General features: G+C 73.6%; 36 protein-coding genes and 1 pseudogene. 25 read left to right on the top strand and 12 right to left on the bottom strand.

From position 1 onward, the window contains the following. From G3T38_RS19795 to G3T38_RS19765, 7 genes and pseudogenes are all read left to right on the top strand, one after another. A pseudogene (locus G3T38_RS19795) lies at window positions 1-344 on the top strand (ABC transporter ATP-binding protein); the annotation flags it as partial. 227 nt (window positions 345-571) lie between these two features. Beyond that, window positions 572-4,102, top strand: a complete 3,531-nt coding sequence (gene rpoB / locus G3T38_RS19790) for a DNA-directed RNA polymerase subunit beta (RefSeq protein ID WP_163774426.1) — start codon at window positions 572-574, stop codon at window positions 4,100-4,102. 93 nt (window positions 4,103-4,195) lie between these two features. After that, window positions 4,196-8,089: a DNA-directed RNA polymerase subunit beta' gene (locus G3T38_RS19785; RefSeq protein ID WP_163774425.1), complete on the top strand. Its 3,894-nt coding sequence runs from the start codon at window positions 4,196-4,198 to the stop codon at window positions 8,087-8,089. Window positions 8,090-8,174: 85 nt separating this feature from the next. Then, window positions 8,175-9,440 (top strand): geranylgeranyl reductase family protein, encoded by a 1,266-nt coding sequence (locus G3T38_RS19780; RefSeq protein WP_163774423.1) that lies wholly within the window; start codon window positions 8,175-8,177, stop codon window positions 9,438-9,440. 21 nt (window positions 9,441-9,461) lie between these two features. Then, window positions 9,462-10,286, top strand: a complete 825-nt coding sequence (locus G3T38_RS19775; RefSeq protein ID WP_163774421.1) for a 1-acyl-sn-glycerol-3-phosphate acyltransferase — start codon at window positions 9,462-9,464, stop codon at window positions 10,284-10,286. Then, on the top strand, window positions 10,283-11,194 hold the full coding sequence (locus tag G3T38_RS22840; protein ID WP_163774419.1) for an NUDIX domain-containing protein: 912 nt from the start codon (window positions 10,283-10,285) through the stop codon (window positions 11,192-11,194). The genes G3T38_RS19775 and G3T38_RS22840 overlap by 4 nt, the downstream gene beginning before the upstream one ends. A gap of 32 nt (window positions 11,195-11,226) precedes the next feature. After that, window positions 11,227-12,543, top strand: a complete 1,317-nt coding sequence (locus G3T38_RS19765; protein ID WP_163774417.1) for a hydroxyacid-oxoacid transhydrogenase — start codon at window positions 11,227-11,229, stop codon at window positions 12,541-12,543. A gap of 13 nt (window positions 12,544-12,556) precedes the next feature. Here G3T38_RS19765 and G3T38_RS19760 read toward each other — a convergent pair whose 3' ends face one another. Further along, window positions 12,557-13,237 carry a hypothetical protein gene (locus G3T38_RS19760; protein WP_163774415.1) on the bottom strand — a complete coding sequence of 227 codons (681 nt, stop codon included), beginning with the start codon at window positions 13,235-13,237 and terminating at the stop codon, window positions 12,557-12,559. A 147-nt stretch (window positions 13,238-13,384) separates the two neighbouring features. Between G3T38_RS19760 and G3T38_RS19755 the strand changes: the two genes are divergently transcribed. The 5 genes from G3T38_RS19755 to G3T38_RS19735 all read left to right on the top strand — a co-directional run bounded on the left by G3T38_RS19755 (window position 13,385) and on the right by G3T38_RS19735 (window position 20,943). Further along, a complete protein-coding gene (locus G3T38_RS19755) occupies window positions 13,385-16,300 on the top strand; it encodes an FAD-binding and (Fe-S)-binding domain-containing protein (RefSeq protein ID WP_338037778.1) in 2,916 nt (971 codons plus the stop codon). Window positions 16,301-16,316: 16 nt separating this feature from the next. Continuing rightward, entirely contained in the window at window positions 16,317-17,480 is a 1,164-nt protein-coding gene (locus G3T38_RS19750; protein ID WP_163774413.1) for an NADH:flavin oxidoreductase/NADH oxidase, read from the top strand. Between the two features lie 142 nt (window positions 17,481-17,622). Next, on the top strand, window positions 17,623-18,876 hold the full coding sequence (locus tag G3T38_RS19745; RefSeq protein ID WP_163774411.1) for a methyltransferase: 1,254 nt from the start codon (window positions 17,623-17,625) through the stop codon (window positions 18,874-18,876). A gap of 5 nt (window positions 18,877-18,881) precedes the next feature. Further along, window positions 18,882-19,889: a hypothetical protein gene (locus G3T38_RS19740; RefSeq protein ID WP_163774409.1), complete on the top strand. Its 1,008-nt coding sequence runs from the start codon at window positions 18,882-18,884 to the stop codon at window positions 19,887-19,889. A 43-nt stretch (window positions 19,890-19,932) separates the two neighbouring features. After that, window positions 19,933-20,943, top strand: a complete 1,011-nt coding sequence (locus G3T38_RS19735; protein WP_163774407.1) for a DNA topoisomerase IB — start codon at window positions 19,933-19,935, stop codon at window positions 20,941-20,943. Between the two features lie 16 nt (window positions 20,944-20,959). On the opposite strand, the gene G3T38_RS19730 is transcribed toward G3T38_RS19735, so the two are convergent. Next, window positions 20,960-21,403: a hypothetical protein gene (locus G3T38_RS19730; RefSeq protein ID WP_163774405.1), complete on the bottom strand. Its 444-nt coding sequence runs from the start codon at window positions 21,401-21,403 to the stop codon at window positions 20,960-20,962. Between the two features lie 671 nt (window positions 21,404-22,074). On the opposite strand from G3T38_RS19730, the gene G3T38_RS19725 reads away from it, so the two are divergent. From G3T38_RS19725 to G3T38_RS19715, 3 genes are read left to right on the top strand one after another with little or no spacing between them, the layout of a single operon-like run. After that, window positions 22,075-22,683 (top strand): TetR family transcriptional regulator, encoded by a 609-nt coding sequence (locus tag G3T38_RS19725; RefSeq protein WP_163774403.1) that lies wholly within the window; start codon window positions 22,075-22,077, stop codon window positions 22,681-22,683. A 3-nt stretch (window positions 22,684-22,686) separates the two neighbouring features. Beyond that, the gene (locus G3T38_RS19720) at window positions 22,687-24,420 is read left to right on the top strand and encodes an ABC transporter ATP-binding protein (protein ID WP_163774401.1); all 1,734 of its coding nucleotides are present in this window, start codon (window positions 22,687-22,689) and stop codon (window positions 24,418-24,420) included. After that, window positions 24,417-26,414 (top strand): ABC transporter ATP-binding protein, encoded by a 1,998-nt coding sequence (locus tag G3T38_RS19715; RefSeq protein WP_163774399.1) that lies wholly within the window; start codon window positions 24,417-24,419, stop codon window positions 26,412-26,414. The genes G3T38_RS19720 and G3T38_RS19715 overlap by 4 nt, the downstream gene beginning before the upstream one ends. Before the next feature lie 25 nt (window positions 26,415-26,439). Here G3T38_RS19715 and serC read toward each other — a convergent pair whose 3' ends face one another. Beyond that, window positions 26,440-27,570, bottom strand: a complete 1,131-nt coding sequence (gene serC / locus G3T38_RS19710) for a phosphoserine transaminase (protein WP_163774397.1) — start codon at window positions 27,568-27,570, stop codon at window positions 26,440-26,442. 64 nt (window positions 27,571-27,634) lie between these two features. Between serC and G3T38_RS19705 the strand changes: the two genes are divergently transcribed. Further along, entirely contained in the window at window positions 27,635-28,123 is a 489-nt protein-coding gene (locus G3T38_RS19705; RefSeq protein ID WP_338037777.1) for a GNAT family N-acetyltransferase, read from the top strand. A gap of 83 nt (window positions 28,124-28,206) precedes the next feature. Beyond that, a complete protein-coding gene (locus tag G3T38_RS19700; protein WP_163774396.1) occupies window positions 28,207-28,824 on the top strand; it encodes a VldE C-terminal domain-containing protein in 618 nt (205 codons plus the stop codon). 34 nt (window positions 28,825-28,858) lie between these two features. Here the strand turns inward: G3T38_RS19700 and G3T38_RS19695 are convergent, their stop codons facing one another. Next, complete coding sequence (locus G3T38_RS19695) at window positions 28,859-29,962, bottom strand: citrate synthase 2 (RefSeq protein ID WP_163774394.1); 1,104 nt, start codon at window positions 29,960-29,962, stop codon at window positions 28,859-28,861. A 121-nt stretch (window positions 29,963-30,083) separates the two neighbouring features. On the opposite strand from G3T38_RS19695, the gene pdxH reads away from it, so the two are divergent. The 5 genes from pdxH (at window position 30,084) to G3T38_RS19670 (ending at window position 35,713) form a co-directional block, all read left to right on the top strand. Further along, the gene (pdxH, locus tag G3T38_RS19690) at window positions 30,084-30,740 is read left to right on the top strand and encodes a pyridoxamine 5'-phosphate oxidase (RefSeq protein ID WP_163774392.1); all 657 of its coding nucleotides are present in this window, start codon (window positions 30,084-30,086) and stop codon (window positions 30,738-30,740) included. An 85-nt stretch (window positions 30,741-30,825) separates the two neighbouring features. Then, complete coding sequence (locus G3T38_RS19685) at window positions 30,826-32,208, top strand: ATP-binding protein (protein WP_163774390.1); 1,383 nt, start codon at window positions 30,826-30,828, stop codon at window positions 32,206-32,208. Beyond that, a complete protein-coding gene (locus G3T38_RS19680) occupies window positions 32,198-33,799 on the top strand; it encodes a sensor histidine kinase (protein ID WP_163774388.1) in 1,602 nt (533 codons plus the stop codon). Before G3T38_RS19685 ends, G3T38_RS19680 begins: the two co-directional genes overlap by 11 nt. A gap of 34 nt (window positions 33,800-33,833) precedes the next feature. After that, window positions 33,834-34,778, top strand: a complete 945-nt coding sequence (locus G3T38_RS19675) for an aldo/keto reductase (RefSeq protein WP_163774386.1) — start codon at window positions 33,834-33,836, stop codon at window positions 34,776-34,778. Window positions 34,779-34,798: 20 nt separating this feature from the next. Beyond that, window positions 34,799-35,713 (top strand): SDR family NAD(P)-dependent oxidoreductase, encoded by a 915-nt coding sequence (locus G3T38_RS19670; protein WP_163774384.1) that lies wholly within the window; start codon window positions 34,799-34,801, stop codon window positions 35,711-35,713. Here G3T38_RS19670 and G3T38_RS19665 read toward each other — a convergent pair. Next, on the bottom strand, window positions 35,691-37,067 hold the full coding sequence (locus G3T38_RS19665; protein WP_163774382.1) for an FAD-binding oxidoreductase: 1,377 nt from the start codon (window positions 37,065-37,067) through the stop codon (window positions 35,691-35,693). The two genes, G3T38_RS19670 and G3T38_RS19665, sit on opposite strands and share 23 nt — an antisense overlap. Then, entirely contained in the window at window positions 37,064-37,840 is a 777-nt protein-coding gene (locus G3T38_RS19660; RefSeq protein ID WP_163774380.1) for an alpha/beta hydrolase, read from the bottom strand. The genes G3T38_RS19665 and G3T38_RS19660 overlap by 4 nt, the downstream gene beginning before the upstream one ends. Before the next feature lie 151 nt (window positions 37,841-37,991). On the opposite strand from G3T38_RS19660, the gene G3T38_RS19655 reads away from it, so the two are divergent. Both G3T38_RS19655 and G3T38_RS19650 read left to right on the top strand, forming a co-directional pair. Beyond that, on the top strand, window positions 37,992-38,876 hold the full coding sequence (locus G3T38_RS19655; protein ID WP_163774378.1) for a LysR family transcriptional regulator: 885 nt from the start codon (window positions 37,992-37,994) through the stop codon (window positions 38,874-38,876). A 72-nt stretch (window positions 38,877-38,948) separates the two neighbouring features. After that, a complete protein-coding gene (locus tag G3T38_RS19650; protein ID WP_163774376.1) occupies window positions 38,949-39,782 on the top strand; it encodes a sulfurtransferase in 834 nt (277 codons plus the stop codon). Between the two features lie 341 nt (window positions 39,783-40,123). Here the strand turns inward: G3T38_RS19650 and G3T38_RS19645 are convergent, their stop codons facing one another. From G3T38_RS19645 to G3T38_RS19620, 6 genes are read right to left on the bottom strand one after another with little or no spacing between them, the layout of a single operon-like run. Next, on the bottom strand, window positions 40,124-41,182 hold the full coding sequence (locus tag G3T38_RS19645) for a ketopantoate reductase family protein (protein ID WP_163774374.1): 1,059 nt from the start codon (window positions 41,180-41,182) through the stop codon (window positions 40,124-40,126). Continuing rightward, window positions 41,179-42,270 (bottom strand): LLM class flavin-dependent oxidoreductase, encoded by a 1,092-nt coding sequence (locus G3T38_RS19640; RefSeq protein ID WP_163774372.1) that lies wholly within the window; start codon window positions 42,268-42,270, stop codon window positions 41,179-41,181. Before G3T38_RS19640 ends, G3T38_RS19645 begins: the two co-directional genes overlap by 4 nt. Next, window positions 42,267-43,934 carry a dipeptide ABC transporter ATP-binding protein gene (locus G3T38_RS19635; protein WP_163774370.1) on the bottom strand — a complete coding sequence of 556 codons (1,668 nt, stop codon included), beginning with the start codon at window positions 43,932-43,934 and terminating at the stop codon, window positions 42,267-42,269. The genes G3T38_RS19640 and G3T38_RS19635 overlap by 4 nt, the downstream gene beginning before the upstream one ends. Then, complete coding sequence (locus G3T38_RS19630; protein ID WP_163774368.1) at window positions 43,913-44,827, bottom strand: ABC transporter permease; 915 nt, start codon at window positions 44,825-44,827, stop codon at window positions 43,913-43,915. The genes G3T38_RS19635 and G3T38_RS19630 overlap by 22 nt, the downstream gene beginning before the upstream one ends. Continuing rightward, complete coding sequence (locus G3T38_RS19625; protein ID WP_163774366.1) at window positions 44,824-45,822, bottom strand: ABC transporter permease; 999 nt, start codon at window positions 45,820-45,822, stop codon at window positions 44,824-44,826. The genes G3T38_RS19630 and G3T38_RS19625 overlap by 4 nt, the downstream gene beginning before the upstream one ends. Window positions 45,823-45,832: 10 nt before the next feature. Continuing rightward, window positions 45,833-47,494: an ABC transporter substrate-binding protein gene (locus G3T38_RS19620; RefSeq protein WP_163774364.1), complete on the bottom strand. Its 1,662-nt coding sequence runs from the start codon at window positions 47,492-47,494 to the stop codon at window positions 45,833-45,835. 179 nt (window positions 47,495-47,673) lie between these two features. Between G3T38_RS19620 and G3T38_RS22835 the strand changes: the two genes are divergently transcribed. After that, a complete protein-coding gene (locus tag G3T38_RS22835; RefSeq protein ID WP_163774362.1) occupies window positions 47,674-49,986 on the top strand; it encodes a molybdopterin-dependent oxidoreductase in 2,313 nt (770 codons plus the stop codon). Window positions 49,987-50,014 lie beyond the last annotated feature (28 nt).

Below are 50,014 nucleotides of genomic sequence, written 5' to 3'. Positions count from 1 at the left end.
CCGCCCGCACGGTGCCGGACAACATCGGGTTGCTCTACCACAAGCACCTGGCGATGTTCGGGCCGCGCGAGATGCTGCTGAGCTCGGAGGAGCCGGTGGTGCGCCAGTTCCTCAACGCCCAGCGCGTGGGCCCGATCGGGATGTCGGAGGAGAAGGACGCCGGCGAGCTCGCGGCCGAGGCCGGCCAGGAGCTCCCCCCGCTGCCCCCGATCCCGTTGCAGCTCGAGCCCTCCAACGGCATCCCGCGTCGCAGCCAGCGTCCGCCGGGGGAGTGGTGCGAGCAGCACGGCATCACCCCGCCGCCCGGCTCGTTCCAGGCCGACGCGGCCATCGCGACCCGCTGACCTCCCGCACGACACCCGGGGCGGGCGCGTCGCTTGACGCGTCCGCTCGCGGAGGCGCATAGTCTCCGCACGACGGCGGCTCTCGGACTGCCTGCTTCGCCGTGCTTGCATCCGGTTGACCGGAAGGGTATGTTAGCGCTTTGCGCCTGCCCTCAAATGCCGATCCGCCTGCCCGGTGGCCGATCGAGTGGTCGGCCGGCGCCACCTTCAGCGAACCTTTCGAAGGAATGGTCTTGGCCGCGAGCAACAACGCTGGTAACCCCCGTCGCATCACTTTCGCGAAGATCGACGAGCCGCTGGAAGTTCCCCAGCTCCTCGATCTGCAGACCAAGAGCTTCCAGTGGCTCATCGGTGACGAGGGCTGGGAGGCCCAGGTCCAGGCCCGGCTCGACGCCGGCGAGGACGTCTCCCCCAAGTCGGGACTCGAGGAGATCTTCGAGGAGATCTCCCCGATCGAGGACTTCTCCGAGACGATGTCGCTCTCGTTCGAGAACCCGGTCTTCGTGGACCCGAAGTACACGGAGGACGAGTGCAAGGAGAAGGACTTCACCTACTCCCGGCCGCTCTACGTCTCCGCCGAGTTCACCAACAACGAGACCGGTGAGATCAAGGGCCAGACGGTCTTCATGGGCGACTTCCCCATGATGACCCGCAAGGGCACCTTCATCATCAACGGCACCGAGCGCGTCGTGGTGAGCCAGCTCGTGCGCTCGCCCGGCGTCTACTTCGAGCGTTCCGCCGACAAGACGTCCGACAAGGACATCTACACGTCGAAGGTCATCCCGTCGCGTGGCGCGTGGCTCGAGTTCGAGATCGACAAGCGCGACCTCGTCGGCGTGCGTCTGGACCGCAAGCGCAAGCAGAACGTCACCGTCCTGCTCAAGGCGCTCGGCATGACGACCGAGGAGATCCGCGAGGAGTTCCGCAACCCGGCGACGGGGGAGACCTACGAGTCGATCGCCCTGACGCTGGAGAAGGACAACACCACCGGCCAGGACGACGCGCTGCTGGACATCTACCGCAAGCTGCGCCCGGGCGAGCCGCCGACGCGTGAGGCCGCGCAGACGCTGCTGAACAACTACTACTTCAACCCGAAGCGCTACGACCTGGCGAAGGTCGGCCGCTACAAGATCAACAAGAAGCTGGGCGCCGGCCAGGCCTTCGACCAGCAGACGCTCACCATCCACGACATCGTCGCGACGGTCCGCTACCTCGTGCAGCTGCACGACGCGGGCATCGTCCACGAGGCGCCGGACTTCACCGACGCCTCGGGTGCCGTGGTGACGGGTCCGGACGAGAAGCCCGTCAAGGTCGCGGCCGACGACATCGACCACTTCGGCAACCGCCGCATGCGCGCGGTCGGCGAGCTGATCCAGAACCAGCTCCGCACGGGCCTCGCCCGCATGGAGCGGGTCGTGCGCGAGCGCATGACGACGCAGGACGTCGAGGCGATCACGCCGCAGTCGCTCATCAACATCCGGCCGGTCGTCGCGGCGCTGAAGGAGTTCTTCGGCACCTCGCAGCTCAGCCAGTTCATGGACCAGACGAACCCGATCGCGGGCCTGACGCACAAGCGTCGCCTCTCCGCGCTCGGCCCGGGTGGTCTCTCGCGTGACCGCGCGGGCATGGAGGTCCGCGACGTCCACCACAGCCACTACGGCCGCATGTGCCCCATCGAGACCCCGGAAGGCCCGAACATCGGCCTCATCGGCTCGCTGGCGTCGTTCGGTCGGATCAACCCGTTCGGCTTCGTCGAGACGCCGTACCGCAAGGTCGTCGAGGGTCAGGTCACCGACCAGATCGACTTCCTCACGGCCGACGACGAGGACCGGTACGTCATCGCGCAGGCCAACGCGCGCCTGACGGAGGACCTGCACTTCGCCGAGGAGCGCGTGCTCGTCCGCCAGAAGGACGGCGAGGTCGGCGAGATCCCGGCCGACGACGTGGACTACATGGACGTCTCGCCGCGCCAGATGGTGTCGGTCGCGACCGCGCTCATCCCGTTCCTCGAGCACGACGACGCCAACCGCGCCCTCATGGGCGCGAACATGCAGCGCCAGGCCGTGCCGCTCATCCGCAGCGACTCGCCGTTCGTCGGCACCGGCATGGAGCTCCGTGCCGCGGTCGACGCCGGTGACGTGGTGCTCTCCGAGGCCGCGGGTGTCGTCAAGGACGTGTCGGCCGACGCGATCGAGACGATGAACGACGACGGCACGTACTCGACGTACCGCCTCGCGAAGTTCAAGCGCTCCAACCAGGGCACCTGCATCAACCAGCGCCCCCTGGTCAACGAGGGCGACCGCCTGGAGATCGGCACGCCGATCGCCGACGGTCCGTGCACGGACGACGCCGAGATGGCGCTGGGTGCGAACCTGCTCGTGGCGTTCATGCCGTGGCAGGGCCACAACTACGAGGACGCGATCATCCTCAGCCAGCGCCTCGTCCAGGAGGACATGCTCACCTCGATCCACATCGAGGAGCACGAGGTCGACGCGCGCGACACCAAGCTCGGCCCCGAGGACATCACGCGGGACATCCCGAACGTGTCCGAGGAGATGCTGGCCGACCTCGACGAGCGGGGCATCATCCGCATCGGCGCCGAGGTCACGACCGGTGACATCCTCGTCGGCAAGGTGACGCCCAAGGGCGAGACCGAGCTGACCCCCGAGGAGCGCCTGCTCCGCGCGATCTTCGGCGAGAAGGCGCGCGAGGTGCGCGACACCTCGATGAAGGTGCCGCACGGTGAGTCCGGCACGGTCATCGGCGTGCGCGTCTTCGACCGCGAGGAGGGCGACGAGCTGCCGCCCGGCGTCAACCAGCTGGTGCGGGTCTACGTCGCGCAGAAGCGCAAGATCTCCGTGGGCGACAAGCTCGCCGGCCGTCACGGCAACAAGGGCGTCATCGCCAAGATCCTGCCGATCGAGGACATGCCGTTCATGGAGGACGGCACGCCCGTCGACGTCGTGCTCAACCCGCTGGGTGTGCCGCGGCGCATGAACATCGGCCAGATCCTCGAGCTGCACCTCGGCTGGCTCGCGAAGCAGGGCTGGGACCTCAACCTGTCCGGCGACCCCGAGTCGGCGGACTGGAAGCAGCGCCTCATCGCGATCGGCGCCGACAAGGCGGACCCGAACTCGAAGGTCGCGACGCCCGTGTTCGACGGTGCCCGCGAGGACGAGATCATCGGCCTGCTCGACTCGACGACGCTCAACCGCGACGGCGACCGCCTCATCGACCACACGGGCAAGGCGCGCCTGCTCGACGGTCGCTCGGGCGAGCCGTTCCCCGAGCCGGTGTCCGTGGGCTACATGTACATCCTGAAGCTGCACCACCTCGTGGACGACAAGATCCACGCGCGCAGCACGGGCCCGTACTCGATGATCACGCAGCAGCCGCTCGGTGGTAAGGCCCAGTTCGGTGGCCAGCGGTTCGGCGAGATGGAGGTCTGGGCGATGGAGGCGTACGGCGCTGCCTACGCCCTCCAGGAGCTCCTCACCATCAAGTCGGACGACGTGCCGGGCCGCGTGAAGGTCTACGAGGCCATCGTCAAGGGCGAGAACATCCCCGACTCGGGCATCCCGGAGTCGTTCAAGGTGCTCGTCAAGGAGATGCAGTCGCTCTGCCTGAACGTCGAGGTCCTCAGCCAGGACGGCTCGATGATCGAGCTCCGCGACGCCGAGGAGGACGTGTTCCGCGCTGCCGAGGAGCTCGGCATCGACCTCTCCCGCCGCGAGCCCAGCTCGGTCGAAGAAGTCTGAGGGTGACGGTCGGTGGGCGCGGGTGATCCCGCGCCCACCGGCCCCCCTCGGTCCTTTTGATTGCTTAGAGAACTAACGAAGGAAGCAGCCACTGTGCTCGACGTCAACTTCTTCGACCAGCTCCGGATCGGCCTCGCCACTCCCGACGACATCCGCGGCTGGAGCCACGGCGAGGTCAAGAAGCCCGAGACCATCAACTACCGCACCCTGAAGCCGGAGCGCGACGGTCTCTTCTGCGAGAAGATCTTCGGTCCCACCCGGGACTGGGAGTGCTACTGCGGCAAGTACAAGCGCGTCCGCTTCAAGGGCATCATCTGCGAGCGCTGCGGCGTCGAGGTGACCCGGTCCAAGGTGCGCCGCGAGCGCATGGGCCACATCGAGCTGGCCGCGCCCGTGACCCACATCTGGTACTTCAAGGGTGTCCCCAGCCGTCTCGGCTACCTGCTCGACCTGGCGCCCAAGGACCTCGAGAAGGTCATCTACTTCGCGGCGTACATGATCACGTCCGTCGACGAGGAGGCGCGCCACCGCGACCTGTCCTCGCTCGAGGGCAAGGTCACCCAGCAGCGCGAGCTGCTGGAGAAGCGTCGCGACACCTCCCTGGAGGACCGCACCAAGAAGCTCGAGGAGGACCTCGCGGCCCTCGAGGCCGAGGGTGCCAAGGCCGACGCCAAGCGCAAGGTCCGCGACGGTGCCGAGCGCGAGCTCAAGCAGCTCCGCGACCGCGCGCAGCGTGAGATCGACCGCCTCAACGAGGTCTGGGACACGTTCAAGAGCCTCAAGGTCCAGGACCTCATGGGCGACGAGATGCTGTACCGCGAGATGAAGCAGTGGTTCGGCAAGTACTTCGAGGGCTTCATGGGCGCCACGGCGATCCAGCGTCGCCTGGCCGACTTCGACATCGAGGCCGAGGTCGAGTCGCTGCGCGACACGATCGCCAACGGCAAGGGCGCGAAGAAGGTCCGCGCGCTCAAGCGCCTCAAGGTCGTCGACGCGTTCCGCAAGACGGGCAACCAGCCCGTCGGCATGGTGCTCGACGCCGTCCCGGTGATCCCGCCGGAGCTCCGGCCGATGGTGCAGCTGGACGGTGGCCGCTTCGCGACCTCCGACCTCAACGACCTGTACCGCCGCGTCATCAACCGCAACAACCGCCTCAAGCGGCTGCTCGACCTCGGTGCGCCCGAGATCATCGTCAACAACGAGAAGCGGATGCTCCAGGAGGCCGTCGACTCGCTGTTCGACAACGGCCGTCGTGGTCGTCCGGTGACGGGCCCGGGCAACCGGCCGCTGAAGTCGATCTCCGACATGCTCAAGGGCAAGCAGGGTCGCTTCCGCCAGAACCTCCTCGGCAAGCGCGTCGACTACTCGGGCCGTTCGGTCATCGTGTCGGGCCCGCAGCTGAAGCTGCACCAGTGCGGTCTGCCCAAGCAGATGGCGCTCGAGCTCTTCAAGCCGTTCGTGATGAAGCGGCTGGTCGACCTCTCCCACGCGCAGAACATCAAGTCCGCGAAGCGGATGGTGGAGCGCGCGACGTCCGGTGCCCGCTACGCGGTCGTCTGGGACGTGCTGGAAGAGGTCATCACCGAGCACCCGGTGCTGCTCAACCGTGCGCCCACGCTGCACCGTCTCGGCATCCAGGCGTTCGAGCCGCAGCTCATCGAGGGCAAGGCCATCCAGATCCACCCGCTCGTCTGCGGCGCGTTCAACGCCGACTTCGACGGTGACCAGATGGCTGTGCACCTGCCGCTGAGCGCCGAGGCGCAGGCCGAGGCCCGCATCCTCATGCTCTCGACCAACAACATCCTCAAGCCCTCCGACGGTCGTCCCGTGACGATGCCGTCGCAGGACATGATCATCGGCCTCTTCTGGCTGACGACCGACCGCGAGGGTGAGCCGGGCGAGGGCCGGGCGTTCCGGTCGCCGGCCGAGGCCACCATGGCCTTCGACCGGGGCGAGATCACGCTGCAGAGCAAGATCACGCTGCGCTTCGACGACGTCGTCGCGCCCGTCGGCGAGGAGGTGGAGGTCGAGTCGTCCGGCTCGGTCCGCTTCACCACCACGCTGGGTCGCGCGATCTTCAACGACACCCTGCCGGCCGACTACCCCTTCGTGAACTACGAGGTGGGCAAGAAGCAGCTGGGTGCGATCGTCAACGACCTCGCCGAGCGCTACACCAAGGTCGAGGTGGCCGCGTCGCTCGACGCGCTCAAGGACACCGGCTTCCACTGGGCGACCCGTTCGGGCGTCACCGTCTCCATCGACGACGTGACGACCCCGGACGCCGCGAAGGCGGAGATCCTGGCGGAGTCGGAGAAGAAGGCCACGAAGATCCAGAAGGACTTCGAGCGCGGTCTGCTCACCGACGACGAGCGTCGTCAGGAGCTCATCGAGATCTGGACCAAGGCCGCGGCCGACGTCCGGGCCGCGATGCAGGTCAACTTCGACCGCAAGAACCCGATCTACATGATGGTGGACTCGGGCGCGTCCGGAAACATGAACCAGATCAGCCAGGTGGCCGCCATGCGTGGTCTCGTGGCGAACCCGAAGGGCGAGATCATCCCGCGCCCGATCAAGTCCAACTTCCGCGAGGGCCTGACCGTCCTCGAGTACTTCATCGCCACGCACGGTGCCCGCAAGGGTCTCGCCGACACCGCCCTGCGGACGGCCGACTCGGGTTACCTCACGCGTCGTCTGGTGGACGTCTCGCAGGACGTGATCATCCGCGAGGACGACTGCGGCACCGAGCGCGGTCTGCCCAAGCAGATCGGCGAGCGGGGCGAGGACGGCGTCGTCCGCAAGGCGGAGAACGTCGAGACCGCGGCGTACGCGCGCTCGGCGGCCGGCGAGATCACCCACCCCGAGACGGGCGACACGCTCGTCGAGGCGGGCGGCGACCTCGGCGACGTCAAGATCGCGGAGCTGGTCGCGGCGGGCATCGAGGAGGTCAAGGTCCGCTCCGTGCTGACCTGCGAGGCCGCCACGGGCACCTGCGCGAAGTGCTACGGCCGGTCGCTGGCGACGGGCAAGCTCGTCGACATCGGCGAGGCCGTCGGCATCATCGCGGCCCAGTCCATCGGTGAGCCGGGCACGCAGCTGACGATGCGTACCTTCCACACCGGTGGTGTGGCCTCGGCCGACGACATCACGCAGGGTCTGCCCCGCGTGGTCGAGCTCTTCGAGGCACGCTCCCCGAAGGGTCGTTCCCCGATCGCCGAGGCCGCCGGCCGCGTGCGCATCGAGGACACCGACAAGGCGCGCACGGTCATCCTCACGCCGGACGACGGCTCCGAGGAGCAGGAGTACCCGGTCTCGAAGCGCCTGCGCCTCCTGATCTCCGACGGCGACCACGTCGAGGTCGGCGAGAAGCTGACGCTGGGCACGGAGGACCCGCAGGACGTCCTGCGGATCCTCGGTGTGCGGGCCGCGCAGAAGCACCTCGTGGACGAGGTGCAGCGCGTGTACCGCAGCCAGGGCGTGGCGATCCACGACAAGCACATCGAGATCATCGTGCGGCAGATGCTGCGTCGCGTGACGGTCATCGAGTCGGGCGACACCAACCTGCTGCCCTCCGACCTCGTCGACCGCGTGCGGTTCGAGACGGAGAACCGGCGGGTCGTGTCCGAGGGCGGCAAGCCGGCCTCGGGTCGTCCGGTGCTCATGGGCATCACGAAGGCCTCGCTCGCGACGGAGTCGTGGCTCTCGGCGGCCTCCTTCCAGGAGACCACCCGGGTGCTCACGGACGCCGCGATTAACGGTCGCTCCGACAGCCTGCGTGGCCTGAAGGAGAACGTGATCATCGGCAAGCTGATCCCGGCGGGCACCGGTCTCGAGCGGTACCGCAACGTGCGGGTCGAGCCCACCGAGGAGGCCCGCGCCGCGGCGTACTCGGTGCAGGGCTACGACTCCTACGACTACGAGTTCGGCAACACGGGTGGCGGCCAGGCCGTCGCTCTGGACGACTTCGACTTCGGGTCCTACCAGGCCTGATCGACCTCGTCGTCAGTCACGGCCCGTCCCCGCGCTGCGGGGGCGGGCCGTGCTGCGTCCTACGGCGGGGTGGGAGGATGAGCGGGTGCCCACCCAGACCCTCCCGTCCCGCACGGACGTGCTCGTCGTCGGTGCCGGCCCGGCGGGGTCGGCGGCCGCGACGTGGTCGGCCCGGCACGGGCTCGACGTGCTGCTGCTCGATGCCGCGACGTACCCGCGGGACAAGACCTGCGGCGACGGCCTGACCCCCCGCGCCGTCGGCGAGCTGCTGCGGCTGGGGCTGGGGGACTGGCTGCGGGCCCACACCGTCAACATCGGCCTGCGGGCGCACGGCTTCGGCCAGACGTTGCTGCTGCCGTGGCCGGGCGGCTCGCTGCCCAACTGGGGCTCTGCGGTCGCGCGGACGGAGCTCGACAACCACCTCCGCACGCTGGCGGTGAAGTCGGGCGCGACGGCGGTCGACGGGGCGAAGGTCGTCGACGTACGCCGCGGTGCGGCCGGCGAGGTCACCGGCGTGGTCGTCGAGCGGGTCGCCGAGCACGGCGGCACCGAGCGCTTCGACGTCGCCTGCGAGCGGCTCGTCGTCGCGGACGGGGTGCGCTCGCCGGTCGGCAAGCTGCTGGGCCGGGAGTGGCACCGGGACACGGTGTACGGCGTGGCGGGGCGCAGCTACGTGACGTCGACCCGCGCGGACGACCCGTGGATCAGCTCGCACCTGGAGCTGCGGAGCGAGGCGGGGGAGGTGCTGTCGGGCTACGGCTGGGTCTTCCCGCTGGGCGGTGACGAGGTCAACCTCGGCGCCGGCACGCTCGCGACGGCCAAGCGCCCGGCGGACGTGGCGATCCGGCCGCTGATGAAGCTGTACGCCGACGAGCAGCGCGAGGCGTTCGGCCTCGGCGACGAGCTGCGGATGCCGGCGTCTGCGCTCCTGCCGATGGGCGGTGCCGTCTCCCACGTCGCCGGACCCAACTGGGTGCTCGTCGGCGATGCCGCCGGGTGCGTGAACCCGCTCAACGGCGAGGGCATCGACTACGGGCTCGAGACAGGTCGGTTCGCCGCGGACCTGCTGGCCGAGGGACCGGCCGACCTCACCGACCGGTGGCGCGACCTGCTGGTGGAGCACTACGGCGAGGCCTTCTCCGTCGCCCGCCGGCTCGCGGGTCTCGTGACGGTGCCGGGGCTGCTCCCGCGGCTCGGGCCGGTCGGGATGCGGTCGCGGCTCGGCATGACGCTCGCCCTGCGCTGGATGGGCAACCTGGTCGACGACGAGGACCGGGACCTCGCCGCGCGGGCGTGGCGGGCAGCGGGTCGCCTGTCGGCCGCGCGCGACGCGCGCCCGCCCTTCTCCTGAGACCGCGGGGATCCGCCGACCGTGCCGCTCCGAACGACCTTCGTGGCCGACCTGACCTACCGGGCGACGGTGCGCGCGTCCCGTGCGGCGTTCCGCGCGCTGCGCCTCGACGTGCGGCACGAGGGCGCCCGGCACGTGCCCGCCGAGGGCCCGGCGCTGCTGGTGGCCAACCACGCGTCGTACCTGGACTTCCTGTTCCTCGGCGTGCCCGCGGTGGAGCGGGGACGCACGCCGCGCTTCCTGTGCCGGGAGCCGATGTGGCACACGCCCGCGGGGTGGGCGCTCGACCGCATGCACCACGTGCCGGTGGACCGCGCGGCCCCGGCGGGCGCCTACCTCGAGGCCCGTCGACTGCTGGAGGCGGGCGAGGTCGTCGGGCTGTTCCCGGAGGCGGGCATCTCGTACTCGTTCACGGTGCGGGCCCTCATGCGGGGCGCCGCGTCCCTGGCCCGCGACACGGGGGCGCCGCTGGTGCCCGGCGCGATGTGGGGGGCGCAGCGCATCTGGACCGTCGGGCGGACCCCGTGGGGCACCGAGCCGGGACCGGACTTCAGCCGGCACGGGCGCGTGGTGGACATCCACCTCGACCCGCCGCTCCACGTCGCCCCCGGCGACGACCTCACGGAGGTGACGACCGCGCTGGGGCACCGGATCACGGGCCTCCTCGAGGAGCTGCAGCGGCGCCCCCACCACCGGCCGCGCCCGGGCGAGCACGCGCCGTGGTACCCCGCCCACCTCGGCGGCCAAGGGTTGACCCCGACCGAGGCGCGTGAGCTCGACTCGGTGCCGCGCAGCGCGGTGTGGCCGACCTGGGGACCGGGGGCGGGCAGTAGGTTGGAGGGGTGAGCTCCCTTCCTCGTCGTCAGCGCGTCGCGGCCTACGCCGTGATCGTGCGCGACGGCGCCATCCTGCTGAGCCGGCTGGCGCAGCGGGTGACGAAGGACGAGCTGTGGACCCTCCCGGGCGGCGGCCTCGACCACGGCGAGGACCCGCGGGACGCGGTCGTGCGCGAGGTGCGCGAGGAGACCGGCCTGGAGGCCGAGGTCGGCGACGCCGCCCGCGTCTACTCGGCCCACCTGCCGGGCGTGTGGCGCGACGGCCGCCGGGTCGACGCGCACGCGTTGCGGATCGTCTACGAGGGCCGCGTGGCCCCGGACGCGCCCACGCCCCACGTGGTGGAGGTCGACGGCTCGACGATGGACGCGGCCTGGGTGCCGCTGGCGGACGTGACCTCCGGGACCGTGCCCGTGGTGCCGATGGTGCTCGAGGCGCTCGCCGACGTGCTGCCGCCCCGACGGCAGCGTGTCGCGGCGTACGCCGTGGTGCGGCGCTCCGTCGCCGGCACGGTCCCCGGCGACCCCGGCCACGACGAGGTGCTCCTCACCCGCAACTCGGTGCGCGGCCCGCACCCCGGCTCGTGGACGCTCCCCGGCGGCGGCGTGGAGCACGGCGAGTCGCCGGTGTCCGCGGTCGCCCGCGAGGTCGCGGAGGAGACGGGCGTGGTGGTCGAGGTCGGCAACGTGCTCGGGGTCCACGACACGCACTTCGTCGGCACGGCGCCCCACGGCGGCACCGAGGACTTCCACGGCATCCACCTGCTGTACGCCGCGCGTCCGGTCGACGGCGAGGGGGGCGAGCCGCGCGTGGTCGACGTCGGCGGCACGACGGACGCGGCCGCGTGGGTGCCCGTCGCCGACGTGCTCGGCGGGGCGCTCGACGTCCGCGACACGGTGCTGTTCGCGCTCGGCCTCTGACGCTCCCAGGCGTGCGGGGATAGGTTGGCGGCATGGCCACGTCGACGGAGACCGTGTTCACCTACGCCGCGCCCTCGCTCAAGATGGGCCCCGGCGCCTCGGCCGAGATCGGGCACGATCTCCTGGCCTACGGAGTGCGCCGCGTGCTCGTGGTGACCGATCCGGGGGTCGCGGCCACCGGCCACCCGGCGCGGATCGCGGAGCAGGTCGCGGCGGCGACCGGCGCCGAGGTCGTCGTCTTCGACCGGGCGCGCGTCGAGCCCACGGACGCCTCGATGATCGAGGCCGTGGAGTTCGGCCGGTCGGAGGGACCGTTCGACGCGATCGTCGCGGTCGGAGGCGGCTCGTCGATCGACACCGCCAAGGCCGTGAACCTGCTCGTGACCAACCCGGGCGACCTCATGGACTACGTGAACGCCCCCGTCGGCAAGGCGCAGGCGCCGCAGCACCCGCTGCTCCCGCTCGTCGCCGTGCCCACGACCACGGGGACCGGTGCCGAGTCCACGACGATCTGCGTGCTCGACGTGCTGGCGCTCGAGGTGAAGACCGGCATCAGCCACGCCCGCCTGCGGCCGACGATGGCGGTGGTCGACCCCGACCTGACGCTGACGCAGCCCGCGATGGTCACCGCCAGCTCGGGGATGGACATCCTGTCGCACGCGCTGGAGAGCTACACCGCGCGCTGGTACGCCGACCAGCCGGCCAAGCGGCCCGAGCAGCGCGTGCCCTACTGCGGCTCGAACCCGATCTCCGACGCCTGGAGCGAGAAGGCGATGTCGCTGCTCGCCTCGTCGTTCCGGGCGGCGGTCAACGCGGCGCGGTCGGGCGAGGACCCGAGCGAGGCCCGCACGGTGCGGGAGCAGATGGCGATGGCGGCGACGTTCGCCGGGCTCGGCTTCGGCAACGCCGGGGTGCACGTGCCCCACGCCTGCGCCTACCCGATCGCCGGTCGCGTGAAGGGCTACCGCCCGGAGGACTACGTCGACCACGACGCCGACGGCGCGCCGATGGTGCCGCACGGGATGGCGGTCTCGCTGACCGCGCCCGAGGCGTTCCGGCTGACCTTCGACGCGGCGCCCACGCGGCACCTGGCCGCGGCGCGGCTGCTCGACCCGCACGGCGCTGTCTCCGCCCCGGACGGCCCGGACCGGTTGCCCGCCGTGCTCGCCTCGATCATGCGCGACGTCGGGATCCCCAACGGCCTCGCCGCCGTCGGCTTCGGCGAGGGCGACGTCGACGCGCTCGTCGAGGGGGCGTGGGCCCAGCAGCGGTTGCTCGCCACCGCGCCCCGCGACATGACGCAGGAGGACCTGGCCGGCGTGCTCCGCGCGTCGATGGAGCACTGGTGAGGTCGGGTCCGTCCTACCGGCTGGCGCGGGCCGCCCGGTAGGACGGCAGCCGCAGGCGGGCGAGCACGGGGTACTGCTCGAGCCCCGGCACCTGGTGGAGCACGGGGTCGAGCTCGAGCTGCTCGTCGGGGCCGTCCAGGTCGTCGGCCACGTGCCGGTCGAGCTCGAGCCGCCCGAAGGCGTGCCAGGTGCCGAGCCCGCGCGCCCACGAGAGCGTCCAGGCGGAGCCCCGCTCGCCCTCGGTGGGCCACGCCCCGAGCAGGATCGGACCGGCGGGCGTGCGGTAGGGCAGCAGCGTCGTCAGCGGGCGCTCGCCACCCTCGCGCCGCGGTGCGAGCAGGAAGCGCAACGGCCCGCGCCAGCCGGTGGTGGCCATCAGCACGTCGCCGGTCTCGCCCTCCGCGGTCAGCCGCAGGGCGAGCCCCCAGATGTCGGGCACCGGCGCGGGCAGGCCCACGGCGCGGGAGAGCCGCGCGGTGACGAGCAGCTCGGCCCGGCGGTCGAGGAGGTCGACTCCCGTGGTGGGACGTCCGTCGTCCTCCGCCGACGTCGTCACGAGGGTGCCGTCCACGACGGTGCCCGCCGGGTGCAGCGGCTGGGCCGAGGGGCGCAGCGCGGCGATCGTGCGGGTGGCCGCGGCGAGCGTCCCGCCGGCGGCGGTGGCGACGGCACGGACGGGAGCGGTGAGCGGCACGGGACCTCCAGGACGGGACGGGCGGGTGTGCCCACCGGTTGCCTGGGGCGCGGATCGCATGCGCTCCGGTACGTCGCGGACGACCGCCCTGTGGACGAAGGGGAGCCTGCGGGCGGGATCGTCGGTGGGGGGCTCCACAATGGAGGGGTGACGGTGGAGGCGACGAGCTCGGGGAGCACGGGTAGCGCGACGACGGGGTCGGGCGTGGCGACGGGTGACGTGCTGGCGGCCCTGGCCCGCCGGGGCGTGACCGACGTCGACGACTCCACGGTGACGCGGGCGGCGTACTCGACGGATGCCTCCCTGTTCCGCGTCGTCCCGCGGGCCGTCGTCCGGCCGCAGCACCCCGACGAGCTGGCCGCGATCGTCGACGTCGCCCGCGAGCTGCGGGTCCCGGTGACGATGCGGGGCGCGGGCACGTCGATCGCCGGCAACGCGGTCGGTCCGGGCCTCGTCGTCGACACGGTGAAGCACCTCAACCGGGTGCTCGACGTCGACGCGGAGGCGGGCACGGCGGTGGTGCAGCCCGGCACGATCCACGCCGTGCTGCAGAAGGCGGCGACCGCGGTCGGCTGGCGGTTCGGTCCCGACCCGTCGACCCACACCCGCTGCACCATCGGCGGCATGATCGGCAACAACGCCTGCGGCTCGCGGGCGCTGGGCTACGGCCGCATGGTCGACAACGTCGAGGCGATGTCCGTCGTCATGGGCACCGGCGACACGCTGGCCCTCGGCCCGGGCGGGCTCGCCGGGGCGATCGGCACGGGCGACGTGCCCGCGGCGCTCGACCGTCTCGTCGGCGGTCACCTCGGGCCGATCCGCACCCAGTTCGGCCGGTTCGGCCGTCAGGTGTCGGGCTACTCGCTGGAGCACCTGCTGCCCGAGAACGGTCGCCGGCTCGACCGGTTCCTGACGGGGTCGGAGGGCACGCTCGGCGTCATCACGCAGGCCACGGTGCGCCTGGTGCGCGACGCGCCGGCCCGCACGATGGCGGTGCTGGGCTACCCGTCGATGATCGAGGCCGCCGACGCGGTCCCCGCGCTGCTGGCGCACCCCCTCGTGGCCTGCGAGGGCCTCGACGCACGCATCGTCGACCTCGTGCGCGGCGCGGGCAAGGCGGTGCCCGACCTGCCGAAGGGCGCCGGTTGGCTCTTCGCCGAGGTGACGGGGGAGTCGCTCGCCGAGACGGAGGCGCTGCTCGCGCACGTGATCGCCGACGCCGGCGCGCTCGACGCCCGCGTCGTGCTCGACCCCGCCGAGGCGGCCGCGCTGTGGCGCATCCGTGAGGACGGAGCCGGCCTCGCCGGCCGGTCGCTCGCGACGCCGGCGTACTCGGGGTGGGAGGACTCGGCGGTCCCGCCGGAGCACCTCGGTGCGTGGCTGCGCGACTTCGACGGCCTCCTGAAGCAGTTCGGTCTCGACGGCGTGCCCTACGGCCACTTCGGCGACGGCTGCGTCCACGTGCGCATCGACTTCCCGCTCGTCCACGGGGCGGCCTCGATCGAGGAGGGCCGGGGCGTCTTCCGCGGCTTCATGGAGGCCGCGGCGGCGACGCTCGCGACGTACGGCGGGTCGCTGTCGGGCGAGCACGGCGACGGGCGGGTGCGCTCGGAGCTGCTGAGCACGATGTACGACGCGGAGGCGATCCGGCTCTTCGGCGAGGTGAAGGCCGTCTGCGACCCGCTGGGCGTGCTCAACCCGGGCAACATCGCCGACCCGGCGCCGCTCGACGCCGACCTGCGCACGTCGCTGCCCCGCGTCCGCGAGCCGCTGCCGCTCCTGCGCTTCACCCACGACGGCGGCTCGATGGCCGACGCCGTGCACCGGTGCACGGGCGTCGGCAAGTGCGTCGTCGGCGGGGGCGCGGGCACGGGGACGGGCGTGATGTGCCCGTCCTACGCGGCGACCCGCGACGAGAAGGACTCGACCCGTGGCCGTGCGCGTGTGCTCCAGGAGGCGATGAACGGCGACCTCGTGCAGGGCGTCTCCGACCCGGCGGTCCACGAGGCGCTCGACCTGTGCCTGGCGTGCAAGGGCTGCGCCAACGACTGCCCGACGGGCATCGACATGGCGACGTACAAGTCGGAGGTGCTCCACCAGACCTACGCGGGGAAGCGGCGCCCGCGGAGCCACTACGTGCTCGGCAAGCTGCCGATGTGGGCACGGCTGACGACCCCGGTCGCGGGGCTGGCCAACGCCTCGCTCAAGGCCGGTCCGATCGCCCGGGTCGCCCGCGCGGTCGCGGGGGTCGACCAGCGCCGCAGCCTGCCGCAGTTCGCGGGGCGCACCCTGCGCCGCTCCGCTCGCGCCGACGGCGCGGCCGGTCGGCTCGGGTCGGTCGAGCAGCCCGACGTGTGGATCTGGGCGGACTCGTTCACCAACCACTTCCTCCCGGCCAGCGGTCTCGCGGCGGTGCGCTTCCTCGAGGCGCAGGGCCTCACGGTGCGCGTCATCGACGAGCGCGCCTGCTGCGGCCTCACCTGGGTCACGACCGGTCAGCTCGACACCGCGCGGCGGATCGCGGGCCGCACGGCGGCGACGCTGGCGCCGTACGTCGCGTCGGGAGTGCCCGTCGTCGGCATCGAGCCCTCGTGCACGGCGACGCTGCGCTCCGACCTCGAGGAGCTGAGCGACGCGCCGGAGGCGGCGGCCGTCGCGGCCGGCGTGCGGACGTTCGGCGAGCTCCTCGCGGGCCTCGTGGCCGACGGCCGCGTGACCCTGCCCGACCTCACCGGCACCCACGTGGTCGCGCAGCCCCACTGCCACCAGGCCTCGATCCTCGGCTGGGAGGCCGACGAGCGGCTGCTCAAGGCGGCCGGGGCGAGCGTCACCCGGGTCGGCGGCTGCTGCGGTCTCGCGGGCAACTTCGGCGTGGAGCAGGGGCACTACGAGGTGTCGGTGGCGGTCGCGGAGACGCAGCTGCTCCCCGCGGTGCGCGCGGCCTACGCGGTCGACCCCGACACGGTCGTGCTGGCCGACGGCATGAGCTGCAAGATCCAGCTCGACGACCTCGCCGACGTGCCCGCGCTGCACCTCGCGGAGCTGCTCGCCTCGCGGGTGTGAGCCGGGAGCCGCGGGAATGTCGCCCGGCGGGTCCGTGTTCGACCCCGTCGTGACCTCTCCGACGCCCCCGCTGCTCCTGACCCCCACGACCCTGCGGTCGGTGACGGCCCCGAACCGGGTGTGGCTGGCGCCGATGTGCCAGTACTCCGCCACCGACGGCGTGCCCAACGACTGGCACCTCGCCCACCTCGGCGCGCGGGTCACGGGCGGGTTCGGCCTGGTGCTCACGGAGGCGAGCGCGGTGACCCCGGAGGGCCGGATCAGCCCGGAGGACACCGGCATCTGGAACGACGAGCAGGTCGCCGCCTGGCGCCGCATCACCGACTTCGCCCACACCTGGTCGCCCCACGGCTCGACGCCCATCGGCATCCAGCTCGCGCACGCGGGCCGCAAGGCCTCGACGTGGGCGCCGTGGCGCGGCGGCCAGGACGGGTCGGGCCGGGGTCGCGGCTCGGTCCCGCTCGACCAGGGCGGCTGGACGACGCTGGGGCCGAGCGCGACGGCGTACGAGGGGTTCGCCGAGCCGCGGGAGATGACCGCCGACGACATCGCGGCGGTCGTGACGGCCTTCGGCGAGGGCGCACGTCGGGCGGACGAGGCCGGGTTCGACGTGGTGGAGGTGCACGCGGCCCACGGCTACCTGCTCCACCAGTTCCTCTCCCCGCTGGCGAACCGGCGGACCGACGCCTACGGCGGGTCGTTCGAGAACCGCATCCGGCTCACCGTGGAGGTCGTCGACGCGGTCCGCGGGGCGTGGCCGGAGGAGAAGCCGGTGCTGGTGCGGCTCTCGGCGACCGACTGGGTGGAGGGCGGCTGGACGCCGGAGGAGACGACGCGGCTGGCCGCGGTGCTCGCCGAGCACGGCGTCGACCTCGTCGACGTCTCCAGCGCCGGGCTCGACGCACGCCAGGACATCACGACGGGGCCGGGGTACCAGGTGCCGTTCGCGACCCAGGTGCGCACGGCGGGGCTGCCCGTCGGCGCTGTCGGCGAGATCACCGACCCGGCACAGGCCGAGGAGATCCTCGCCACCGGCCTGGCCGACGTCGTGCTGCTGGCCCGGGCCGCTCTGCGCGAGCCCTCCTGGCCGCTCCGCGCGGCGGCCGGGCTCGGCGTGCCGCGGCGGTCCGCGCCGTACCCCGCGCAGTACACCCGCGGCGCGTGGCCCGACGCTCGTTGACGGGCCCTAGAATCGGCCCCTGTGAACCCCCGCCACCGCCGCCTCATCATCCCCTTCGCCCTGGTGGCCCTGATCGTCGTCGTCGTGGTCGCGGCGATCATCTGAGCCGTCCCCACCCCAGAACAGACCCGAGAGCCGAGCCGTGACCGAGCCCCTCCTCCGTGTCCTCACCCGGATGCGTGCGCACCTGCTCGACCCCGACGCGCTGGTGCGCGCCGTCGGGTCGGGCCGGCAGAAGGGCACGGCGCCGCAGTGGCGACGGGTCGAGCTGCGGTACGTCGACCTCAAGGCGGGGCGGCACCTGCAGGTGACCCGGTACGACGCGACCCAGGCCCACACGACCAACCACGCCGCCGGGTCCGCCGACGCGCGGGAGGCCGTGGACGCCCTGCTCGACGAGCCCTTCGCGAACTGGCACGTCGACACGACGACGCAGCAGCACCAGGTGCGGGTCACGAAGCGGCTCGAGGCGGTCTGCCACACGACCGAGCGCACGGAGGCGGTCGAGGCCGAGCGGGGGCACGACCGGGACAAGGACCGGTTGCTGGAGCCCGGGGACCCCGTGCTCGTGGCGCTCGGGATCTCCGACGCGGAGGGCCGCGTCAAGCCGACCCGGCAGGCGAAGCTGCGGCAGGTCGAGGAGTTCTGCCGCCTGCTCGACACGGCCGTCGTCGACGCGATCGCGAAGGGGCACCTGCGGCGGCCGACGGCCGAGGAGCCGCTGCGGATCGTCGACCTGGGCTGCGGCAACGCCTACCTGACCTTCGCCGCGCACCGCTTCCTCTCCCACGTGCGCGGGCTGCCGGTGCACCTCGTGGGCGTCGACGTGAAGGAGCAGTCCCGCGAGCACAGCACGGCGGTCGCGGACGGCCTGGGCGTGGCCGACGAGCTGGAGTTCGTGGTCGGCTCGATCGCCGACGCCGACCTCGGTGCGCTGCTGCCCGAGCGGCCCGAGGTGGTGCTGGCGCTCCACGCCTGCGACACCGCGACCGACGAGGCGCTAGCTCGGGCCGTCGACTGGGAGGCGGCGCTCGTGCTCGCCGCGCCCTGCTGCCACCACGACGTCGCGGCCCAGCTGCGGAAGGCGCCGACCCCGGCGCCGTACCAGGTGCTGACACGCCACGGCATCCTCCGCGAGCGCTTCGCGGACACGCTGACCGACGGGTTGCGGGCCTCCCTGATGCGGCTGTCCGGCTACCGGGTGGAGGTCGTGCAGTTCGTCGAGAGCCAGCACACGCCCCGCAACACCCTGCTGCGGGCCGTGCGGACGGGGTCGCCGGTGAAGGGCGGCTCGGTGCGCAAGGAGTACGACGAGCTCGTCGCCACCTGGGGCATCCGCCCCCGCCTGGCCGAGCTGCTGGAGGGGCGCTCCGCGAGCGGGGCCGGGGACCGGTGAGACCGGTGCTCGTCCGCACCCTGGTGACCGCCGCGGTCGCCCTCCCGTTCGCGGCCGGCGCCGCCGCGATGCCCGCCTCGACCGCGGAGGAGGGCACCGAGGTCATGAGCTTCACCGACCCCGACATCGTCGAGTCGAGCGGCCTCGCCGTCGTCGGCGGACGGTTCGTGACGGTGAACGACTCGGGCGACAGCGGGCGCGTGTTCGCCGTCGACCCCGCGACGGGCGACACCGTCGGTGTCACCTCGTGGACCCCCGACCCGGTCGACGTCGAGGCGGTCGCCCCGGCGTACGTCGACGGGGAGGCCTCCTCCGAGGTGTGGGTCGGCGACATCGGCGACAACCGCGCGGTGCGCGACAGCGTCGAGGTGCTGCGCGTGCCGGTCGGCTGGGAGGACGCCACGGCCGAGCCCGCGCGCTTCGAGCTCCGGTACGCCGACGGTCCGCGCGACGCGGAGTCGCTGCTCGTCGTGCCCGGCACCGACCAGCTGCTCGTCGTCAGCAAGGGCGTCCTCGGGGGCACGTTCTACGCGGCGCCCGAGCAGCTCGTGCCGGGGCAGGCGAACGTGCTCGAGCCGCTCGCACCCGCCCTCGGGGTGGCGACGGACGCGGCGTTCTTCCCCGACGGACGGCACCTGGTGGTGCGCAACTACGGGGCGGCGGCCGTCTACACCTACCCGGGCCTCACCGAGGTCGGCACCTTCGACCTGCCGGAGCAGCCGCAGGGGGAGGGGATCGCCGTCGACGCGGACGACCCCGGGGCGGTGCTGCTGACGACGGAGGGCCCGCGCACCCCGGTGCTGCGGGTCGAGCTGCCCGCCGAGGTACGTGACGCGATGCTGCCGGCCTTCCCGGAGGCCGACGCGACCGACGCTCCCGGAGCGGACGCGGACCCGACGATCGACCCGGCCGGCGACGGGCCCGCGTGGTTGCCGTGGGTCGTGGGCGGTGTCGGTGGCGCGGTGCTGGTCGTCCTGGCGATCACCCTGGTGCGGGGCTCGCGGCGTTCCTGAGGACGTGCTGGTGGGGCTGGTGGGGGCTGGCTAGGGTCGAGAGGTGCCGCGACTCCGCCGAACCTCGCCCGACCAGCCGGGGTGGACGCGCGTGCGCGCGGGGCGGGGGTTCACCTACCGCGACGAGCACGGCGAGCGGCTCGAGGACCGGGCCCGGGAGCGCGTCGAGGCGCTCGTGATCCCGCCGGCCTGGAAGGACGTGTGGATCACCCCGCACGACAACGGTCACCTGCAGGCGGTCGGCACGGACGACGCCGGGCGACGGCAGTACCTCTACCACCCCGCCTGGCGGGAGAAGCGCGACGCGGAGAAGTTCGCGCGCATGGTCGAGTTCGGTTCGTCGCTGGCCCGCGCCCGCTCCGTCGTCGTCGGCCACCTCGGGCTCGACGGGATGCCGGAGCCGCGGGCCGCGGCCACCGCGGTGCGGCTCCTCGACCTCGGCTACTTCCGCATCGGCAACGACGTGTACGCCGACGAGAACGGCAGCTTCGGCCTCACCACGCTCGAGCGGCGGCACGTCCGGCGGGCCGGGGAGGCGCTCGTCTTCAAGTTCACGGGCAAGTCGGGCGTCGACCACGAGATCCACATCGACGACACCGCCGTCGTGACCGCCATCGCGATGATGCGCCGTCGCCGCGCCGAGGACCCGCGCCTGCTCGCCTACAAGGAGCTGCGGCGGTGGCGCTCCGTGCTGCCCGCGCTGGTCAACGACTACGTGCGGGTGACGACCGGGATCGAGGCCACGGCGAAGGACTTCCGCACCTGGCACGCCACGGTCCTCGCCGCCGTGGCCCTGGCCCGCACCGAGGAGCCGGGGGAGACGGCGGCGTCGCGCAAGCGGGCGGTCAGCGGCACGATGAAGGAGGTCGCTGCCTTCCTCGGGAACACCCCGACCCTCGCCCGCAGCTCCTACGTCGATCCGCGCGTCGTCGCGGCCTACGAGAACGGCCGCACCATCAGGGCCGCCCTGCAGCGCGCCGACCGGGAGCACGCCGACGACGTCGACGCCCGGCAGGCGGCGCTGGAGCGGGCGACGCTGCGGTTGCTGGAGTAGGCCTGGCCCCGTCGGCTCAGATCTCGCCGCCTCCGTCGTCCGGGGCGAGATCCAGGGCCGTGAACGTCCTCGTGACCGGCGGCAGACCCGCCAGGAAGAACGTGAAGGTCACGCTCTGGCCCTGCGACCACTGCCCCGGCACGTCGCTCACGTCGAAGCGGTACGCGCCCTGGCCCCACTCGGACATGAGGGTGCCGCTGTCGAAGGACAGGACCGGACCGCCCGCAGCAGAGAACTGCACGGCGGGTACCGAGCTCTGCGTGGGCAGGATCGTGAAGAACGCCTCGAGCACCCAGCCGCCGAACGGTTCGTACTTGGCGAAGCCACCCCCGGTGCTGACGAACGAGGTCGGCGCTCCCGTGGAGGCGGCGAAGGCGGGCGCCGCGGCGACGACGGAGACGGCAGGCACGGTCCAGGCGGCGGTGCGCAGGACGGTACGGCGCGTGGGGAGAGCGGTCATGCCGAGATCATCGGCCCGGCCGCCCCGGTGCTGAGGCAAACGGGTCGGGTTCCCCGTGGGTGGCCCGGGGGTGCCCGGGGGTGCCAAGGCGTGCCCGGGGGTGCCCGGGGGTGCCCGGGGGTGCCCGGGGGTGCCCGGGCGGGCCCAGGGGAGGAAAACGCGGACCCGCTCGGACGGCGAGAAAGAAAACGCGGACCCGGAGGCGCGACACACCGATCCTGCGGCCCGTTCGGTCCGCGTTTTCTTTCTCCGTATCGCCGGGCCTGCGCACTTTCCTCCTCCCGTACGGCGCGGCCGTGCTCGGTCGGCGCCGGGCGCTCCCCGGGAGGGGTGCTGAACTGTGCGGCTGGGGTGGGTCCGGCGGCGGGAGGCCTGCCCCAGCTGCACACTCCCGGGGCCCCGCCGAGCCGCGCCGGGTCGGCGCCGGGCGGTCCCCTGGTGGGGGGCCGAACTGTGCGGCTGGGGTGGGTCCGGCGGCGGGAGGCCTGCCCCAGCTGCACACTCCCGGGGCCTCGCGCAGTCGCGCCGAGTCGGCGCCGGGCGCTCCCTCGGAGGGGTGCCGAACTGTGCGGCTGGGGTGGGTCCGTCGGCGGGAGGCCTGCCCCAGCTGCACACTCCCGGGGCCCTGCGCAGTTGTCTGAGTGAGTGCTCACTCAGTACGCTGTCCGATCGTGAGCCCCCGAGCGACGCCGATGGCGCCCGACGAGCGCCGCCGCACGATCCTCGCGGCGGCGGTGCCGCTGATCCTCGAGCGCGGTCAGGCCGCCACCACCCGGCAGATCGCCGAGGCGGCCGGCGTCGCCGAGGGCACCGTGTTCCGGGTCTTCCCGACGAAGGAGGACCTGCTCGACGCCGTGCTGGACGCCGCCCTGGACCCGGCGCACTTCCTCGCCGAGCTCGCGCGGGTCGACCGCTCGCTGCCGCTGGAGCCGCGCCTCGTCGCCGCGACGCGCGTCGTGCAGGGCCGCTTCCGCGAGATCTTCGGCGTGATGACCGCGCTGGGCATCCAGGGCCCGCCACGGCGATCCCGCCAGGACGACGAGGACGCGCTCGCCGTGCGCCGCCGTTCCCTGCAGGCGGTCGTCGAGCTCGTCGAGCCCGACGCCGACGCCTTCCGCGTGCCGGTGCGGGAGGTGGCGCGGATGCTCCGCCTCCTCACGTTCTCCGGCAGCCACCCGCACCTCTCGGCCGACGAGCCGCTGACGGCGGAGGAGATCGTCGCGGTCGTCCTCCACGGCACGCTCACGCCCACCGCGACCACCCCCGACAGGAGCGCGTGACCCATGCTCTTCCGCCTGCTCCGCGAGCACCTGCGTCCGTACGGGACCCGGCTGCTCGCCATCGCGCTGCTGCAGCTCGGCTCCACGGGCGCGATGCTCTACCTGCCCAACCTCAATGCCACGATCATCGACGACGGTGTCGTGAAGGGCGACACGGGCCACGTGCTGCGCATCGGCGTCGTCATGCTCGTCGTCTGCCTCGGTCAGATCACCTGCCAGGTCGCGGCGGTGTGGTTCTCCGCCCGGGTCGCCATGAGCGTGGGCCGTGACCTGCGGAGCGCGCTCTTCGGTCGCATCACCGGGTTCTCCGGCCGCGAGGTCGGCCAGTTCGGGGCTCCGTCGCTCATCACCCGCGTCACGAACGACGTGCAGCAGGTGCAGATGCTGACCCTGATGACCTGCAGCATCGCGATCTCGGTGCCGATCATGATGGTCGGCGGCATCGCGATGGCGATGCACACCGACCTGGGCCTGTCCTGGATCTTCGCCGTGGTGGTGCCGACCCTGTTCGTCGCCGTGGGCATCGTGGTGCGGGGGATGGTGCCGAGCTTCCGCGCGCAGCAGGGCCGGATCGACGGCGTGAACCGGGTGCTGCGCGAGCAGATCACCGGCATCCGGGTCGTGCGGGCCTTCGTGCGCGAGCCCGAGGAGACCGACCGGTTCGCCGACGCCAACGAGCAGCTGACCCAGGTGTCCATCCGCGCCGGTCGCTGGCTCGCGACGCTGTTCCCCGTCGTCATGCTCATCGTCAACGTGGCCTCGGTCGGCGTCATCTGGTTCGGCGGCCACCGCGTCGACTCCGGCGACCTCGGCGTCGGTCAGCTGACCGCCTTCATCGCCTACCTCATGCAGATCGTCATGTCGGTGATGATGGGCACCTTCATGCTCATGCAGATCCCGCGCGCCGCGGTCTGCGCGGACCGGATCGCCGAGGTGCTCGACACCTCCACGAGCGTGCTGCCGCCGGAGGACCCGGTGCGCGTCGTCACCGGTCACGCCGAGCTCGAGCTGGACGGGGTGGGCTTCACCCACCCGGGCGCCCAGAGCCCGGTGCTGTCCGACGTCTCCTTCCGGGCCGGTCCGGGGCAGACGGTCGCCGTCATCGGCTCCACCGGATCGGGCAAGACGACGCTCGTCGACCTCGTCGCCCGGCTCATGGACGTCACGGAGGGGGCCGTGCGCATCGACGGCGTCGACGTCCGTCGGCTCGACCCGGCGGCCCTGTGGGAGCGCATCGGCCTGGTGCCGCAGCGGGCGTTCCTGTTCAGCGGCACCATCGCGAGCAACCTGCGCCACGGCAAGCCCGACGCCACCGACGAGGAGCTGTGGGCGGCGCTCGAGGTCGCCCAGGCGCGGGACTTCGTCGCCGCGCTGCCCGACGGCCTGGACGCGTCGGTCGCCCAGGGGGGCACCAACTTCTCCGGCGGTCAGCGCCAGCGGCTCTCCATCGCCCGGGCGTTGGTGCGTCGGCCCGAGATCTACCTCTTCGACGACTCCTTCTCGGCGCTCGACCTCGCCACCGACGCCCGCCTGCGCGCCGCGCTGCGCCCGTGGACGACGGAGGCCTGCGTGCTGGTCGTCGCGCAGCGCATCACCACCATCCGCGACGCCGACCTCATCCTCGTGCTCGAGGACGGTCGCCTGGTCGGCGCCGGGCGCCACGACGACCTCGTGGACTCCTGCGCGACGTACGCCGAGATCGTCGCGTCCCAGCTGAGCGCGGAGGAGGCGGCATGAGCGAGCGCACCGAGGCGGGCGGGATCAAGGCCACGGAGCGGATCGCGGTGCCGCAGCGCGGCCCCGGGCCTGCCGGTCAGATGGGCGCCGGCGAGAAGGCGATGGACTTCGTCCCGTCGGCGCGTCGCCTCGTCGGTCGGATGCGGCCCCACCGCGCGAAGGCGGCGCTCGTCGCGCTCTTCGCCGTCGGCAGCGTGACGGCCACGTCGCTGGGTCCCTACCTGCTGGGCCGCGCGACCGACCTCGTCGTCGCCGGCCTCGTCGGCCGGGACCTGCCGGCCGGCCAGTCGCAGGAGCAGGCCGTCGCGGCCCTCCGGGCGTCGGGCCAGGGCTCGACCGCCGACCTCGTGGAGGGCATGCGGCACCTCGTGCCGGGCCAGGGCGTCGACTTCGACGCGATGGGCCGGGCGCTGCTGATCGTGCTGGGCGTCTACCTCGCCGGCGCGCTGCTGGCGTGGCTGCAGGGCTACCTGCTCAACGACGTCGTGCAGAGCACGATCCGCACGCTCCGCGCCGACGTCGAGCGCAAGATCCACGCCATGCCGCTCGCGACCTTCGACAAGGCGCCGCGCGGCGAGCTGCTCAGCCGGGTCACCAACGACATCGACAACGTCGGCCAGACGCTGCAGCAGACGATGAGCCAGCTGCTGACCTCGCTCCTCACCGTGGTCGGCATCCTCAGCATGATGCTGTGGATCTCGCCGCTGCTCGCGCTCGTCGCGCTCATCGCCGTGCCGGTCTCGCTCGTGCTCACGCGGGCCGTCATGAAGCGCAGCCAGCCGCAGTTCGTGACGCAGTGGCGGCGCACCGGCTCGCTCAACGCCCACGTCGAGGAGTCGATCTCCGGCCACGCGCTCGTCACCGTGATGGGCCGCCGGGACGCGGTGAACACGACGTTCGCCGAGCAGAACGACGAGCTCTACGACGCGTCGTACCGCGCGCAGTTCGTCTCGGGTCTCCTCATGCCGGTGATGATGCTCATCGGCAACGTCTCCTACGTGGTGGTCGCCGTCGTCGGCGCCTTCCGGGTCACCGCCGGCGCGATCACGATCGGCGACGTGCAGGCGTTCATCCAGTACTCCCGCCAGTTCAACCAGCCGCTCACCACGGTCGCCTCGATGATGAACCTGCTGCAGTCGGGCGTCGCGTCGGCCGAGCGGGTCTTCGAGCTGCTCGACGCGGAGGAGGAGCGCGACGCGTCCGTCGTCGGCGCGGTCGGGGGAGCCGGCCGGGCGGGCGTGGGCACCCGCGGGCGCGGCGAGGTCGCCTTCGAGCACGTGGCCTTCTCCTACGTCCCCGAGCGCCCCCTCATCGAGGACCTGTCGCTCGTGGCACGACCCGGGGAGACCGTCGCCATCGTGGGGCCGACCGGTGCCGGCAAGACGACGCTGGTCAACCTCGTGATGCGCTTCTACGAGCTCGACGCCGGGCGCATCACCCTCGACGGCGTCGACGTCACCACGCTCTCCCGTCGTGAGCTCCGGGCCCAGACGGGCATGGTGCTGCAGGACACCTGGCTCTTCGAGGGCACGATCCGCGACAACATCGCCTACGGGCGTCCCGGCGCGAGCGACGCGGAGATCCTCGAGGCCGCGCGCGCGACGTACGTCGACCGGTTCGTCGCCTCCCTGCCCGACGGCTACGACACCGTCGTGACGGAGAACGGCGAGAACCTGTCGGCGGGGGAGCGGCAGCTCCTCACCATCGCCCGCGCCTTCCTCGCCGACCCGGCGCTGCTCATCCTCGACGAGGCGACGAGCTCCGTCGACACGCGCACCGAGCTGCTGCTGCAGCGGGCGATGGGGGCGCTGCGGGCCGACCGCACGTCCTTCGTCATCGCCCACCGGCTCTCGACGATCCGCGACGCCGACGTCATCCTCGTGATGGAGGCGGGTCGCATCGTCGAGCAGGGCACGCACACCGAGCTGCTCGCGGCCGGCGGGGCGTACGCCGCGCTCTACCGCTCGCAGTTCGCGGCGAGCGCGCTGGACTGAGGCCGGTCCACCGGCCCGCGCGGGCTCAGAGCCGCTCGACGACCCAGTCGACGCACGCGGTGAGGGCCTCGACGTCGCTCGCCTCGATCGCGGGGAACATCGCGACGCGGAGCTGGTTGCGCCCGAGCTTGCGGTAGGGGTCGACGTCGACGACGCCGTTCGCGCGGAGCACCGCAGCGACGGCGTCGGCGTCGACCCCGTCGGGGCCACCCGTGAAGTCGACCGTGCCCACCACGTGCGAGCGGTGGGTGGGGTCGGTGACGAAGGGGGTCGTGTACGCCGCGCGCTCGGCCCAGCCGTAGAGCACGGCCGCCGAGGCGGACGTGCGCTCGACCATGCCCGCGAGGCCGCCGCGCTCGAGCATCCAGCCGAGCTGCTCGTTCATGAGGAACAGCGTCGCGATGGCGGGGGTGTTGAGCGTCTGGTGCTGGGCGGAGTTGGCCACCGCCGTGCCGAGGTCGAGGAAGGCCGGGATGAACCGACCGCTCGCCCTCACCTCGTCGACGCGCGCGAGGGCGGCGGGCGACATGAGCGCGAACCAGATGCCGCCGTCGGCGGCGAAGCCCTTCTGGGGCGCGAAGTAGTAGACGTCCGTCTCGCGGACGTCGACGGGCAGGCCACCCGCGGCCGACGTCCCGTCGACCACGATGAGCGCGTCTGCGTCGGCGCCGGGCACGCGGCGTACCGGTGCCATGGCGCCCGTCGAGGTCTCGTTGTGGGGCCACGCGTAGACGTCGACCCCCGCGACGGCCTCGGGGACCACCACGGAGCCGGGAGCGACGTCGAACACCGCCGGGTCGGCCAACCACGGCGCCGCGGTCGTCGCGGTCGCGAACTTGCCGCCGAACTCGCCGAAGACGCCGTGGGCGCTGCGCTCGCGCACGAGCGAGAAGGCCGCCACGTCCCAGAACGCCGTCGAGCCGCCGACGCCGAGCACGACCCGGTGGTCGTCGGGCAGCGAGAAGAGGTCGCCCAGGCGCTCCTGCACCGACGCGACGAGGTTCTTGACGGGGGCCTGGCGGTGGGAGGTGCCCATGAGCGCGGCACCCGGCCCGGCGAGGGCGTCGAGCGCCGACTGCGCGACCTTCGAGGGGCCGGAGCCGAAACGGCCGTCGGTGGGGAGCAGGTCGGTCGGAATCCGCAGGTCACGCGTCACCGGGCTAGTCTCCCACCGCCCGCGGTGGGAGCGGCAAACGAGAGCCGCCACGAGAGGGGGAGCGGTGGGACGGCAGGCCCTGCGGATCGAGCAGGTGCGGCTGACGCACCCCGACGCGCTGCGCCTCGTCGCGGACGTGCAGGCGGAGTACGCGGTGCTCTACGGCTCGCCCGACGAGACCCCGCTCGACCCGACGATGTTCGACCCGCCCGCGGGGCGGTTCTTCGTGGGGTACGACGCGGACGCACCCGTCGCGACCGGTGCCTGGCGGGACCGCCCCGACGTCCACGACCTCGGCCTGGAGCGGGCGGCGGAGATCAAGCGGATGTACGTCGCACCCGAGGCCCGCGGCCGGGGGCTCTCGCGGATCGTGCTCGCGCACCTCGAGGAGACCGCGCGGGCCGCCGGCCACGACGGGCTCGTGCTCGAGACGGGGACGCGCCAGCCGGCCGCGGTCGCGCTCTACACGGCGTGCGGCTACGTGCCGGTCGTCGGCTACGGGCACTACAAGGACGCGCCCGAGTCGGTGTACCTGGGCAAGCGCCTGGACTGACCGGAGCGCGATTGCACCCGAAGGGGTGCTCAGGTGCCCGCGGCCCCCGCCGAACGGGACCCCGGACGAACTCGGAGGTTCCCATGGCCACGCACGCCCCGCGCCGCTCGGCGCTGCTCACGTTCCTCGGCGCCGCGCTGGCGCTCGCCGCGCTGGTTGCCGGCTTCGACACGCAGACGGCGCGCGCCTCGACACCGGGGGTCCCGGTCGTGTCGGTGGCGAAGGCGGCCTCGATCGACCCGTACGCACGGTACGAGCCCCAGACCGCCTGCACCGTGGTCGTGCGCAAGGGCACCCGGGCGTTCGTGGACCAGCTGAAGGCGCGCTACGGCGGCAAGATCATCGGCATCACGCGGCCCTGCAACCAGGGCGGGCAGTCGGAGCACAAGGAGAGCCGGGCCGTCGACTGGGCGATCGACGCGCGCAACGCGCAGCAGCGCCAGCAGTTCTACCGCTTCTTCAACGAGATCACGGCGACGGTCAACGGCCACACGGACGCGCGGGCCCGCATGCAGGGGATCATGTACGTCATCTGGAACGACCGCATCTGGGCGGCGTGGAACGGCTTCGAGCCGCGGCCCTACCTGCACGCCTCGTGCACGTCGGTGGAGAAGTGCTCACCGACGCTGCGGCACGTGGACCACGTTCACATCTCGCTCAGCTGGGACGGGGCCAACGGCCTCACCGGCTGGTACCGGTGAGGCCGTCGGGCCGCGTGCAGCAGGCGGGTGGGGGTCACTTCCCCCAGGCGTCGTCCCAGCCCTCGATGGCGGAGGCCGGACGCTCGCCCGGGCCCGTGTAGACGGCGGACGGACGGATCAGGCGTCCCGTGCGCTTCTGCTCGAGGATGTGTGCCGACCAGCCGCCCGTGCGGGCGCAGGTGAACATCGACGTGAACATCGGGGCCGGCACCTCGGCGAAGTCGAGCACGATCGCGGCCCAGAACTCGACGTTGGTCTCGAGCACGCGGTCGGGGCGGCGCTCCCGCAGCTCGGTCAGCGCGGCCTGCTCGAGCGCCTCGGCGACCTGGTAGCGCGGCGCGTCGAGCTCACGCGCCGTGCGGCGCAGCACGCGGGCGCGGGGGTCCTCGGCGCGGTAGACGCGGTGGCCGAAGCCCATGAGGCGCTCGCCGTTGTCGAGCAGCTCCTTGACGTAGGCCCGCGCGTCGCCGCGCTGCTCGACCTCCTCGATCATGCCGAGCACGCGGGAGGGCGCACCGCCGTGGAGCGGGCCGCTCATGGCGCCGATGGCGCCGGAGAACGCGGCGGCCACGTCGGCGCCGGTCGAGGTGATGACGCGAGCGGTGAACGTCGAGGCGTTCATGCCGTGCTCCGCCGCGCTCGACCAGTAGGCGTCGATCGCCTTGACGTGCTTCGGGTCCGCCTCGCCCTTCCAGCGGATGAGGAACTTCTCGGCGAGGGTCGAGCCCTCGTCGACGACCTTCTGCGGCACGACCGGCTGGTGGAGCCCGCGGGCCGACTGCGCGGCGTAGGACAGCACCATCACGGCGAGGCGGCCGATGTCCTCGCGGGCCTGCTCGTCGCTGATGTCGTACGTCTGGCGGAAGCCGAGCGCCGGCGCGAGCATGGCGATCGCGGCCTGCACGTCGACGCGCACGTCGCCGGTGTGGACGGGGAGGTTGTAGGGCTCAGCGGGGGCGAGACCCGGCGTGTAGGCGCCGTCGATGAGCAGGCCCCAGACGTTCTCGAAGGGCACCCGCCCGACGATGTCCTCGATGTCGACACCGCGGTAGCGCAGCGCCGATCCCTCCTTGTCGGGCTCGGCGATCTGCGTCTCGAAGGCGACGACGCCTTCCAGGCCGTGGTGGACCTCGGTCATGAGGGCTCCTTCTCGTCGGTGAGGGGCGCGCTCGTGGCGTGCCAGCGTCGCATTCTGCCCGGGGTTACCGAGCGGTCGCGAGGGGGGCGTCCGATGGACGGTCGCGGTAGCGTGCGAGGCCATGAGCGCAGCGCTGCCGGACCGCGACCTCGCCGACCTGCGGGAGGAGTACGCCCGGGGCGGCCTCGACGAGGCGGACCTCGCCCCGGACCCGCTGACGACCTTCGCCCGCTGGTACGACGAGGCGAGCGCCGCGGGCGTCCACGAGCCCAACGCGATGGTGGTCGCCACCGTCGACCCCGACGGCACGCCGTCCAGCCGCATCGTGCTGCTCAAGGGATTCGGGGCCGACGGGTTCCGCTTCTTCACCAACACCGCGTCCCGCAAGGGCGTCGCGCTCGCGGCCGAGCCCCGGTGCGCGCTCCTGTTCCCCTGGCACCCGCTCGAGCGGCAGGTGCGCGTCGAGGGTCGGGCCGTGCCCCTCGACGAGGCCGACGTCGCGGCGTACTTCGAGCGGCGCCCCCGCGGCTCCCGGCTCGGCGCCTGGGCGTCCCCCCAGTCGCGGGAGGTCGGCTCGCGGGAGGACCTGACGGCGGCGTACGACGCGGCCGAGGCCCGCTACGGCGACGCCGAGGTGCCCGTGCCGCCGACGTGGGGCGGATACCGGGTGGTGCCGGACGTCGTCGAGTTCTGGCAGGGGCGACCCAGCCGGCTCCACGACCGGCTGGTCTACCGGCGCACGGGGGAGGGCTGGCGCGTGGTGCGCCTCGCACCCTGACCTCGCGCCCTGGCCTCGCGCCCTGATAAAGCCTCGCCGCGCGCTCCGGCGTGGTTCTCTTCTCCTCGTGGGCGAGGGAGTGGTCGTGACGCGGCCGGACGGTGTCGTGATCTCCTGGGGCGCCAGCATCGCGCAGCTCACCGGGTTCACGGCCGACGAGGCGGTCGGCGTCCTGTCGCCGCTGCGCCCCGCGGGCTCCGCCGCGGAGGCGGACTTCCGCCGCGCCCGCGCCGGTGCGCTGGTGACGGGACGCGCGACGTACACGTGCACGACGCGCCGCGCGGACGGCGACGAGGTGCGCCTGACCACGGTCCTGCACCTGCTCCTCGACCCCGAGGGCACGTCCACGCTCGTCGAGGTGCACCGCGTCGAGGACGCGAGCCGGGCGCAGGCGGCGCGGGTGCAGTCCGACGCCGAGCTGCTCGAGCAGGTCGTGGGCCACGCCGTGGTGCGCCTCGACGAGCGCGGCGTCGTGCGCTCCTGGAGCCTCGGCGCCGCCCGGGTCAAGGGCTACGCCGCGCACGAGATCGTGCGGCGCCACTTCTCGGTCTTCTACACCGAGGACGACCGCCGGGAGGGGCGGCCCGAGCACCTGCTGACGGTCGCCCGACGCGAGGGGCTGGCCCGCGACGTCGGGTGGCGCCTGCGCGCCGACGGCACCCGGTTCTGGGGCGAGATCGCCATCAACGCCCTCCACGACCCCGCCGGCGAGGTGATCGGCTTCCTCAAGGTGACGCGCGACCTGACGCCGCAGAAGCTGCGGGCGGCGGAGACGCAGCGGATCTACCGGGCGCTCGGTCACGACCTGCGCAACCCGCTCGCGGCGGCGCGGGGCTACGTCGCGCTGGCGACGGAGGCTCTCGCCGAGGACGGCGACGACGGGGCGGACCCGGCCGAGTTCCTGCGCCGCTCGGGCGTGGCGCTGGGCCGGCTCTCGACGATGCTCGACGAGCTGCTGCGCACGGTCTCCGTCGCCGAGGCCGACGCCGACGCGACGGGCACCACCCGCGAGCGCGTGCGGCGCGCCGCCGTGACCCGTGTGGACGAGGCGCTGCGGCAGGCGCTCGACGACCTGGCCGTCACCCACGACGTCTCCCGCGTGCGCACCGACGTCGTCGACGTCTCCGCCCGGGTCGACCCCCTCGACCTGGAGCGGGTGCTCGCCAACCTGGTGAGCAACGCGCTGCGCTACTCGGCGGGGGACATCGAGGTGCGGGTGCGCGACGAGGACGGCGTCGCGGTGCGGATCGCGGTGACCGACGTGGGTCGGGGCATCCACCCCGACGACCTGTCCACGATCTTCGACCTCGGACGTCGGGGTCGGCTCGCCGACGCCGACGACGGCGGCCACGGCGACGGACTGGCGAGCGTCCGTCACCTCGTCGAGGCCAACGGCGGCGAGGTCTCGATCGTCAGCGTGCCCGGGCGCGGGACGACCGTCGAGGTCACGCTGGGCCATGCCGGTTGAGAGCAGGTGGGCGGCGTTCGACCGCTCGGCGTGGGTGCTGGCTGTCGTCGCGATGCTGCTGCTCGCGGTCGGACGGTGGGTGGTCGGGGAGGGCGTCTACGGCGTCAACCCGATCTGGATCTCCGTGGGCATCGGCACCGCCCTGCTGACCCTGTCCTCCGGGCTCTGGCGGGTCGTCGGCGCCTTGGCGATCCCGACCTACATCTGCGTGAGCGCGGTGCTCGTCGGCTCACCGGTGCGGGAGGGCGTGCTCGTCGCCCTGGCAGGCCTGGCCGCCGCCGTCATCGCGGCTGCCGTGCTGGTGCGCAGCGACGTACGCTGCATCGACTCGTGGCGCTCCCACAACCGTCTCGCGCTGGCGGCCGCCGCGGCCGGCACGTTCGTCACCGTCGTCAGCCTCGCCGTCGCCACCGCCGGGGACGATGACGCTCGCTCGGCGGCGGTGGTGGGCCTCGGCAATGCCGCCGCGATCTTCATCTGGTGCCCGTTGCTCCTCGAGCGCTCCCACCGCCGCTACTCCCGCTTCTCCCGTGCCGAGCTCGCTGCGCAGGTCGCGACGTTCGCGCTCCTCGCCGCCGCGACCAGCACGCTCACCGGCCTCGGTGGGGCGGTCGTGGCCGCGCTGCTCCTCCTCACGCTCAGCTGGGCGGGCTTGCGCTTCGGCTTGCGGGTCACCTCCGCCGAGCTCGTCCTGCTGTCGTTGCTGGGCCTTGTCGTGTGGATCATCGGGCCGCCGTTGCAGACGCCGAGCCTCTCCATCGTCCCCTCGTCCGTGGACGACCTCGAGCGATCGTGGGCGGTCGCGGTCTTCGTCGCCCTCGCGGCGGCGTGGGCCTTCCCCCTCGCTCTGGTGGGCGACCAGCGCCGCGACGCGGAGCAGCGCGCGCTGCGGGAGGTGCACGCGCTCGAGGCCACCCGCCGCCAGTTCGTGGCCACGACGAGCCACGAGCTGCGCACGCCGGTGACCAACGTGCTGGGCCGCCTCGACCTGCTCCGCGAGGGCGACCTCGGCGAGCTGACCCCGCAGCAGCAGGCGGTCGTCGAGACGGCGGCGCGCAATGCGGAGCGCCTCGCCGACCTGGTCGACGGCATCGTCGTGCTCGCGCAGCTGGACGACCCCTCGGCGTACCCGTTGACACCGCTCGACCTCGAGACCGTCGTGCGGCGCGCGGTCGCCGCCGAGCAGGAACGTCACGCCGGGTCGGTGGTGACGCTGCGCACCACGGTGACGGTGGTGACGACGCTCGTCGGCAACGAGGCGCTCCTCCACAGCGCGGTGCGGCACCTGGTGCGCAACGCTCTCACCTTCGCGCGGGAGGAGGTGACGGTCGAGGTCACCCGGGTCGACGGGGTCGCCCTCGTGACGGTGGCCAACGACGGCGTCTCCATCCCGGAGGAGGAGCGGGAGCAGATCTTCGACCGCTTCTTCCGCGGCACCTACGCGCACGCCCGGGCGATCCAGGGCAGCGGCATCGGGCTCGCCATCGTCCAGGCGGCAGCCGAACGGCACCGGGGGCGCGTCGAGGTGGAGTCGCGGCCGGGGGACGGCGCGCGGTTCGAGCTGCACCTGCCCGACGCCTCCCTCGTCTGAGGCTCTCCTCGGCGCGGGTGGCACCATCGGTCGCATGGCTGTCGCAGACCTGGTGCTCGGGTGCATGTACTTCGGCACGCGGACGGACGAGCGCACCGCGTTCGCCCTCCTCGACCGGTTCGTGGAGGCGGGCGGCACGACCCTCGACACGGCCGACTGCTACGCGTTCTGGGCCAGCGACACCGGCGCCGGCGGGCAGAGCGAGGAGCTGCTCGGGCGCTGGCTCCGTGCCCGACCGGGGGTGCGCGAGCAGGTCGTGCTGGCGACCAAGGTGGGTCCCGAACCGGTCGTGCCCGGCGACCCCTCGCGGGTCGTGGGGCTCGCGCCCGACGTCGTGCGGCGCTCGTTCGACGCCAGTCGCGAGCGGTTGGGGGTGGACGTCGTCGACGTCTACTGGGCGCACCTCGAGGACCGGTCGGTGCCCCTCGACGAGGTCGTCGCCACCTTCGGCGGCCTCGTCGCGGAGGGCGGGGTGCGCCGGCTCGGCATCTCCAACCACCCGACGTGGCGCGTCGAGCGGGCACGGGCCCTCGCGGCGGCGACCGGGGTGGAGCCGTTCTCGCTGCTGCAGCTCACGACGTCGTACGTGCGTCCCCGCCCCGACGTCGCGGTGCCGGGCAAGGACCACCGCTTCGGGTTCGCCACCGACGAGACCGCCGACTACCTCACCGAGCACCCCGAGCTGGAGCTGTGGGCCTACAGCCCGCTCGTGCAGGGCGCCTACGACCGGCCCGACCGCGGCTTCCCGGAGGCCTACGACCACCCGGGCACGTCGCGGCGGCTGGCCGCGCTCGCGAAGGTCGCGGCCGAGCAGGGCGTGGCGCCCGGTCAGGTCGTGCTCGCGTGGCTGCTGGGCGGCCGGCCCGCCGCGCGCCCGATCGCCGGCGTGAGCTCGGTGGAGCAGCTGGACCAGGCGATCGCGGCGGCGCGCCTGGAGCTCGACGACGACCAGCGCGCACGCCTCGACGCAGCGCGCTGACGTCTCTAGGGTTCGTCGGCATGGGGCTGCTCCTCACCACGCCGATCTCCCGCGTCCGTCGCGTCCTCCGGACGCTGACGGGCGACCCGCGCAGCCCGCTCGCGGGCCGCACCGTGATGGTGACCGGAGCCTCGTCCGGCATCGGGGAGGCGACCGCCCGGGCCTGCGCCGCGCGCGGCGCGACCGTGCTGCTCGTCGCCCGCCGGGCCGCGGAGCTCGACCGCGTGCGCGCCGAGATCGAGGCGGGCGGGGGCGCGGCGTACTGCTTCCCCGTCGACCTCACGGACGGGGACGCGGTCGACCGGCTGGTACGGCGCGTGCACGCCGAGTTCGGGCCCGTCGACCACCTCGTCAACAACGCGGGTCGGTCCATCCGGCGCTCGCTGGAGCTGACGTACGACCGGTTCCACGACGTGGAGCGGACGATCGCGATCAACTACCTGGCGCCCGTGCGGCTCACGCTGGGCCTCCTGCCCGCCATGCGGGCGCAGGGCTTCGGGCACGTCGTCAACGTCGTCACGTGGGGCGTGCAGGTGAAGAGCCCGAAGTTCGCGGCGTACATCGCCTCGAAGGCCGCGCTCGACGTGTTCGGCCGCATCGCCGGCCGGGAGTCCTACGCCGACGGCGTGGCGTTCACGAACCTGCGGTTCGGGCTGGTGCGCACCGAGATGATCGCGCCGACGGAGGCCTACCGGCGGCTGCGGGCGCTGACGCCGGAGCAGGCGGCGGAGACCGTCGTGAAGGCGCTCGAGGACCGTCCGGTCACGGTGGACCTGCTGTCGGCACAGGTGATCGGCCTGGCCGGTGTGCTGGCGCCGCGGCTGACCGACCTGGCGTTCTCGCTCGCCGACCGGGCCTTCCCCGACTCCGCGGCGGCGCGGTCGGGGAGCGGCGCACCGACGGCCCCCGAGGTCAGATCGCCTTACCGGGATTGAGGATCCCGCGGGGGTCGAGGGCCGCCTTCACGGCCCGCTGCACGGCGAGCGCGTCCGCGTCGAGCTCGAGGCCGAGGTAGGCCCGCTTGAGCGTGCCCACGCCGTGCTCGCCGGAGAGCGTGCCCCCCAGGGCGACCGCCAGCTCGAAGATGCGACCGGCGGCGTCGTCGACCGCTGCCGGTCGCTGCGCGCCGCTCGCCCCTGCGTCACGGGGCCAGGACACGATGGGGTGGAGGTTGCCGTCGCCCGCGTGGGCGAACGTGTAGATCGGCACGCCGGTCTCGGCGGCGATCCGCTCGATGCCCCGGACGGCCTCGGCGAGCCGCGCCCGCGGCACGCAGATGTCCTCGATGAGGGCGTGGCCCCGCGCCTCGACGGCCGGCAGCGCGAGGCGCCGCGCGGTGAGCAGCTCGTCGGCCCGCGCCGGGTCGTCGTCCTGCTCGAGCGTGTCGGCGCCGTCCCGGAGGACCTCGACGATCCGCGTGAGCTCCGCGGCGGCGGTGGGCGCGTCCGCACCGTCGGTCTGCGCGACCACGGCGGCTCCGGCGGAGGCGAGCGCCGTCGTCCCCGTGTGGTCCGCGACGGCGGCCAGCGTGGCCGCGTCGATCAGCTCGAGCAGGCTCGGTCGCAGCCGTGCGGCCCCGACCCGGGAGCAGGCGCGGGCGGCGGTCTCGACGTCGGGGTACGTCGCGAGGACGGTCCCGCCGACGTGGGGGCGGGGGCGCAGCCGCAGGGTGGCGCCGACGACGACGCCGAGCGTGCCCTCCGAGCCGACGAGGAGGGCCGTCAGGTCGTAGCCGACGACACCCTTGGCCGTCGCCCGGCCGGTGCGCAGCAGGCGGCCGTCCGCGAGCACCACCTCGAGCCCGAGCACCGCGTCGCGGGTGACGCCGTGCTTCACGCAGCGCATCCCGCCCGCGTTGGTGGCGATGTTGCCGCCGATCGTCGAGATGGCGGCGCTGGCGGGGTCGGGGGCGTACATGAGGCCGTGCTCGGCCGCGGCGGCGTCGAGGTCGGCGGTGAGCACGCCCGGCTCGACGACGGCCACCTCCTCGACGGGATCGACGTGGACGATCCGGCGCATCCCGGACACGTCGAGCACGAGGGCGCCGTCGGCCACCGCACCCCCGGCCAGCCCCGTGCCCGCGCCGCGCGGCACGACCGGGACGCGCTGCTCGTGCGCCCAGGCCAGGACGGCGCGCACCTCGTCGACGGAGCCGGCGCGCACGACCGCGAGCGGGTCCGCGGAGCCGGGCGTGCCCGACCGGTCGGTGCGGGCCCGGGCCAGGGCGTCGTCGTCCGCCCGTGCTCCGGGGAAGCGAGCGAGGACCTCGGCCCGCAGTGCGGCGGTCATCGGTCGGCCGGCGCCACGATGGTCGGGAGGTCCGCGCCGCGGCGCAGGCTCTCGAGGAACAGGACGACGGTGGCGGCGACCGAACGGTGGTCGACGTCGTTGAGCACGTCGTGGCGACCGCCCGCGACCACGGCGGCCCGGGCGCGGCTGCCGTCCGCGACGAGGGACAGCACGTCGTCGACCGGCGTCAGCGGGTCGGCCTCGCCGTGGAGCACCAGGGTCGGCAGGTCACCCGTGAACAGGTCGTCCCCGGCCACCTCCCCGGGCAGCTCCGCCTCGAGGGCGCCGCGCACGAAGTCGGAGTCCTCGCCGATCACCCGGCGGTAGGCCGGACAGGCCGAGCGGGTCTCCAGCTCGTCGTCCCAGCGGGCGGCGGGAGCCGCGGTGCTCGGCGCGGTGCGCGGGCCGGGCAGGACGACGCCGGCCAGCACGAGGGCGTCGACGAGGTCGGGGCGGCGACCGGCCAGGCGCGCCGCCACGTTGGCGCCGGCGTCGGAGCCGAGGAGCACGCGGGGACGCACGACGTCGTCGGGAGCCGTGCCCCCGAGCGCGTCGGTCACCGCTGCCTCCACCGCGTCGAGGTCGCCCAGGTCGGTGGCGACCACGCGCACGCGGTAGGCGTCCGCCGACAGGCGACGTCCCAGCCGGGCGTACCCCGCCGGCGTCTCGCCGCGACCGGTGAGCACGACGAGGGTGGCGCGTGCGGCGACGCCGGCGGGCTCGTCGTACGTCGTGGGGGAGAGGAGGCTGCGGGGGGAGGCGGTGAGCGTCATGCACAGCAGCCTCCGGCCGGGAGCGGGGCGCTGTCCAACAGCGGTCGCTGATCGTTTCCGATCCGGAACGTCGTGGCGTGCCACCGTGAGACGGGTGTCCGCATCGCAAGATCTACTAAAGCGGTCTACTAAGTCACCTATCGTCGCCGGCATGAGCTCCACCCTCGACCTCGAGCACCTCCGCACCCTCGTCGCCATCGCCGAGTGCGGTGGCTTCAGCCGCGCCGCCGCCGCCCGGCACATCAGCCAGCCGGCGCTGAGCCAGCACGTACGGCTCCTCGAGCGGGCCCTCAAGCGCAAGCTGTTCGCGAAGGAGGGGCGCGGGATGCGGCTCACCGCCGACGGTGAGGCGGTGCTCGCCGAGGCCCGCCGCATCCTCGCGGTCCACGACGAGGCCCTGGCCCGGCTCCGGGTGCCCCAGGAGCAGGTCGTGGTGGTCGGCTCGACGGAGCACTCCGCCGAGCACGTGCTGCCCGAGATGATCCGCGCGCTCGCCGATGCCTTCCCGGGCGTCACCACCCGGTTCGAGATCGGTCGCTCGACCCAGCTCGAGGACGCCGTCGGTCGCGGCGCCATCGACCTCGCCTTCGTGCTCGCCTCGCGGGGCAACGAGGGTGGTCGCGAGATCGGTCGGCTGCCGCTGTCCTGGTACGCCGCGCCCTCCTGGCAGCCGCCGCGTCCCGACGACGACACGATCGAGCTCGTGGCCTTCGAGGAGCCGTGCGCCCTGCGCGAACGCGCGATGGCGGCGCTCGGTGCCGAGGGCTGGCGGGTCACCGTCGCCGCGCAGTCGAGCACCCTCGAGGGCGTGCTCGCCGGGGTGCGGGCCGGCATCGGCGTGGCACTGCTCCCCAGCGTCGCGGGCCGCGTCCCGTCGGGCGTCGTCGCGCGCGACGACCTGCCCGCGGTCGGCTCCGCCGGGCTCAACGTGCTCGCTCGCCGCGGTCTCGACGCGGACGTCGAGGCCACGGCGCTCGACGCCGGCGAGGCCTTCTTCGCGACCTCCCAGGCCCCGCGCCTGCTGGTCGCGGGGTGAGCGGCGTCGGACCTCGGATCTCGGACCTCGGATCTCGGACCTCGGATCTCGGACTTCGGAGAGGATGCAGGCATGACCTCTGACGTGTTGGTCTCCGCGACGGACCTCGCCGCCCAGATCGCCCGCGGCGACGACCTCGTCGTGCTCGACGTGCGCTGGCGGCTCGGCGGTCCGCCCGGCCACGACGAGTACCTCACCGGGCACGTCCCCGGTGCCGTCTACGTCGACCTCGACGCCGAGCTCGCCGCCCACGGTGAACCGACCGACGGGCGCCACCCGCTCCCCGACGTCGCCGCGCTGCAGGAGGCTGCGCGCCGCTGGGGCGTGCGACGCGGGTCGCGCGTCGTGGCCTACGACGGCGCCGGCAACCTGGCCGCCGCCCGGGCCTGGTGGCTGCTGCGCTGGGCGGGCGTCACCGACGTCCGTCTCCTCGACGGCGCCCTGCCCGCGTGGACCGCCGCCGGTGGGGCGCTCGAGACCGACGACGTCGTCCCCGCGCCCGGCGACGTCGAGCTGGCCCCCGGCGCGCTGCCGACCCTGGAGCTGGAGGCGGTCGGTGGCTTCCCGCGCGACGGCGTGCTGCTCGACGCCCGCGCGGCGGAGCGGTTCCGCGGCGAGGTCGAACCCGTCGACCCGAAGGCCGGTCACGTGCCGGGCGCGACGAGCGCCCCGACCGGGGACAACCTCGACGCGGACGGCCGGTTCCTCCCCGCCGACGCCCTGCGGACGCGGTTCGCCCGACTGGGCGCCGACGGCTCCCGCCCCGTCGCCGTCTACTGCGGGTCCGGCGTGACCGCCGCCCACCAGGTCGCCGCACTCGCGGTCGCCGGCGTCGACGCGGCGCTGTACCCGGGGTCCTGGTCGCAGTGGAGCAACCACGACCTGCCGGTGGCGACGGGGGAGTGAGCTGACGGGCCTCGCGGTGCCCTCTGGCCTCGCTCCGCTCGGCTGTGCCCGTGGCGCTGCGGGCTCCTGCCCTTCGGTCGATCCCGACCACGCCTCCTCCGCTGCGCTCCTCCGACGCGGCCGCTCCTCCCTCAGGACACGAGCGCGCCGCGGGCGTCGGGATGGGGCGAAATGTGCGGTTGGGGTGGGTCTGGCTCGGGCGGGCGTGTCCCAGCCGCACATTTCGCGACCCCGGACCGCCCACCTCGTGGACGTCATGCGAACCGCGACCCCGGGGCGCCGGAGCGCATGACGTGCGGGGGCACGGCCTGCGCCCGCGCACGCCCGGCTTGCGGTCGGGATCAGCCGGCGAGCGTCCGTACGTCGGCGACGCTGTGCACGCCTGGCCCCTCGCCCCGCGCGGCGGAGCGCCCCAGCACGGTCTGGAGGGCGTGGTTCAGCGGGGTCGGTACGCCGTGCAGCCGGCCCAGGAGCACGACCTCGCCGTTGAGGAAGTCGACCTCGCTGCCGGCGCCGCGCGCGAAGGCCTGCCACGGCGACTGCTGACCGGGACCGTGGGCCCCCGACGCGACCGCGGCCAGGGAGCGGTCGTGCGCCAGCTCGCGGGCCGCGTCGGCGGGGTCCTGGCCGGCGGCGGCGAGCACGGCGCGGGCCTCAGCGGCCAGCTCGGTGCGCAGCCGAGCGCGCTCGTCGTCGTCCCCGGACAGCACGCCGACCGCGAAGGTCACGCTCGCCACCAGCTTCCAGGCGAGCCACCGCTCGATGTCCGTCACGTGCTGGGCGAGCCAGCCGGCGCGGTCGAGGTCCGCGGCCACCTGCTCCGCGACCGCCCGAGCGACCGCCTGAGCCGCCGCCTGAGCCGCCGCCTGAGCCGCCGCCCCAGCGGGCGACGCGGCGGTGGCCGAGGGGTAGGCGCCCAGGACGACCTCGCCCAGCCGCGGGGCGTTGGCGACGTCGACCTCGCCGGTCACGACGTGGCGCGCCGCGATGAGGGCGACGCCGCCGACGACGGTGGGGAAGTACCGCAGCGCGATCCGCTCGGCCTCGAGCCCGTTCTGGAGCAGCACGACGGGCAGGTCGGCCCCGACGCCGCCGTCGGCACGCGCTGACCAGGCCCACAGCGGCAGCGTCGCGGCTGCGTCCTGCGACTTGGTGGCCAGCACGAGGACGTCCCCGGCGCGGAGGCCCACCTCGTCGGGACCGCCGGCGACGGGGACGTCGAGCACCCGGGTGCGGCCCGCGTGGGTGAACCGCAGTCCGCGCTCCCGCACCACGCCCAGCGTCGCGCCCCGCGAGACGAGCACGACGTCGAGACCCGCGTCGGTGAGTCCCGCGGCCAGCGCGGCTCCGACGCCGCCGGCGCCGATCACGACGTAGCGGCGAGGGGAGGGGGTGCTCATGCGGCGGGGCTCCATCCGAGGGCGGGGGCGACGGTGGTCGACAGGTCGCGCAGCAGCCGCACGTTCGCGGCCAGGTCGAAGGCCGGCGGCAGGAACAGCACCAGCTCGTCGGCGGAGGCGACACCGGGGTCGGCGAGCACCGCGGCGGCGACGGCGTCCGGGTCGCCGTGGTGCACCGGGCTGATCGCCGTCCCGGCGGGCAGTGTCGCCGTCTGCACGGGGGTGAGGGCGCCCGCGGGGCGCGATGCCGCCATGCCCTCGGTACGACGCTGGCGGTCGTACGCGGCGTACCGCTCGCGCAGCGCCGCGCTCGTGCCGGGCAGCACGGAGGCGGCGACGGCGACGGACGGGACCGGGGCGTCGTGCAGCTCCGCCCAGGTGCGGCGGTACGTCGCGATGATGCGCGCCTGGTGCTCGCCGAAGGAGACGCCGGCGGGCACGTCCGTCAGCACGGTGCCGGTGATGAGCCCCAGGCCCAGCCGCGCGGCGTGCTCGGCCGAGCCCAGGCTCGTGACGCCCTGGCGCAGGCGTCCGCGGAGGCCGGGGCTGTGCGGGGTCACGCGGACCGGGGTCCCGACGGGCGCGCCCTGGCCCTCGCCGTCGACGACGTGCAGCACCTCGCCCGCCACGGCGTCGAGGAAGCGGCGCAGCCGCCGCCGCGCCTCGGTCCGCGCGTCGACCTCGACCGCGCCGAACACCCCGTCCCAGCTCGCGGTCGCGCCGGCGGACAGGGCCAGCTCGAGGCGCCCGCCGACGAGCAGGTCGGTCGTTCCGGCGGCCTCGGCCAGCAGCACCGGGTCCTGGTAGCGCATCGGCAGCACCGCCGAGCCCAGCGTGATCCGCTCGGTGCGCTGCCCCACGGCCGCGAAGAACGGCAGCGGCGACGACAGGTAGTGGTCGAAGTGCCGCTGGTAGGCCCAGCCCGCCTGGTAGCCGAGCTCCTCCGCGGCGGCGAACAGGCGCACCCCGTCCTCGAGCCCCGCCGCCGGACCGGCCTCGTCGGAGAACGACACCCGCGTGTTGAAGCCCAGACGTCGCGTGGCCCGCGCCGCGGGCACCCGCACGGTGTCGGGAGCAGCCGCCGTCACCGCTCCGCGCCCCGCGGCACGGAGGCGAGCAGCGTGCGGGTGTAGTCGTGCTGCGGCGCGGCGAACACGTCGGCGACCGGCCCGGACTCGACCACCTTCCCGTGCCGCATCACCGACACGGTGTGGGCGAGCTGCCGCACCAGCGCGAGGTCGTGGGAGACGAACAGGTAGGTCAGTCCCCGCTCCGCCTGCAGGCGTAGCAGCAGCTGCACGATGTCGGCCTGCACGCTCACGTCGAGGGCCGACGTGGGCTCGTCGAGCACCAGCACGTCGGGGTGCAGCACGAGCGCGCGGGCGATCGCGACGCGCTGCCGCTGCCCGCCGGAGAGCGCGGCGGGGCGTCGGGTCAGCAGCTCCTCCGACAGGCCCACGGACGCGACGGCCTCGCGCACCCGGTCCCTCCGCTCGGCGCGGGTGCCGACGCCGTACCGGTCGAGCGGCTCGCGCACGAGCCGCTCCACCTTCCACAGCGGGTCGAGCGAGGTGAACGGGTTCTGGTAGACGAGCTGCAGGTGGCGCCGTGCCTCGCGCAGCTCCGCCCGGCTGTGCTGGTGCACCGGGGCGCCGGCGACCTCCACGGAGCCGCCGTCGGGGGTCTCGAGCCCGACCAGGAGCCGGATCGTCGTGGTCTTGCCCGATCCCGACTCGCCCACGAGCGCGTGGGTCGTGCCGGCCGGCACCGAGAACGACACGTCGTCGACGGCGACCAGCGCGTCGTCCCCGCGGCCGAAGGTCTTGGTCAGGCCCGCGACCTCGATCCGCGCGGGGGTCGCGTCCGCGTCGCGATGCCGGCGCTCGCCGACGGCGCGCAGGTCGGCGTACCGCTCGGGGTTCAGCGACGGGACGTCCGCGTGCAGCCGCCGCGCGTACGCCGAGGAGGGCGCCGCGAAGACCGCGGTCGTGGCCCCGGACTCGTGCACCGTGCCGTCCTTGAGCACGACGAGGGCGTCGGCCCGCTCGGCCGCGATGGCGAGGTCGTGGGTGATGAGCAGGAGGCTGTTGCCGAGGTCGGCCTGCAGGTCGGAGAGCAGGTCGAGGATCCGCTTCTGGATGGTGACGTCCAGGGCCGAGGTCGGCTCGTCGGCGACGAGGAGCGCGGGGCGGGGGAGCACGGCGAGCCCGATCAGCACCCGCTGCAGCATGCCGCCCGACAGCTCGTGGGGGTACGACGCGGCGACCCGCCGAGGGTCGTCGAGCCCGACCTGGGCGAGGGTCTCGAGCACGGCCTCGCGGCGCTCCGCCTTCGAGCCGAGGTCGAGCAGCGCAGCGGCCTCGAGCCCCTGCGCGCCGATCGTGCGCACCGGGTTGAGCGAGGCGCCCGGGTCCTGGGGCACGAAGCCGATCGAGCGCCCGCGGAGCGGTCGGAAGCGGCGCTCGGGCAGGGCCAGCACGTCGACGCCCTCGAAGACGGCGCGCCCGTCGGCGCGGCCGCCCTCGGGCAGCAGGCGCAGCAGCGCACGGGCGATCGTCGACTTGCCGGACCCCGACTCGCCGATGAGCGCGAGGCTCTGGCCGCGGCCGATCGCCAGGTCGACGCCGTGGACGACCTGCGTGCCGCCGTACGAGATCGTCAGCCCCTCCACCGCGAGCACCGGGGGGACGTCCGGGAGCGCCGTCGCGGCGGGCTCGTCGAGCAGGGTCGTCAGTCGGTCGTGCGGAGCCATCGGCTGATCCTGTTCACGGAGAGGACGGTGGCGACGGTGACGATCGCCGGGGCGTAGACGAGCCAGGGGGCGAGCGGGTAGTCCTTGCCGACCGAGATGAGGAGGCCCCAGTCGGAGGCGGGCGGCGGATCGCCGTAGCCCAGGAACGCGAGGCCGGCGATGACGAGGATCGACAGGCCGAACTGGAGCACCGCGAGCTGGAGCACCGAGCGGGAGGCGTTGGGCAGGACGTGGCGGGTGAGCACCTGCCACCGGTTCGCGCCGAGCACGGCGGCCGCCTCCACGAAGACGGAGCTGCGCGTGCGCAGCACCTCCGCGCGCATCACCCGGGCGAAGACGGCCACCGCGGAGACGCCGGTCGCGATCGCGGCGTTGATCGTCTCGAAGCCGAGGGCGCTGACCACGACGACCGCGAGGAGGAAGCTCGGGATCGCGAGCAGCACGTCGACGAAACGAGCGAGCACCACGTCGACGAGGCCGCCCACGAAGCCCGCCACCAGCCCGACGAACCCGCCGACGAGCAGCCCGATCGCGACGGCGACCAGCGCGCTCGTCACCGACGACGCCGTGCCGTGCACCACCCGGGCGTAGACGTCGCGGCCGAGGTGGTCCGTGCCGAACCAGTGGGCCGCGCTCGGCGGCTGGAAGAAGTCGGCGGTCACCCCGACGGCGGGGTCGTAGGACGTGAAGAGGGTCGGCGCGACCGACCAGGCGAGCACCACGGCGACGACCGCGAACGAGAGCAGCACGCTCGGCCGCAGCCGCGCGAGGATCCCGCGGGCCCGGGACGGTCCGAGCCGGGTGCCGCGCCGCTGCGGTCCGCCGCCGGCGGCGGTGGCAGGCGCCGGCGGCGGCGCCGCCTCCCCGCCCGTGGAGATCGAGGTGAGGGTCATGCGGAGACCTCCTTCGTCCGTGCCGGTGAGGCGTCGAGCCGCACGCGCGGGTCGAGCAGGGGGTAGACCAGGTCGGCCACGAGGTTCACGACGACGAACACGACGGCCGCGAGCGCGACCACGGCCTGCAGTACCGGCAGGTCCTGCGTGGCGACGGAGCGTTGGACGAGGTTGCCGACACCGTTGCGCCCGAAGATCGTCTCGGTGATGAGGGAGCCGCCGAGGAGCTCGCCCACCGTGAGGGCCACGACGGTCACCACGGGCAGCGACGAGGGCTTCAGCAGGTGGGCCGTGAACAAGCGGGCCCGACCGAGGCCGCGGGAGCGCGCCACCGCGGCGTACTCCTGGCGGGCCTCGTGGTCGAGGTTCGCGATGAGGACCTCGGCGATCTGCGCCGAGACCGGGATGCCGAGCGCGACGGCCGCGAAGAACGTGGCCAGGAGGCTCTCGGCGTCGATCACCAGGAAGAGGCCGAGCTGGAACGAGAACCACTGGATGAGCACGAGCCCGATGAGGAAGTTCGGGACCGAGAGGAACAGCGACGGGAAGGCGCGCAGCGGGCGGGCCAGCGGTGCCGGCAGGTTGCGCACGCCGAAGGCGATGGCGAAGGCGAGCACGAGGGCGACCGCGAGGGCCGCGCCGGCGAGGCGCAGCGTGGACGGCAGCACGTCGGCCAGCAAACCGGAGACCGGGAGGTTGGAGCGGAGGGAGACCCCGAGGTCCCCCACCACGAACCGGGAGAGCGCCTCGACCAGCTGGACCCAGATCGGCTGGTCCAGGCCGTAGTAGGCGACGATCCGTGCGATCTCCTGCTCCGAGAAGTTGTTCTGCGGGTCGCGCAGGACGTTGCTGACGGGGTCGCCCGGCAGCACGCTGATCACGAGGAACGTGAACACGTAGGCCAGGAGGACGACGGCGACGGCCTGGGCGAGGCGCCGGACGGCGTAGCGCCCGTAGGCCCGGCGGGCGGCGGAGCGGTTCGTGGTGGAGGACATCAGGGCCGCGTCACTCCGCCAGCCAGGCGGTGTAGTAGTTCGCGTAGGCCACGCCGTTGTAGGTGACGCCCTGCACGTCGGGCGACTGCAGGTAGAGGCGCTGGGCGATCTGGGTGAGCGGCACGAAGTAGGCCCGGTCGAGCACGTAGCCCTGCAGCTCGTCGAGCACCGGGTCGCGCTCCTCGGTCGTCGTCGCCGTCGCCACGTCCTGGGCCAGCTCGGTCAGCGTCGGGTCGCTCTGGCCGACGTTGAACCAGTTCTCGCCGTTCTCCGCGTCGGTGAGCACGCCGGCGACGGTGCCCGCGTCGATGAAGCTGCGCGTGACCTCGTAGGTCGGGATGCTCGGGTTCGCGAAGGAGACCCGCTCGCCGAAGGTGATGACGTCGTACGCCTGGATGTCGACGTCGAAGCCGAGCTCGGCGAGCTGCTGGGCGACGAGCTCGTCGACGGCCTGGGAGGTGGCCAGGTAGGGGTTGGGGTGGAGCGTGAAGGAGAGCCGCTGGCCGTCCTTGGTGCGCACGCCGTCGGAGCCCTCGACCCAGCCGGCCTCGTCGAGCAGCGCGGCGGCCGCCTCCGGGTCGTGCACGAGGGCATCGCTGTGGTCGGTCGCGCCGGGCACGTTGGACTGGATGAACGACGCGGCCGGCAGCCAGTCGTCGGTGTAGACCGTGGACAGGATCTCGTCCCGGTCGATGCCGACCTGCAGCGCCTGACGCACGCGTACGTCGTCGAACGGCGCCACCTGGGTGTTGATCGCGTAGCCGTTGACGAAGCCCAGGTAGCGCGGGGCGGCGACGGTGAAGCCCTGCTCGCCGTAGAACTCCAGCTCCTGCGGCGAGGGGTTGTAGGCCACCTGCGCCTGGCCCGACTGCACGGCCGCCGTGCGCACCGAGGGCTCGGCGACGACCTTGTAGGTGAGGGTGTCGAGGTAGGCCGGACCGTCGTGGTCCAGTGCCTCCGGCGCCCAGTCGTAGTCGTCGCGCTTCTTGAGCACGACCTCGTCGCCCTCGGTCCAGGACTCCACCACGAACGGGCCGCTGCCGATGTCGTTGGCGAGGTCAGCCTGCTCCTCGGCCGGGGCCGCCAGCGTCTCGGGCGAGATCAGGATGGAGCCGTGGTAGCCGAGCGTGGGGATGAAGCCCAGCGTCGGGGCAACGAAGTCGACCTGCACCGTGAGGTCGTCGAGGGCCTCGGCGCTCACGTAGGTCTTCGGGAAGAGGCCGATCGGGTTGATGCCGCGCTCCACGTCGCCGCGGGCCCAGATGTCGAGGTTCGCGACGACGGCCGCGGCGTCGACGGGGCTGCCGTCGGAGAAGGTCACGCCGTCCTTCAGCTTCAGGGTGAACTGCGTGGCGTCCTCGTTCTGGTCCCAGCTCTCGGCGACCCAGGGGCTGACGGTGCCGTTCTCGTCGACGTACACGAGCTTGTCCGTCAGGTGGCCCCAGATGTGGCCCTGGAAGCTGGAGATGGACGAGTTGTTGGGGACCCACGTCGGGCCGAGCGAGTCGATGAGGAACACGAGGTCGCCGCCCTCCTGCGGCTCGCCTCCCGCCTGGCTCTGCGTGCCGCCGGCCGAGCAGCCGGCGGCCACCATGAGGGTGGCGAGGAGTCCGGCGGTCGCGGTGGCGGCACGACCGGCGCGGAGCCGGCGTGGCGAGCGGGGGATGGTCATGGTGGTCCTTCGGGTCGGGACGGGATCGCGTAGAGCGGTTTTGTCGATCGGGTTACTAGGCTTTGACCCTAGGGCCGCGGTCCGCTCGACCTCCAACAGCAACCAGGGATGAGATCCGATCGCAGACGGTGATGGTCCGGTGTAGGGGCGTGCACGGGAGCCGCACCTAGGGTCGGACCGTGGACACCGGACGCACCGTCGAGACCAGCGCGCACTGGGGCACCTACCTCGTGGACGTCGCGGCGGACGGCGCGTCGGTGGCGGCGCGGCCCCACGCGGACGACCCCGACGCAGCCCCCGCGATCGACAACGCCGCGGCCGCCCACCGGCACCCCAGCCGGGTCGCGCGGCCGAGCGTGCGCCGCGGCTGGCTCGAGGACGGGCCCGGTCCCGACGCCCGCCGCGGTGACCCCGACGAGCCCTACGTCGAGGTCGACTGGGACACGGCGCTCGACCTGCTGGCCGCCGAGTACCGCCGGGTCCGCTCGACCCACGGCGACGCCGCGGTCTTCGGCGGCTCCTACGGCTGGGGCAGTGCCGGTCGGCTCCACCACGCCCAGAGCCAGCTGCACCGCTTCCTCAACCGGACGGGCGGCTACACGCGCTCGGTCGGCGACTACAGCCGCGGGGCCAGTCTCGTGCTGCTGCCGCACCTCGTGGGCGCGGACGGCACCCTCGCCCTGCGGCGCCGGCCGGTCTCCTGGCAGCACGTCGCCGACCACACCGACCTCGTCGTCACCTTCGGCGGGCTGCGGCGCTCGAACACCTGGGTCGTGCCGGGCGGCCACGCCCGGCATCGCGGCTCCGACCTCGCCCGCGCTGCTGCCGCGACCACGCGGTTCGTCGCGCTCTCGGCGCAGCGCGACGACGCCTGGGACGAGCTCGGCGCGGAGTGGATCGGCGTCATGCCCGGCACCGACGTCACGGTGGTGCTCGCGCTGCTCCACGTGCTCGTGACGGAGGGCCTCGCCGACGAGGAGTTCCTCGCCACCCACTGCGTCGGGGCCGACGAGGTCGCGGCGTACGTGCGCGGCGAGAGCGACGGCGTGCCGAAGACGCCCGAGTGGGCGGAGGCGATCTCGCGGGCGCCCGCCGGAGCGGTCCGCGACCTGGCCCGCCGCATGGCGGCCGGCCGCACGCTCGTCAACGTGGTCTACGCCGTGCAGCGCGGCGAGGCGGGCGAGCAGGCGGTGTGGGCCGCCCTCACCCTGGCGGCGTTCCTCGGCCAGGTGGGACTGCCGGGCGGCGGCTTCGCGCACGGGTTCGGCTCGATGGGCGACTACGGCGTCGGGCTCGACGACGGACGCCTGCCCGTGCTCGACCAGGGCCGCAACCCGGTGCCCGACCTCATCCCGTGCGCGCGGATCGTCGACCTGCTGACGTCGCCGGGCGGCGAGCTGCCGTTCGACGGCGGTGTGCTCCGGCTGCCCGACGCGCGGCTCGTGCACTGGGCGGGCGGCAACCCGTTCCACCACCACCAGGACCTGCGCCGGCTGCGGGCCGCGTTCCGCGGCGTCGACACGCTCGTCGTCGACGAGACCCACTGGACGGCGACGGCCCGGCACGCCGACGTGGTGCTGCCCGTCGCCAGCACGCTGGAGCGGGACGACATCGCCGCGGGGGCGGGCGACACGCGGCTCCGGGTCTCGCGGGCGGCGACCGCGCCGTACGGCGACGCGCGGGAGGAGCTCTGGATCCTCGGCCGGCTGGCGGAGCGCCTCGACGCCGACCACGACGAGGGGCTCGACGCCCCCGGCTGGCTCGAGCGGATCTACGAGGAGTGGCGGGCGGCGCCCGGATCGCCGTCGGCGCCGGAGTTCGCGCGGTTCTGGGCCGACGGCGGCCTCGACCTGCCGACGTCGCCCTACCCGCCGGAGGACGCGGCGTTCGCGGCGTTCCGGGCCGATTCGTCGGGGGCGCCCCTGGGTACGCCCAGCGGGCGGATCGAGCTGGTCTCGGCGACCATCGGCGGCTTCGGGTTGCCCGACGTGGACCGGCACGCGCGGTGGCGACCGCCGACCGCCTGGTGGGGCGCGCCGGACGCCGCGACGTACCCCCTGCACCTGCTCTGCAACCAGCCCACGCACCGCCTGCACAGCCAGCACGACATGGGCGCGGCGAGCGCCTCGACGAAGGTCGCCGGCCGGGAGCCCGTGCGGCTGCATCCCGCCGACGCGGCGGCGCGGGGAATCGCGGCGGGCGACGTCGTGCGAGTGCGGAGCGCGCAGGGGTCGGTGCTGGCGGGGGCGGTGCTCAGCGACGCGCTGATGGTCGGGGTCGCGCAGATGCACACGGGCGCGTGGTTCGACCCGAGCGCGCCGGAGGTGGCGGACTGCGTGCACGGCAACGTCAACGTGCTGACCCGCGACGTGCCGACCTCGACGCTGACGCAGGCGACGAGCGGGGCGCACGTGCTGGTGGAGGTCGAGCGGTACGACGGCCCCGTGCCCCCCGTCCGCGCCTTCGAGCCCCCGGTGTTCGTGGGGCTTTGAGCGCCGAGTTGTCACGTACGCCGCATCG

The organism is Nocardioides zeae (genome assembly GCF_010686755.1).
GTDB classification, from domain to species: domain Bacteria; phylum Actinomycetota; class Actinomycetes; order Propionibacteriales; family Nocardioidaceae; genus Nocardioides; species Nocardioides zeae.
Note: the sequence above shows the minus strand (reverse complement) of the source record. Positions and strands in the feature narration are given on the sequence as shown.

Bases quoted from the DNA above. Each gene is read 5' to 3' on its own strand.
- rpoB (WP_163774426.1), top strand. From the start codon at position 572: ATGGTCTTGGCCGCGAGCAACAACGCTGGTAACCCCCGTCGCATCACT.
- G3T38_RS19765 (WP_163774417.1), top strand. From the start codon at position 11,227: ATGGCCACGTCGACGGAGACCGTGTTCACCTACGCCGCGCCCTCGCTC.
- G3T38_RS19750 (WP_163774413.1), top strand. From the start codon at position 16,317: ATGTCGCCCGGCGGGTCCGTGTTCGACCCCGTCGTGACCTCTCCGACG.
- G3T38_RS19730 (WP_163774405.1), bottom strand. From the start codon at position 21,403: ATGACCGCTCTCCCCACGCGCCGTACCGTCCTGCGCACCGCCGCCTGG.
- G3T38_RS19720 (WP_163774401.1), top strand. From the start codon at position 22,687: ATGCTCTTCCGCCTGCTCCGCGAGCACCTGCGTCCGTACGGGACCCGG.
- G3T38_RS19715 (WP_163774399.1), top strand. From the start codon at position 24,417: ATGAGCGAGCGCACCGAGGCGGGCGGGATCAAGGCCACGGAGCGGATC.
- G3T38_RS19700 (WP_163774396.1), top strand. From the start codon at position 28,207: ATGGCCACGCACGCCCCGCGCCGCTCGGCGCTGCTCACGTTCCTCGGC.
- G3T38_RS19695 (WP_163774394.1), bottom strand. From the start codon at position 29,962: ATGACCGAGGTCCACCACGGCCTGGAAGGCGTCGTCGCCTTCGAGACG.
- pdxH (WP_163774392.1), top strand. From the start codon at position 30,084: ATGAGCGCAGCGCTGCCGGACCGCGACCTCGCCGACCTGCGGGAGGAG.
- G3T38_RS19680 (WP_163774388.1), top strand. From the start codon at position 32,198: ATGCCGGTTGAGAGCAGGTGGGCGGCGTTCGACCGCTCGGCGTGGGTG.
- G3T38_RS19675 (WP_163774386.1), top strand. From the start codon at position 33,834: ATGGCTGTCGCAGACCTGGTGCTCGGGTGCATGTACTTCGGCACGCGG.
- G3T38_RS19670 (WP_163774384.1), top strand. From the start codon at position 34,799: ATGGGGCTGCTCCTCACCACGCCGATCTCCCGCGTCCGTCGCGTCCTC.
- G3T38_RS19665 (WP_163774382.1), bottom strand. From the start codon at position 37,067: ATGACCGCCGCACTGCGGGCCGAGGTCCTCGCTCGCTTCCCCGGAGCA.
- G3T38_RS19660 (WP_163774380.1), bottom strand. From the start codon at position 37,840: ATGACGCTCACCGCCTCCCCCCGCAGCCTCCTCTCCCCCACGACGTAC.
- G3T38_RS19655 (WP_163774378.1), top strand. From the start codon at position 37,992: ATGAGCTCCACCCTCGACCTCGAGCACCTCCGCACCCTCGTCGCCATC.
- G3T38_RS19650 (WP_163774376.1), top strand. From the start codon at position 38,949: ATGACCTCTGACGTGTTGGTCTCCGCGACGGACCTCGCCGCCCAGATC.
- G3T38_RS19645 (WP_163774374.1), bottom strand. From the start codon at position 41,182: ATGAGCACCCCCTCCCCTCGCCGCTACGTCGTGATCGGCGCCGGCGGC.
- G3T38_RS19635 (WP_163774370.1), bottom strand. From the start codon at position 43,934: ATGGCTCCGCACGACCGACTGACGACCCTGCTCGACGAGCCCGCCGCG.
- G3T38_RS19630 (WP_163774368.1), bottom strand. From the start codon at position 44,827: ATGACCCTCACCTCGATCTCCACGGGCGGGGAGGCGGCGCCGCCGCCG.
- G3T38_RS19625 (WP_163774366.1), bottom strand. From the start codon at position 45,822: ATGTCCTCCACCACGAACCGCTCCGCCGCCCGCCGGGCCTACGGGCGC.
- G3T38_RS19620 (WP_163774364.1), bottom strand. From the start codon at position 47,494: ATGACCATCCCCCGCTCGCCACGCCGGCTCCGCGCCGGTCGTGCCGCC.